The organism is Streptomyces sp. NTD91 (assembly GCF_059510455.1).
This window is the reverse complement of the sequence record NZ_JCAJZW010000055.1, coordinates 1-43,232: the sequence shown is the minus strand read 5'-3', so window position 1 is coordinate 43,232 and position 43,232 is coordinate 1. Positions and strand designations below refer to the sequence as shown.

39 protein-coding genes, 8 pseudogenes and 1 riboswitch are annotated in these 43,232 nt (G+C 69.8%); of the genes and pseudogenes, 28 read left to right on the top strand and 19 right to left on the bottom strand.

Annotated elements, in window-relative coordinates; genetic code table 11:
* The 3 genes from pdxR to AC5WRT_RS34840 all read right to left on the bottom strand — a co-directional run bounded on the left by pdxR (nucleotide 1) and on the right by AC5WRT_RS34840 (nucleotide 3,360).
* Nucleotides 1–1,440 carry a MocR-like pyridoxine biosynthesis transcription factor PdxR gene (gene pdxR, locus AC5WRT_RS34850; protein WP_496100927.1) on the bottom strand — a complete coding sequence of 480 codons (1,440 nt, stop codon included), beginning with the start codon at nucleotides 1,438–1,440 and terminating at the stop codon, nucleotides 1–3.
* Nucleotides 1,441–2,046: 606 nt separating this feature from the next.
* Entirely contained in the window at nucleotides 2,047–2,580 is a 534-nt protein-coding gene (locus AC5WRT_RS34845; protein ID WP_496100926.1) for a hypothetical protein, read from the bottom strand.
* A 72-nt stretch (nucleotides 2,581–2,652) separates the two neighbouring features.
* Nucleotides 2,653–3,360, bottom strand: a complete 708-nt coding sequence (locus AC5WRT_RS34840) for a hypothetical protein (protein ID WP_496093943.1) — start codon at nucleotides 3,358–3,360, stop codon at nucleotides 2,653–2,655.
* A gap of 432 nt (nucleotides 3,361–3,792) precedes the next feature.
* Between AC5WRT_RS34840 and AC5WRT_RS34835 the strand changes: the two genes are divergently transcribed.
* The 9 genes and pseudogenes from AC5WRT_RS34835 to AC5WRT_RS34795 all read left to right on the top strand — a co-directional run.
* On the top strand, nucleotides 3,793–4,407 hold the full coding sequence (locus AC5WRT_RS34835) for a class I SAM-dependent methyltransferase (RefSeq protein WP_496093944.1): 615 nt from the start codon (nucleotides 3,793–3,795) through the stop codon (nucleotides 4,405–4,407).
* A gap of 215 nt (nucleotides 4,408–4,622) precedes the next feature.
* Nucleotides 4,623–5,159, top strand: a complete 537-nt coding sequence (locus AC5WRT_RS34830; RefSeq protein ID WP_496093945.1) for a hypothetical protein — start codon at nucleotides 4,623–4,625, stop codon at nucleotides 5,157–5,159.
* A 282-nt stretch (nucleotides 5,160–5,441) separates the two neighbouring features.
* Complete coding sequence (locus AC5WRT_RS34825) at nucleotides 5,442–6,305, top strand: alkaline phosphatase family protein (RefSeq protein ID WP_496094090.1); 864 nt, start codon at nucleotides 5,442–5,444, stop codon at nucleotides 6,303–6,305.
* A gap of 263 nt (nucleotides 6,306–6,568) precedes the next feature.
* Nucleotides 6,569–6,745, top strand: a pseudogene (locus AC5WRT_RS34820) (transposase); the annotation flags it as partial.
* Between the two features lie 196 nt (nucleotides 6,746–6,941).
* Nucleotides 6,942–7,178 carry a hypothetical protein gene (locus AC5WRT_RS34815; RefSeq protein ID WP_496094098.1) on the top strand — a complete coding sequence of 79 codons (237 nt, stop codon included), beginning with the start codon at nucleotides 6,942–6,944 and terminating at the stop codon, nucleotides 7,176–7,178.
* Nucleotides 7,179–7,263: 85 nt separating this feature from the next.
* A pseudogene (locus AC5WRT_RS34810) lies at nucleotides 7,264–7,465 on the top strand (IS1380 family transposase); the annotation flags it as partial.
* A 541-nt stretch (nucleotides 7,466–8,006) separates the two neighbouring features.
* A complete protein-coding gene (locus AC5WRT_RS34805) occupies nucleotides 8,007–9,383 on the top strand; it encodes an IS1380 family transposase (RefSeq protein ID WP_496093946.1) in 1,377 nt (458 codons plus the stop codon).
* Between the two features lie 545 nt (nucleotides 9,384–9,928).
* On the top strand, nucleotides 9,929–10,642 hold the full coding sequence (locus AC5WRT_RS34800; protein ID WP_496093947.1) for a VOC family protein: 714 nt from the start codon (nucleotides 9,929–9,931) through the stop codon (nucleotides 10,640–10,642).
* Between the two features lie 170 nt (nucleotides 10,643–10,812).
* Nucleotides 10,813–10,902: pseudogene (locus AC5WRT_RS34795) on the top strand (IS5/IS1182 family transposase); the annotation flags it as partial.
* Nucleotides 10,903–11,092: 190 nt separating this feature from the next.
* Here the strand turns inward: AC5WRT_RS34795 and AC5WRT_RS34790 are convergent.
* Nucleotides 11,093–11,692 carry a TetR/AcrR family transcriptional regulator gene (locus AC5WRT_RS34790; protein ID WP_496093948.1) on the bottom strand — a complete coding sequence of 200 codons (600 nt, stop codon included), beginning with the start codon at nucleotides 11,690–11,692 and terminating at the stop codon, nucleotides 11,093–11,095.
* Between the two features lie 150 nt (nucleotides 11,693–11,842).
* Here AC5WRT_RS34790 and AC5WRT_RS34785 point away from each other — a divergent pair, with 150 nt between their 5' ends.
* On the top strand, nucleotides 11,843–12,409 hold the full coding sequence (locus tag AC5WRT_RS34785) for an ATP-binding protein (RefSeq protein WP_496093949.1): 567 nt from the start codon (nucleotides 11,843–11,845) through the stop codon (nucleotides 12,407–12,409).
* A gap of 58 nt (nucleotides 12,410–12,467) precedes the next feature.
* Here the strand turns inward: AC5WRT_RS34785 and AC5WRT_RS34780 are convergent.
* A pseudogene (locus AC5WRT_RS34780) lies at nucleotides 12,468–12,961 on the bottom strand (MBL fold metallo-hydrolase); the annotation flags it as partial.
* A gap of 27 nt (nucleotides 12,962–12,988) precedes the next feature.
* Nucleotides 12,989–13,750: a maleylpyruvate isomerase family mycothiol-dependent enzyme gene (locus AC5WRT_RS34775; RefSeq protein WP_496093950.1), complete on the bottom strand. Its 762-nt coding sequence runs from the start codon at nucleotides 13,748–13,750 to the stop codon at nucleotides 12,989–12,991.
* A gap of 162 nt (nucleotides 13,751–13,912) precedes the next feature.
* Between AC5WRT_RS34775 and AC5WRT_RS34770 the strand changes: the two genes are divergently transcribed.
* The 3 genes from AC5WRT_RS34770 (at nucleotide 13,913) to AC5WRT_RS34760 (ending at nucleotide 16,096) form a co-directional block, all read left to right on the top strand.
* Entirely contained in the window at nucleotides 13,913–14,470 is a 558-nt protein-coding gene (locus tag AC5WRT_RS34770) for a transposase (protein ID WP_496093951.1), read from the top strand.
* A gap of 307 nt (nucleotides 14,471–14,777) precedes the next feature.
* Complete coding sequence (locus AC5WRT_RS34765) at nucleotides 14,778–15,311, top strand: carboxymuconolactone decarboxylase family protein (protein ID WP_496093952.1); 534 nt, start codon at nucleotides 14,778–14,780, stop codon at nucleotides 15,309–15,311.
* 134 nt (nucleotides 15,312–15,445) lie between these two features.
* On the top strand, nucleotides 15,446–16,096 hold the full coding sequence (locus AC5WRT_RS34760) for a nitroreductase family protein (RefSeq protein WP_496093953.1): 651 nt from the start codon (nucleotides 15,446–15,448) through the stop codon (nucleotides 16,094–16,096).
* Between the two features lie 200 nt (nucleotides 16,097–16,296).
* Here the strand turns inward: AC5WRT_RS34760 and AC5WRT_RS34755 are convergent, their stop codons facing one another.
* Nucleotides 16,297–16,704: a hypothetical protein gene (locus AC5WRT_RS34755; protein ID WP_496093954.1), complete on the bottom strand. Its 408-nt coding sequence runs from the start codon at nucleotides 16,702–16,704 to the stop codon at nucleotides 16,297–16,299.
* Nucleotides 16,705–16,792: 88 nt separating this feature from the next.
* Here AC5WRT_RS34755 and AC5WRT_RS34750 point away from each other — a divergent pair, with 88 nt between their 5' ends.
* From AC5WRT_RS34750 to AC5WRT_RS34740, 3 genes are all read left to right on the top strand, one after another.
* Nucleotides 16,793–17,068 (top strand): hypothetical protein, encoded by a 276-nt coding sequence (locus AC5WRT_RS34750; RefSeq protein ID WP_496093955.1) that lies wholly within the window; start codon nucleotides 16,793–16,795, stop codon nucleotides 17,066–17,068.
* Nucleotide 17,069: 1 nt separating this feature from the next.
* Nucleotides 17,070–17,729 (top strand): GTP cyclohydrolase I, encoded by a 660-nt coding sequence (gene folE / locus AC5WRT_RS34745; RefSeq protein WP_496093956.1) that lies wholly within the window; start codon nucleotides 17,070–17,072, stop codon nucleotides 17,727–17,729.
* A 455-nt stretch (nucleotides 17,730–18,184) separates the two neighbouring features.
* Nucleotides 18,185–18,613 carry a VOC family protein gene (locus AC5WRT_RS34740; protein ID WP_496093957.1) on the top strand — a complete coding sequence of 143 codons (429 nt, stop codon included), beginning with the start codon at nucleotides 18,185–18,187 and terminating at the stop codon, nucleotides 18,611–18,613.
* A gap of 71 nt (nucleotides 18,614–18,684) precedes the next feature.
* On the opposite strand, the pseudogene AC5WRT_RS34735 reads toward AC5WRT_RS34740, so the two are convergent.
* The 10 genes and pseudogenes from AC5WRT_RS34735 to AC5WRT_RS34690 form a co-directional block, all read right to left on the bottom strand.
* Nucleotides 18,685–18,795, bottom strand: a pseudogene (locus AC5WRT_RS34735) (IS5/IS1182 family transposase); the annotation flags it as partial.
* 76 nt (nucleotides 18,796–18,871) lie between these two features.
* The gene (locus tag AC5WRT_RS34730) at nucleotides 18,872–19,219 is read right to left on the bottom strand and encodes a VOC family protein (RefSeq protein ID WP_496093958.1); all 348 of its coding nucleotides are present in this window, start codon (nucleotides 19,217–19,219) and stop codon (nucleotides 18,872–18,874) included.
* A gap of 215 nt (nucleotides 19,220–19,434) precedes the next feature.
* The gene (locus AC5WRT_RS34725; protein ID WP_496093959.1) at nucleotides 19,435–20,028 is read right to left on the bottom strand and encodes a hypothetical protein; all 594 of its coding nucleotides are present in this window, start codon (nucleotides 20,026–20,028) and stop codon (nucleotides 19,435–19,437) included.
* Nucleotides 20,029–20,196: 168 nt separating this feature from the next.
* Nucleotides 20,197–21,114 (bottom strand): class I SAM-dependent methyltransferase, encoded by a 918-nt coding sequence (locus AC5WRT_RS34720; protein ID WP_496093960.1) that lies wholly within the window; start codon nucleotides 21,112–21,114, stop codon nucleotides 20,197–20,199.
* Nucleotides 21,115–21,745: 631 nt separating this feature from the next.
* A complete protein-coding gene (locus AC5WRT_RS34715) occupies nucleotides 21,746–22,039 on the bottom strand; it encodes a helix-turn-helix transcriptional regulator (protein WP_496093961.1) in 294 nt (97 codons plus the stop codon).
* A gap of 431 nt (nucleotides 22,040–22,470) precedes the next feature.
* On the bottom strand, nucleotides 22,471–23,394 hold the full coding sequence (locus AC5WRT_RS34710) for a carbamate kinase (protein ID WP_496100925.1): 924 nt from the start codon (nucleotides 23,392–23,394) through the stop codon (nucleotides 22,471–22,473).
* Between the two features lie 3 nt (nucleotides 23,395–23,397).
* On the bottom strand, nucleotides 23,398–24,399 hold the full coding sequence (gene argF, locus AC5WRT_RS34705) for an ornithine carbamoyltransferase (protein ID WP_496093963.1): 1,002 nt from the start codon (nucleotides 24,397–24,399) through the stop codon (nucleotides 23,398–23,400).
* 17 nt (nucleotides 24,400–24,416) lie between these two features.
* Nucleotides 24,417–25,631 carry an arginine deiminase gene (locus AC5WRT_RS34700; protein ID WP_496093964.1) on the bottom strand — a complete coding sequence of 405 codons (1,215 nt, stop codon included), beginning with the start codon at nucleotides 25,629–25,631 and terminating at the stop codon, nucleotides 24,417–24,419.
* Between the two features lie 26 nt (nucleotides 25,632–25,657).
* Nucleotides 25,658–27,148, bottom strand: coding sequence for an APC family permease (locus AC5WRT_RS34695; RefSeq protein ID WP_496093965.1), 1,491 nt, complete (start codon nucleotides 27,146–27,148; stop codon nucleotides 25,658–25,660).
* Between the two features lie 389 nt (nucleotides 27,149–27,537).
* Nucleotides 27,538–27,958, bottom strand: a pseudogene (locus tag AC5WRT_RS34690) (pyridoxamine 5'-phosphate oxidase family protein); the annotation flags it as partial.
* 690 nt (nucleotides 27,959–28,648) lie between these two features.
* Here AC5WRT_RS34690 and AC5WRT_RS34685 point away from each other — a divergent pair.
* Nucleotides 28,649–30,190, top strand: coding sequence for a hypothetical protein (locus tag AC5WRT_RS34685; RefSeq protein ID WP_496093966.1), 1,542 nt, complete (start codon nucleotides 28,649–28,651; stop codon nucleotides 30,188–30,190).
* 435 nt (nucleotides 30,191–30,625) lie between these two features.
* On the opposite strand, the gene nicT is transcribed toward AC5WRT_RS34685, so the two are convergent.
* On the bottom strand, nucleotides 30,626–31,735 hold the full coding sequence (nicT, locus tag AC5WRT_RS34680) for a Nickel transporter NicT (RefSeq protein ID WP_496093967.1): 1,110 nt from the start codon (nucleotides 31,733–31,735) through the stop codon (nucleotides 30,626–30,628).
* Nucleotides 31,736–31,762: 27 nt separating this feature from the next.
* Nucleotides 31,763–31,953: riboswitch (cobalamin riboswitch) on the bottom strand.
* Nucleotides 31,954–32,031: 78 nt separating this feature from the next.
* On the opposite strand from nicT, the gene AC5WRT_RS34675 reads away from it, so the two are divergent.
* The 9 genes and pseudogenes from AC5WRT_RS34675 to AC5WRT_RS34635 all read left to right on the top strand — a co-directional run.
* Nucleotides 32,032–32,439: an ArsR/SmtB family transcription factor gene (locus tag AC5WRT_RS34675; RefSeq protein WP_496100924.1), complete on the top strand. Its 408-nt coding sequence runs from the start codon at nucleotides 32,032–32,034 to the stop codon at nucleotides 32,437–32,439.
* Between the two features lie 719 nt (nucleotides 32,440–33,158).
* The gene (locus AC5WRT_RS34670; protein WP_496093969.1) at nucleotides 33,159–34,175 is read left to right on the top strand and encodes a GlxA family transcriptional regulator; all 1,017 of its coding nucleotides are present in this window, start codon (nucleotides 33,159–33,161) and stop codon (nucleotides 34,173–34,175) included.
* A complete protein-coding gene (locus AC5WRT_RS34665; RefSeq protein ID WP_496093970.1) occupies nucleotides 34,172–35,929 on the top strand; it encodes a thiamine pyrophosphate-binding protein in 1,758 nt (585 codons plus the stop codon). Before AC5WRT_RS34670 ends, AC5WRT_RS34665 begins: the two co-directional genes overlap by 4 nt.
* Nucleotides 35,901–36,554 (top strand): SRPBCC family protein, encoded by a 654-nt coding sequence (locus AC5WRT_RS34660; protein ID WP_496093971.1) that lies wholly within the window; start codon nucleotides 35,901–35,903, stop codon nucleotides 36,552–36,554. Before AC5WRT_RS34665 ends, AC5WRT_RS34660 begins: the two co-directional genes overlap by 29 nt.
* Nucleotides 36,551–37,570 carry a 3-oxoacyl-ACP synthase III family protein gene (locus AC5WRT_RS34655; RefSeq protein ID WP_496093972.1) on the top strand — a complete coding sequence of 340 codons (1,020 nt, stop codon included), beginning with the start codon at nucleotides 36,551–36,553 and terminating at the stop codon, nucleotides 37,568–37,570. Before AC5WRT_RS34660 ends, AC5WRT_RS34655 begins: the two co-directional genes overlap by 4 nt.
* A 3-nt stretch (nucleotides 37,571–37,573) precedes the next feature.
* Entirely contained in the window at nucleotides 37,574–38,593 is a 1,020-nt protein-coding gene (locus AC5WRT_RS34650; protein WP_496093973.1) for a histidinol-phosphate transaminase, read from the top strand.
* Between the two features lie 423 nt (nucleotides 38,594–39,016).
* Nucleotides 39,017–39,733: a YqjF family protein gene (locus tag AC5WRT_RS34645; RefSeq protein ID WP_496093974.1), complete on the top strand. Its 717-nt coding sequence runs from the start codon at nucleotides 39,017–39,019 to the stop codon at nucleotides 39,731–39,733.
* Between the two features lie 379 nt (nucleotides 39,734–40,112).
* Nucleotides 40,113–40,796: a hypothetical protein gene (locus AC5WRT_RS34640; protein WP_496093975.1), complete on the top strand. Its 684-nt coding sequence runs from the start codon at nucleotides 40,113–40,115 to the stop codon at nucleotides 40,794–40,796.
* Between the two features lie 121 nt (nucleotides 40,797–40,917).
* A pseudogene (locus tag AC5WRT_RS34635) lies at nucleotides 40,918–41,049 on the top strand (GNAT family N-acetyltransferase); the annotation flags it as partial.
* Nucleotides 41,050–41,081: 32 nt separating this feature from the next.
* Here the strand turns inward: AC5WRT_RS34635 and AC5WRT_RS34630 are convergent.
* Entirely contained in the window at nucleotides 41,082–41,615 is a 534-nt protein-coding gene (locus tag AC5WRT_RS34630) for a MarR family winged helix-turn-helix transcriptional regulator (RefSeq protein ID WP_496093976.1), read from the bottom strand.
* A 656-nt stretch (nucleotides 41,616–42,271) separates the two neighbouring features.
* On the opposite strand from AC5WRT_RS34630, the gene AC5WRT_RS34625 reads away from it, so the two are divergent.
* Both AC5WRT_RS34625 and AC5WRT_RS34620 read left to right on the top strand, forming a co-directional pair.
* Nucleotides 42,272–42,835 carry an HPP family protein gene (locus AC5WRT_RS34625; protein ID WP_496093977.1) on the top strand — a complete coding sequence of 188 codons (564 nt, stop codon included), beginning with the start codon at nucleotides 42,272–42,274 and terminating at the stop codon, nucleotides 42,833–42,835.
* 96 nt (nucleotides 42,836–42,931) lie between these two features.
* Nucleotides 42,932–43,232: pseudogene (locus AC5WRT_RS34620) on the top strand (alpha-hydroxy-acid oxidizing protein); the annotation flags it as partial.

The window sequence follows — 43,232 nt, the reverse complement described above, 5'->3', positions numbered from 1 at the left end:
CTAGGGCAGTACCCTGCACAGCGCGTCCAGTGCGCCTGCCCACGCGCTGTCCGAGGGCGCCGCGTAGTTGACCACCAGGGCGTCCCGTTCGGGCAACTGCCATCCGCAGTCCTCCACTTCGTACCGGAACTGCGTCAACCCCCTGATCGCCAGACCTTGCCGGGCCGCGGCCTGGACCACCGAGCTCTCAGTTCCACGAGGGAGTTCGAGAACCGTCTGCAGTCCTGCAGCCGTCCCGGTCACGCGAACGCTGGGAGCCCTCTTGCGCAGGACCTCGACCAGCTGATCGCGGCGACTCCGGTAACGCAGCCGCATCGAGCGCACATGACGGTCGTACACACCAGAGGCGATGAATTCCGCCAGTGTCAGCTGCTCCAGAGCGCTCGTCATGTAGTCGCCATGCCCTTTGGCCTTCACGATCTCCGGGACGAGTTCCTCCGGCAGCACCATCCATCCGAGCCGCACCCCCGGCGCCAGGGACTTGCTCACGGAACCGAAGTACACCACCCGCTCAGGATCGAGGCCTTGCAGGGCCCCCACCGGCTGACGGTCGTATCGGAACTCCCCGTCGTAGTCGTCCTCCAGGATGAGGCCGCCCGTGGCGCGTGCCCACCCGACGGCAGCCGTGCGCCGGTCCGGGCGGAGCGCGACCCCCGTCGGGTACTGGTGCGCCGGGGTCAGCAGCACCGCCCCCACTTCACGCAGTCGCGCGAGGTCGTCGATGCGTGCGCCATGGTCGTCGACGTAGAGGGGCGGGGTGTGAAGACCGGCGTTCGCCAGCAGGTCGCGAAACACGTCGAGTCCGTAGGCCTCGATCGCCACCCCTCGCACCCGCCGTGCCCTGAGCGCCTGGGCCGTCAGCGCCAGACCGTGGTGGAAACCGGAACAGACGACGATCCGATCCGGCTCGGCGTACACCCCTCGGGCCCGCGCCAGGTAGTCCGCGAGTGCGGTGCGCAACTCCATCCGGCCACGAGCGTCCCCGTAGCCGAACGCGTCGTGCGGCGCGGCGGTCAAAGCCCGGCGGGCCACGGTGAGCCACTGCGTGCGCGGAAACGTCGCGAGGTCCGGTGCACCGGTCCACACGCCATATCGGGGACGGGGCTCGGCCGGCCTCGCACGAGGAGCTTCAGGCGCGGCCCTGCGCGGCTCGACCCGGGTGGCCACCCGGGTCCCGGAGCCCTGCTGCGCGGTGAGCCAGCCCTCAGCGACCAGCTCGGCGTAGGCCTCGACCACGGTGTTACGCGAGACGCCGAGATCCGCGGCGAGTGAGCGGGAGGCCGGCAGCCGACTGCCGGGCGCCAGACGTCCCGTGCGCACGACCTCCCTCAAGGCGTCTGTGAGTCCTGCGCGCAGCCCCGGTCCGCGCAGTTCCAGATGCAGGTCGGCGCCGAACGCGGGGGGCGAGCCGGCCGCGGAATTGGTCCGAGAACCTGCCATGTAAATGAACCATACTCCCATACCATCGACTGGCCAGTCATCCCATTGGGCCGCGCTGTGCGCCACCGCAGCCTCGTGTCGGTGACGACCGTGCGCCGTGTCGTTCCGCGAGCGCGTTCGCCGCAAGCACGGACTGGTCGGCATGATCGTTTGTGATGCTCCTGCCAAGCTGGGAGTCGAGACCCCTGGTCACGCTCACGGCGCTGCGGGACGACGACCAGGCCGGTGCCATGGTGCTCGGCCGAAGCACGGTGGCGGCGCAGCGGCGGCCAGGCTCTCGTGCCCCGGGATGGGGTCACCGAAGAGACCGCTCGGACCCCTGTGTGCGTTTGTGGCATCGCGGCCAGGTCGGGCTGAAGCGGCTGCCCTGTCTCCACACACCTGAATATCCGGACCTGCCGACACCGCTGGAACACGTCGGCTCCAAGAGCTTCGCTGAGTTGAAGGCGCGCCCAGACCTGGCCGCGGCCCAACACCGACCGCCTGGCCGCGATCGAGGCCAGGCTCGGTACGGCCGGCGACGGCACCGAGTGGCTGACCGAACGGCACAAACTCGCATGCCCCGCCCGGACGGCCTGCGAGACCGGATCGACGACGCGGGCACCCTCATGTACGTCCGTACGTCTTCAGCGCCATCCGGTACGTCCGGCAAAGCCGGCCGGCATGAGACCCGGGCCGCCGCATCCCCACCCGCTCGCCCCGGCCGACGTGCCGCGGTGTCGTCTCCGAGTCCGACCTGCTCGCCCACCAGGCGCAGGCGCCCGGCCCGTACGAGAGCGGAGGCGAGTGGTGGCGCGGCTGTCCGGACTGCCACCTGCCGACGCGGACCAGGGTCTCCGCCCGCGCGGCGCACAGTCGCACCCTTCGGACCCGGTCCGGCGACGCACGCTGCTCCAGGCCGTGCCGCCGGTGCGGGGCAGGCGCGGCCGACCAGACGCGGTGCCGGCCGACCGGGGCTACGACCACGACAAGTCGCGCTGCCTGGTCCAGGACCTCGGCGTGACGCCGCTGATCGCTCACCGCGGCACCGAGCACGGCTCCGGGCCTGGGCAGCCGACGCCGGGTCGGCGAGCGCGCGTTCGCCCACCTGCACTGGTCGCGCTGCCTGCGGATCCGCTGGAGATCCGCGACGACGCTCACGAAGCCTTCCTCACCCTCGGATGCTCCCGAGATCTGCTGGCGGCGTCTTGCCGCGGTCACCACAGCAGCCGGTCAGTGCACGTGCTCCCCGCGCTCCGCCGGAAACAGCACGGCACCTGGCTCCAGTTCGCCCGGATGCGGGGCGAACACCCGCAGGCATGCTTCGAGAGAGTCCTTCACCGGCGGATGTTCGAGGGTGAGTTCGCCCAGCACGGTGATGGCACCCGCACGATGCATTTCCGCTGCACGCACGCCGTCCGGGAGACAGCCGACCAAGATACCGAAGGCTGCTGTGCCGCCACCGTCGGCGACACACTCGCGGATCTCGAAACGACAGTGCTCGGCCGCGACGGCCAGCAATGACTTGCCCCTCTTGCCCGGCCCGACAAGGAAGTCGGTGCGGGCCCGCAGATGGTGGGCGATGGCACTGCAGATGGGAACCGCGACGCCGTCAGGAGCCGTCACCCGCGTGTACCCGGCATGCGGATGGCACGACAGAGCCTCGTCGAGCAACCCCAACGCGGTGTCTCTTGCCGCCGGATGACCCTGCTGCGCGACGTCCGGAAGCAGCGGGGTCGCAATCACAGCCGCTGGAAAGACAGCGGCACTGTGACCATGGACAATTCCGCCGCCGACAAGCCGCGAGCCGGCCTCCGCCGCCTGTACCACGCTCACCGCCTCGGCCAGGGTACTCAGACCACGGGCGGCACGTCCCGGTTCATACCAGTCGGGATGGCCCGGTATGGAATCCCACTCCACCGCGTCGATCTCATCCAGCACAGCAGCATCCTCGCACGCGGCCGGTACCCACCGCTCAAGCCCCAATGCTCCTTCATCGTCGTCCTGTTGGCAGCCCTCATGTCGAGGCCGCTGCCGTCCACGGCCGGGCCGATGCCGGTGGTGCGGATGGAGGGCCACACGCCGGTGATGCGCAGATCCGCGGGCTTCGCCGCGCATGAGATGTTCCGGGCGGCGTGCAGATCGTCCTTGCAGAAGCGGGCGGAAGGACCGAAGCAGTCGCGCCCTTGGGCAGGTGAGCGAGCACACGCTGCGCACGCTGCGACGGGGAGGCCTTCCAGTGCAGGCCGCTCTGACAATTTCCCATGATCTGCTTGTTCAGTGTCACATGTCCCCATCTCCACGATCACGACTCCCCGTGCGGACGGGGCATTCGTCGTTTGGCGGACCATGAGCGACCTCTACGATGATTCGATGCGCCAGCCCGCCGCAGAGCCCTACTGGAACACCAACGTCGCCCGCCACCCGGGCATCCTCAGGGCTGTTCCCGAGGGGTGCGGGGACGCCCTTGACGTCGGCTGCGGAGACGGACTGCTGGCACGGAAGCTTGCCAGGCGGGCGAAACACGTCACCGGGATCGACAAGTCGCCGGACATGATCGCCTGCGCACGTGAGTCTGCTGCCGGCCACCCGCAACTCACCTTCATGGAGGGAGACTTCCTCGCCGCAGAACTTCCGCGTGCGCAGTACGACTTCGTCTGCTCGGTGACCACGATCCATCACATGGATTTCGAGGCGGCTCTCGTCCGCATGCGTGAGCTGCTGCGGCCCGGCGGCACGCTGGTGGTGGCCGGTCTGGCCCGCGAGGCGAGTGCGACGGAGTGGGCGGCGTTGATCGCGGCTGCCCCGGTCGTGCGGATCACCAAGGTTCTGCGTCGCGCGCGTGGCCCGCAGGGTATGCCGGTCGCCGACCCGCAGATGAGCTACGGGCAGGTGCGGGCTGCTGCCCGGCGGCTGCTGCCCGGCGTGCGCTACCGCCGGCATGTGCTGCGCCGGTACTCCCTGACCTGGGAGAAACCTGCCCGCTGATCCGGCGTCGATGGCGGCGCTCCCCTTTGGGCCTGGCATCGAAGCCGAAGGGCAAGCCCAGGGTGGAGACCGCGGCGTACACGGTGGCTTGCTCCCGCAGGCGCGGGGATGATCCAACCGATGCGGAGAGCGGCTCTTCCTTTTCTGCAAGAGACCGCGCGACCGGCCGGTTGGAGGAAGGATGGGTTGTCAGTGCTCGTTCATAAGATCACGGCATGCCTGATGCCTTCACCGTCTTGTGGACCCATGACACCTGCCGTGCCCTGCGCAAAGCCGGACGGGCAGGCGAGCGGCCGCCAGTGGCCTTCAGCGGCGTCCATTCCTCTCTGCCCGCCTGGTCCGGTGCCCATGCCGGGGACGAGGTGTACGCGCTGCACGTCAACCGATGCGTCGTGTACGTCGTAAGCCGGATGCGGCTGATCGACATCGACCGGCGCGAGTGCTGCGGCACTGCTCCCGCCACCTGGAGGGATCCGGCGTTTCCGGGGCACAGCGACTGGGCGATGCTCGGCGCCGGTGGCTGCGGTGCCGCGGCGGTGCACGTGGACGCTACGCCCGTACGCTTCGACACGCCGATACCCGGGGAGGTCCTGGCGGGGCTTGCGTGGCGCAACCGCCGGGGGCAGACGCGTGGGCTGAAGTACCTGGTGGACGGCCGACTTGAGCGTTCGGTCAGCCTCCAGGGGTTCTATCGTCTGACTTCGGAGTCGGCAGACGAGCTGGCAAGGATTGTCGACAAGTCCTCCTCTTGATCCAATACCGAACGGATGGACCCGTAACGGACTCGCTGTGCCGAGAGCTCGGCCGCCGCGGTTTGCGCAATCCCTGACAGGTGAACGCGATGTGCGGGGTCGACGTCCAACTGCGGCGACTGTTCGACTGGCTTTCACTTCTGAGGCCCGGAAGACGTCTGCAGCGATCCCTATTCTCCTACTGCCCGAAGCAGAGACGACCGCCTGAGCAGTAGACAACACAACCCCCCGCGCTGTCCCAACCGCTCCTGCAGGAGGTCCACCGTGTCCTTGCTGTCCCGCATGAAGCGCTCGTGCCGGGCGCTCTCCCTCGCCGCCTTCCCCGCCGCCCTGGTCGGGGTGTGGGGCGCCGCCCCGGCCGCGCAGGCCGCCGCTCTCCCCGCCCCCGACCACGTGATCGTGGTGGTGTTCGAGAACCACGCCTACGAGCAGGTCATCGGCAGCACGAGCGCCCCGTACCTCAACAACACCCTGGTGGCCGGTGGCGGCAACCTCACCAAGTCGTACGCCATCACGCACCCCAGCCAGCCGAACTACCTGGACCTGTTCTCCGGCAACAACCAGGGCATCACCAACGACAACTGCTACAAGCCACAGTTCAGCAGCGCCGCGAACCTCGGATCGGAGCTCATCGCCGCCGGCAAGACGTGGGGCAGCTACAACGAGGGCCTGCCCTCCCAGGGCTCCACGGTGTGCACCAACTCCGCCACCAAGTACGCCCAGAAGCACAACCCGTGGTTCGCCTTCAGCAACGTCCCGTTGAACACGGCGTACACCTTCACGCAGTTCCCGACGGACTACACGACCCTGCCCAAGGTCTCGTTCGTCATCCCGAACCTGTGCAACGACATGCACGACTGCTCCATCAGCACCGGTGACACCTGGCTGCAGAAGAATCTCGGCGCCTACGCCACCTGGGCCAAGACGCACAACAGCATCCTGGCCGTCACGTTCGACGAGGACGACAGCTCGCACAGCAACCACATCGCCACCGTTTTCTACGGTGCACACGTCGCTCCGGGCAGCTCCACCTCGACCCATTACAACCACTACGACACCCTGCGCACCGTCGAGGACCTGGCCGGGCTGACCACCCATGCCGGGGCCGCGGCCAACGCCTCGGACATCACCGGCATCTGGAACTGATCCCGGTCCGGCACCAAGAGCTCTACACGGTGCCGCGCACAGCGACGCACCAGCGTCAGTACCGCTGTCACTCAGGAGGCGGCGGTACTGACGTACCGCCTCGTAGCGCTGGAAGTCGTCCTCTCGTCGGAGTCTTCAGCCGCGAACACCGAGGCCCCGGCCCGGTGGCCGTCCGCGAACCCGACCGGACGCCGTAATTGCCGATCAGGCGGACTCCTAGGGCGTGTTTCAGAAGTGGATCTTGATGTGTCAAGATCCACTTCGTGGGGCGGCATGATCTGACGAATGCGCAGTGGGCGAAGCCGGAGCCCTTGCTCCCGGTCGGCAACAAGCCTGGACGGCCACCGGTGCACACCAAGCGGCAGTTGATAGACGGCATACGCTGGCGCACTCGGGCCGGTGCTCCCTGGCGGGACGTGCCCGAGCGGTATGGCCCGTGGCAGACGGTCTATGGCCTGTTCCGGCGCTGGCAGCGGGACGGCACCTGGCACCGTGTCTTCGAGCAACTGCAAGCCCAGGCCGACGCCGAGGGACTGATCACCTGGGACGTCTCGGTGGACTCGACCATCGCCCGCGCCACCAGCGTGCGGCCGGTGCCCGCAAAAAGGGGATCTGCAGATCGAGCCGCCAGGCGGTGTGTTCATCGAGCCCGACGATCACGGGCTCGGCCGTTCCCGGGGTGGGCTGACCACCAAGCTTCATCTGGCGGTCGAGCCGGCCCAGAAACCGATGTCGCTGGTCATCACGGCCGGACAGCGCGGCGACTCGCCGCAGTTCCAGGTGGTCCTGGGTCGTATCCGGGTGCCTCGGGTCGGGCAGGGCCGCCCGCGCACCCGGCCGGACAAGGTCCGAGCCGGGTTGTCCGACTGGTGATCGCGTGAGCAGAAGGTGCCTCTGACCAGCGAGAATGAGGATTGTCGAGGTCCTTGTTCCCGCACCAGCCGGGGGCACTTCCTAGGTGAAGAGGCGTATCGGGTTCTACCCCCGTGTCCGCGTCGAGGACGGTGGTCGTGGGATGGTCTCCCAGGCCAGGGCCGTGCTGCTGGTCGAGAGAGCTCGCAAGAGCGGCCTGGTGGACCGAGTCAGCTGTGTTCGGGCCGGTGGCCTCCGACCCGACCGTCTTCCGTCTGATCGGCACGCTGGCCGCCGGCGGGAAGCAGGGTGGGTGGACCAGAAGAAGGCATCCCGATTGGCATCCTCCCCCCAGCAGATCAGACTCCCCGTTGCCGGCCAGGCCGGATACGACGCCGAAACCTCCACCAGCCAGTCCTCGAATGGGACGAACCAGGCGTCATAGGGCCCGTCACCCGGGGCGCCCTCGTTCTGGCGGGAGATGGCAAGGACGTCCTCAATCGCGCCTGATCCGTAGATGGACATGAAGTCCCTGAAATCGGAGGGGAAATCGCAGCCCCATACCTCGCGCACCCGGCGCCAGTCGATGACCTCACCCGCACCGTCGTGCGGAGGCATCAGGGTCATCAGCTTGCGGATGTTCTCGTTCACTTCTCCTCCTAGATGCCGCGCAGGTTCACCTCGGCGCAGCATCCGGCTGGGCGGGTCCGGCACGTCCTACGACTAGCCTCGCGGCTTCACGAAGCGGGCTGTCCGGCAGGCGGTCAGGAAAGCAGAAAGTGCCTCTGCCCAGCAAGAATGAGGATTGTCGAGGTCCCTGTTCCCGCACCAGCCGGAGGCACTTCCCACGTGAAGCACTCTATCGGGTCCTACCCCCGTGTCCGCGTCCAGGACGACGGCCGCCAGGCCGTCTCCCAGGCCGGGTCGGTCCTGCTCGTCGAAACGGTCCGCAAGACCGGTCTTGACCAGGCCATATCCCAGGCTCTGGCTCCGTGGCGCAAGCCGCGGGCCGTCCACGATCCAGGCAAGGCCCTCCTGGACGTCGCCCTGGCGGTCGCACTGGGCGGGGACTGCCTCGCGGACGTCGCGATGCTGCGGTGTGAGCCAGCCGTCTTCGGTCCGGTCGCCTCCGACCCGACCATATCCCGCCTGATCGACGCCCTCGCCGCCTCCGGCGAGAAGGCTCTGCAGGCCATCCGGTCCGCACGGTCCGAAGTCCGCAGCCGTGTCTGGTCGTTGGCCGGCGGCGTCGCCCCGGACGCCGACGGTCAGGTCGTCGTCGATCTCGACGGTGTCCTCGTGATCGCCCACTCCGATAAGGAGGACGCGGCCGCAACCTGGAAGAAGACCTGCGGTCATCACCCCCTGATGGCTTTCCTCGACCACGGACCGGGCGGAACCGGTGAGCCCGTCGCCGCCCTCCTACGGCCGGGAAACGCGGGCTCCAACACGGCTGCCGACCACATCACCACCGCCCAACTCGCCCTGGCCCAAATGCCGAAGCACTACCGGAGAGGGCGGCAGACCCTGATCCGCACCGACTCCGCGGGCGGCACCCACGACTTCGTGTCCTGGCTCGCGCGACGAGGACGATGGCTTTCCTACTCGGTCGGCATGACGGTCACCGAAGCGATCCACGAACACGTGCTGAAGGTCCCCGCCTCAGCCTGGACCCCGGCCGTCGAGACCAACGGTGAGACCCGTGACGGGGCCTGGGTCACCGAGCTCACCGGCAAGCTCCTGGACGGCTGGCCCAAGGGCATGCGACTGATCGTCCGAAAGGAACGGCCCCATCCTGGCGCCCAGTTGAGGATCACGGACGCGGACGGCATGCGGATCACATGCTTCGCGACCAACACCCCTGACCGGCCGATCGCCGCTCTCGAGCTCCGTCACCGGCTGCGGGCCCGGGCCGAGGACCGCATCCGGGCCGCCCGGGCCACCGGCCTGCGCAACCTGCCACTCCACACAGCAGCCCAGAACAAGGTCTGGCTGGAGATCGTCCAGATCGCCCTCGACCTGCTGGCCTGGATGCCCATGCTTGCCCTCACGGGCAAGGCCCGACTCTGGGAACCCCGCCGCCTGCGATTCCGCCTGTTCTCCGCGGCCGCTCAGCTCGTCACCACCGGCCGACGCAGGATTCTCCGCCTCACCCAGCACTGGCCCTGGACCGGCGAGATCACCGCCGCCCTCGAACGGCTCGCGCTCCTGCCCACCCCCGACTGACCAGCAACTTTCCACCGTCCCGACGACAACATCACCCGCCCCGGGCAGTGGAACCCGGCGCCCACCCGACGCGACAGCCGGGCCCTCAACCTGCCCATTATCAACTCTGGGAACCGAAAGGGCCCGTCGACTCCGTCGGCGGTCCCTCGCGAAAGATCGAGGCTAAAGGTCGTTGCGATCGCAGGGGCCGGCTGTGGTCTTTGACTTTGGCCGAGTCGGTGACTCTGCCGCGCAATTTGGCTGAGTGAACGTCGCGGGTGCGGCATGATGGCCTCTGTGGCCCTGGTCGCGTCGTGGGCCACAGGGAGTGAAGTCCATGTCGTTACAGCCGAAGGGGCTGCCAGAGGTCCCGGCACAGACCGTGACGGTCACACAGGCGGCTCTCCTTCATGGGACGTTGGCGATGCGGGTGCAGCTCCGGCTCCGCGGCCCCCGGAATACTCGGCTGCAACTGAGGCCGGCACGCTCATAGGATCCTCGTTCAAGGCGCCGACACAGCGCCCTGCCGACCGTTGGCACTCAACGGACCGAGGATGCGAGGCGCAATGAGCAGCCGACTCTTCGCAATCTCCTTCGACGCGCACCAGCCCGAGCGCCTAGCGCATTTCTGGTCAGGCGTCCTGGGCCTGAAGAGAGCCGACGATTCTTACGACGGCGTCGCCCTGCTGTCCGGGAATGACGCCGGCTACCGTCTCGGCTTCCGTCCCTCCCAAACGCAGAAGGCCGCCCAGAACCGGCTGCACTTCGACCTGACCAGCTCCTCCCTGGAGGACCAGCAGAAGACCGTGGCCAGGGCGCTCGACTTCGGTGCGACGCACGCCGAGGTCGGCCAGGGACGGGACGCGTCCCATGTGGTGCTCGCCGACCCCGAAGGCAACGAGTTCTGTGTTATCGAGCCGGGCAACAGTTTCCTCGCCGGCTGCGGCTTCATCGGAGCGCTCGCCTGCGATGGTTCGCAGGCCGTGGGCCACTTCTGGAGCGAGGCGCTGGGCTGGCCGCTGGTCTGGGACCAGGACGAGGAGACCGCCATCCAGTCACCGAACGGCGGTACGAAGATCACGTGGGGTGGTCCGCCGCTCATGCCGGACCCCGGCAAGGACCTGCACTTCGACCTCGCACCGGACGACGATCATCAAGCGGAGGTCGAGCGCCTGCTCTCCCTCGGGGCGCAGTGTCTCGACTCCGACCACGGAGGGGACGGCGCAGTGCTGCTGGCCGACCCCGACGGCAACGAGTTCCGCGTGCTCACGCGCCGGTGAGACGTGCGCCGCGGTAGGCGGATGCTGCTGCGAGGAGCGCAGCAGAGAGTCGGGCAGGCCCCGTCACCCGACGAGCAGCTCAACGCGTCCCGCGAGGAGAGAGCCACACCCGACCCTGAACCAAGCAGCAGAGTCGTGGGTACTGATGGTCGCGGTGTACTACCGCACGAACCCTCCGCGACTGGCGCCGGCACGGCGACGGTCTCCATCACGCGGTCCGGGCCGTTGCCCACATGCACGACCTCGCCCGCGCGCCATGACCAGACGCTTCCGTGCATGGGCTCTGACCTGCCCAAAGCGGGCTTGATCTCGGGTTCGCCGGCCGGGCGGGCGCCATCGGCGATGCGACCGTTGCCACTGCACGGACAAGCTGGAGTGCGGGTGGCCTTGCCCTGCTGCCCACCCTGCGTGGCCTGACGCACGCCCGCCACACGGTCCGCCACGCGATCGTCATGTGGTGATGTGCCAGCCGGGTTCGAGACCGTCGAGAAGCGCATGGAAGGCCATTTCCGCCCGGTCCCAGTGGCCGTCCGCCAGCGGGGCGATCAGCAGTCCGAAGGAGGCGTCGGTCAGCAGAACGGCCTGTGTCCGGGCCCGCTCCTCGTCCATGCCGAGATCGCGGAAGACCGTGGTGAGGAGGTCCGTCCATTCGGTGACGATGCCCTGCATGACGGGCCCGTACCGGTCCGGGTGCAGCACGCTGGAACTCATGATCTCGAGATAGAGAGGCAGCGAGGCACGTACGTCGAGGTCGCTGAACTGACGCCACACCTCCTCCATGAAGCGGCGCAGACCCGCTGGATCTCCGGGTGAGCCGACGGTCTCCAGCAGTTCGCGGCTGCGCAGGAGAGGACGGCGTTCGTAGACGGCGAGCGCCTCGGCGACCAGCCGTTCCTTCGATCCGAAGTAGTAGAGCAGCATGCGGTCGCTGGTGCCCAGAGCACGAGCCAGGGGGCGCAGGGAGAGGTCCGTCAGCCCGTTGCTGACGACGTATGCGCGGACCCGGCGCAGCAGGTCACGTCGTTTGGCCGGATCGGGCGGGCGAGGCATGAGGGCTCCGAGGGACGACAGCAGATCAAGGGTCCTACATATCCACTATGCAATCTTTTGAGTAGGTCTTTACCGTAGCACCCGCTACATCTATATTGGAGGTGTAGCGACCGCTACATGTATAGCCCCCTTTCGAAGGGACTGATCCCCATGGCGATCCCTGCCACCGCCGGCACCCGCGGTACCCCGCGCCGAGCAGATCGGTCCTCTCGAGACGGTGCCCTCTCCTGGGCCACCCGGCAGTGGGCCCTGTGGTCACGCGCCCTCGCGCCGGTGCGACCGCTCGACTCACCCCGGGGTCGCGCCTCTGCCTGGGACGCCTCCTGGCCCCTGCGACGCGAGCCGACCTCTGCGAGGCAGGCCCGGCGGCAGGTGACCACACAGCTGGCGGACTGGGGGCTGGAGGACCTGACCGACACAGCCCAGCTCCTGGTCAGTGAGGTGGTCACCAACGCCCTGCGCCACACCCGTGGGCCGCTCCGGCTCAATCTTCGGGTGCGCAACGGTCGCCTGGCGTGCGAGGTGGAGGACACCGAGTCCGCCGTACCCGTCCGCAACGTCGCCGACAGCGACGCGGAGGGCGGGCGCGGGACCGAACTCCTGGACCTGCTTGCAGACGCCTGGGGCAGCACCCGGACCGCCACCGGCAAAACCATCTGGTTCGAGCTGCGATCCGACGACCTCGCGCCGACCACTGCGCAGACGGGTGGGGCGTGAGACGTCTGGGCGGTGACGGTCATGGCCGCGTCCACAGGTGACGGCGGCCCGCGGAACAGCCGGGCAACTGCGTGCCGCCCAGGGGGAGCATCGCCAGGTCGGCGGCGGAAAGCGGCGGGCGATCTCTTCCAGGCCGTAGAACAGCAGGGTGTCGCCCGAGACATGCAGCCGCAGCCGCACCGGTCCGCCGACCGGCCCGAACTCCAGCATGCTGCCCATGGCAGGCGGAAGCAGACGGCGCAGCACGGGATGCAGGGCATGTCGTCCAGGCAGTGAGGTCACCCGGACCTGTGCCGCGCCGCGCTGCAGGATGCAGCTCTCCCAGGTGCGCAGCCCTCCTGCCCGGCGAAACCCCTGCAGGGTAGGCAGCCGGCGCGCGGCGTGCGGTGTCGTGACGATCGGGAGCCAGTGGTCCAGACCGCTTCCGGCGCGACGGTCGCAGTGATCACCGTGCAGATGCGAGAGGACGACGCCGTCCGGGCGGGGCATGTCCCCGACGTCGAGGGCCGGCTCGGTGAGCCTACGGCTGACCAACCCGTATCCCAGATGCGCGCGGCCGTCCGCTGGCGTGTTGACCGGCTACTCCTCGGGCTCCCAGGCGATCAGCTGCACGAACACCTGCTGGTCGCCCTCGATCTTCAGGTCGCTCAGCGTGAGGCGGCCCCAGACGAAGAGGAGCAGTTGCTCGGCCGTGCCCGTGGCCGAAGCGGAGGCGGGCGCGGCGTCGTCCGTGAGGGGTGCTGGCCAGGCGCCGGTGCCGTCCAACGCGAGGAGCCAGGAGCGGCCCTCGGTGGCGTGGTAGTGGATGGTGGCGGCCTCGTGCGGCCAGGCGGCCGGGGTGGAGTTGCAGGTGTCGAGAAACTCGGCCACGCCGTCGATCGCGACGTCCGCCGGCATCGGCTGCACGGCGCCTGCGGGGAGCTGGGCGTCGTAGGTGTGCACCAGCACCTCGTGCACCCGGCGCCGGGCAACGCCCCAGGCATTCGCCGGCGACACGTCGGCGCCCCACCACGCCCAGCACTCGCGCTCCGGGCCGGCCTCGCGCAGCGCACGCAGCAGCAGTTCGTTCGACTCGGCGTACCAGACCAGCAGTGCGTCGAGCTCGCGCGGCACATCCGCGGCATCCTTGGCCGGCGGAGCCTCGGCCGGGCCCGCGGCGACGATCGCGGCCCACCAGCGCTGGCCCGTACCCAGGTGCTGCACCAGATCGAACAACGTCCACTCGGGGCAGGACGGCACCGGCGCGTCGAGGCTGCGCGCGGCGGCAACCGCACTGCGGAACGCGGCCGACCGCTCGTCGATCAGTTGCAGCAGCGTGGAAAACTCGAGACTCTCTGTCACATCGCTTACCTATCAACCCAGCTCAGCCGACCGCACCCTATCTCCCGGGCCGTCAGCTGCAGGAGTCGGAGCACCTGATGGAAAGCCTGCTCGTAGCCATATCCCCTTCCTGGCCGGCTCGTTGAACGAGTCATGGGGAAGGGGAACGGTCCTCCGTGGAGGGTGCCGGATGACCTGAGGGAGCGGACCGAGCCGTTGCTGCCGGTCAGGCGGCGGCGTCCGCGCCATCCCGGCCGGCTGCCACTGAACGACCGTGGTTGCCTGCAGGGCATCCTGTTCGTGCTGCCCACCGGGATCCAGCGGGAGTGGCCGCCGCAGGAGCTCGGCTTCCGGTCCGGGACGACGTGCTGGCGTCTGCTGCGCGACTGGCACGAGGCCGGGGTGTGGGACCGGATGCACCAGGGGCTGCTCACCGAGTTGCACCGTGCCGGGAAGCTGGACTGGTCCCGGTCCCGGTCGGAAGATGTCCCGCCGTTCGGCGATGACACGGGTGAGGTCGTCGCGGACATCCAGATCGGCCTCGACGTCTCGCACGCGAGGGATCCGAGGCCGCTGCCGTTCTCGAACGGGCGACCGGCGACGACGAAGAAGTCCGCCCGCTCCTGGTACGCATCGATCGTGTCGAGGCCGGCGAACCGTTCGCTTCGGTGGAAGTCGAGCACGCTCTCGGTCTGCCAGTCGATGACGCCGCGCGCCAGGCTCTCCTTGTTCGCAGAGTAGCGGCTCAGCTGCGAACCGTGCCCCCGGCCGCTCTTCGCACCCGCTCGTTGTTCGTCGCGTGGACCCGCCGCGTGCGGATCAAGTCCGCGGCCTGCTCGAGGATGCGACCTCGCGTCGCAGCTCTTCGCCCGTGCGCCCGCGAAGATCACGCGATCGATCGTTCATCTGCATGCCACCACCCTGTCCCGCAGATTGAGCCCAGTGGCCCAGCATGGCTGCAGACTGGGCTTGACAGCCCATTCTGCGCCGTGTTCACTGCAAGTGGGCCAGACAGCCCAGAACTGACACCGACCCGAGGACCACCCCCATGTCTCGTCTCAGCACGCCCGAGCACACCGACATCGACGCCAAGACGCAGGGCACGCTCGACGCCATCGCCAAGCAGTTCGGCTTCGCGCCGGGCATGTTCACCACGCTCGCCGCCAACCCGACCGTCCTCGAGATCGTGATGGGCCTGCAGGGCAGCATCGCGAGGCTCCTCGACGCGAAGACCCGCCACACGATCGCGCTGGCCACGTCCCACTCCAACAACTGCGACTACTGCTCGGCGCTGCACGGATACATCTCCGCGAACCTCGGAGGCATGGCCACCGAGGAGATCGAGCTGGCCCGCACCGGCGGCTCCACCGATCCGGGGCGCGCCGCCGTCGCCCGCTTCTCCCAGCAGGTGGTCGAGACCCGCGGTCAGGTGGACGACGAGGACATCGCCGCGGTTCGCGAGGCCGGGTACACGGACCCCGAGATCCTGGCGATCGTCACCGTCGTGGTCGTCACGCTGCTCACGAACTACCTCAACAACGTCAACGACACCGTCGTCGACATCCCCGGTGCGGGCGCGTAACCAGCGACGTCGAAACCGCGTCGACCGGCAAGGCCGCGCCCCGATGAAAACGACGTACACCACGTACTGACGTGACTCCGACGCCCAGCAACCACCTCCCGACCCGATCCCGAACAACGGAACGAAAACCGAGCATGGATCTCAACAATCTGATCACCAAGCACCTCACCCGCTACTTCGACCCGAACAAGAAGATCCCGGAGGAGACCTTCCAGCTCCTGCTGCGTTACCTGCGCACCTCGCCGACGACGATCAACATCCAGCCGAACCACTTCCATGTGCTGGAGTCGCAGGCCGGCAAGGACAAGCTGGCGGACGCTCTCGTCGGCCGCTTCGCGGACAACCAGGAGAAGATACGGAACGCGTCGCACGCGATCGTGTTCACGACCCGCAGGACGATTCCCGACGAGCACTTGCGGGAGATCTTCGCGAAGGAGCGCGCGGACGGTCGCTTCGCGGACCCGGAGATCCAGAAGGCCTGGGAGGCTGGAGCGTCCCACTTCGTGGAGATCCAGTCGGAGAACTACGGCGGCGACGTGCTCCACTGGCTGGAGAAGAACACCTACCTGGTGGTCGGCGCGACCATGATGGCCGCCGCTTCTCTCGGAGTCGACGCCACCCCGCTGGAAGGGTTCGACCGCGCGACGATCGACGAAGCGTTCGGCCTCACCGACACCGACTTCACCACAACGCTGATCATGGCGCTCGGCTACCCGGACGAGACGCGTGTCTCTCGCCAGCCGGTCTCGCGCTTCGAGGCCGAGAAGATCTTCACCCACATGTGACGTACTGAGCGGGCGTGCGATCGGCGCGCCTGCTCGGTTCTGCGCGACTCGACTGTCCGGCGCCCGCACCTCTTCTCCACGGACGCCGGACAGTCGACCTCCGTCGACCTCGAGGAGGCCAAGAGGCACGCAGACAGGACAGTCCAGAACCGCGCGGCCGCGCGCCGCGGAACTCCCGGGCTCGGAGTACACGCACCAGTTCACCGGCCGGCGAGTCGGCCCGCCGCAAAGCCCTGCCGGCCTGGCTTCGCGTCCTGCCTCGCCTCGTCGTCGCGATCATCGTCGCTCGGACCCAGGCGCACACAGCATTCCCCGGGCTCAGGCGCGAGGAAGGCCTGGATGCCGTTGACCTCAAGGCCGCCCAGACAGCCGCTGAGGAAGGCGTGGTTCATGCCGCACACCAGGTCGGGGGCCTTCGCGGCCAGCGGGTGGAAGGGGCAGTCGCGCAGCCTGAGCCGTGTCGGGGTGTCCCGGACGGGTTCGTAGCCGTACCCGTTCAGCAGCCGCTCGCAGGCGGTCAGCCCGCGCTCCGGGCCCACGCGGCCAGGACGGGCCTCCTTGCGTGCGGCCTCACCCAACTGCCGACCGCGCTGCTCGGCGGTCCGCATGGCCGCCTGTTTCGCGGTCTCGTCTGCGCCTTCGGTGAGGACGGCGTCCAGGAGCAGGTCGGCCAGGAGTTCGTGGCGCCGGTCGGGGATGTTCGTTGCCGAGAGGAGTGCCCTGGCCTGTGCCGCCTTCTGCCTGCTGCTGCCCGTCGCACTGCTGGGATTCGTGATGCTGGCCCGTTGGGTTCCCGTCCACCGCGAGCGCGCCGCGGTCGGTGCGGCAGCGGCCGCCGCGGGGCCGGGGGCCGAAGGCACCGTCCCTGCCGAACAGCACTTCCCGGTGCCGGGGGTGCTGGCCCATGGGCTGCTCGCCCTGGTCCCTGTCGTCCTGGTCCTGCTCGCCGCTCTGGGCATCGGGGGCAGCTGACATGTCCGAGCGCCGGAACGACACCAGTGCGCCAGCAAGTCTCCTGGCCGCGGAAGAGGCGATACCCGGGCGGCCCGCTCTGCGGGTCGTCCACGAACCCGACGGGATCGACCTGGCCGCCGCGGAAGCCGCGGCCGGCCAGCTCCTCACCGCCCTGGGCATCTCCACCCGCTCGGAGAGCCTTCGCGGCACACCGGGCCGGATGGCCCGCGCCTACGCGGAACTCTTCACTCCGCGCCCCTTCGACCTGACCACCTTCCCCAACGACGAGGGCTACGACGAACTCGTCCTGGCCCGCCGTATCCCCGTCCGGTCGGTGTGCGTGCGAGCACCACCTGCTGCCGTTCGTGGGCACCGCCCACGTCGGCTACCTGCCAGGCGCCCGCATCCTGGGCCTGTCCAAACTGGCCCGCGGCGTCGAGCATTTCGCCTGCCCCCCCAGGTCCAAGAACGCCTGACCAAGCAGGTCGCCGACTGGCTGCAGACCCACCTGGAGCCCAAGGGCGTCGGGGTGGTCATCGAGGCGGAACACTCCTGCATGACCCTGCGTGGCGTCCAGGCCACCGGGTCCAGCACCATGACCTCCACGCTCCTCGGCCTACTGCGCTCCGACGCCCGCTCCCGCAGCGAATTCCTCGCCCTGACAGGAGCAGCCTCCTGACCATGGCGTCCCACTGGCCCCGGTACACGCTTTCGTACGGCCGCCGACGCGCAGAGTCGCGCGCTCGGGATGGGCGACCACGACTTTGACCTCATCCATGGGCGACAAGTATCCCGGCGATGATGGTCGACGTCGCCGTTTGTCGCGCGTGACGGGCTGGTGCGGTGTGGCTGCACGCAGCGTCCTGACTGCGACCGGAGCCGGACGACCCGCGTGTGCGCCGCGAGAGACAGAAGACGTTGCGGTTACGGCAGGACGACTTGCCCCACAACCCCGACCTGTTGCGCCCGCCGTACGCTGTCGGCGGCAGCCGTCCCCCCGTGTGGCTGGCGACCGCGCTCGCCGCGGGCGGGACGTGCCACCTGCTCGACCGGCCGCGTGGGAGGCACTGGAACACGGACCACCCGCTGGCTCCGCCGCCAGGTGTGGCAGTGACCCCTTGGTAGGGTGCGCTGATGTCACAGATCAAGAAGTTCCAAGTCACCTTTGACTGTGCAGAACCTGAACGCCTCGCTCGTTTCTGGTGCGAGGTGTTGGGATACGTCGTTCCGCCGCCTCCGGAAGGTTTTGCCACCTGGGACGATTTCAAGCGCTCGCAGCCACCTGAGCAGCGGGATTCATGGTTTGCCTGCACTGATCCCTCAGGTGTGGGCCCGCGACTGTACTTCCAGCGCGTCCCTGAAGGGAAGGCCGCGAAGAACCGGCTGCATCTTGATGTGCGGGTAGGTACCGGGCTCGTGGGTAGAGAGCGCCTCGCCGCCCTTGAGGCCGAATGCGCACGACTGGTGCAGCTCGGCGCGGTACACGTGCGAACGCTGTACGACGGCAATGATGCGTGCATCCCGATGCTTGACATCGAGGACAACGAGTTCTGCATCGACTGAGCCTGCTCCGAGCCCAAGAGGCGGGCAGCGCCTCCACCGGGCCTCTCCGGTTGCGCAGTTGGCCGGCGTCGTCCCACGAAGGCGAGGTTGTGCAGCCGGGCGATGCCGAGCATGGCGGTGTGAGGGCCGTCGCCTTTCAGGCGGCAGTCGTGACGGATCTTTCAGGTCTTCATCCGCGCTAGGGTGCGGTTTTGTGACCTACCCGGCAGGTTGGCAGATTGGCTGTGAACAGCACGTTCCCGGTCGTGGGGAGCGGTGTCAGCGGTGACCCAGCACGTTGATCACGCGGCCGTTGGGGTCGCGGACGAAGAACCGCCGGACGCCCCACTCCTCGTCCTGCAGCGGGTGGACGATCTCCGCACCGCTGCCCCGCATGGCCGCATAGGCCGCGTCCACGTCGTCCACTTCGACACTCATGTCGGGGGTGACCGGGGCAGTCTTGTCGCGGGTCATGAAACTGACTTGCGCCGCAGGGCTGGACGGGGAGGCGAGCGTCATGATCCAGCCGTGGTTCATGACCTCCTCGAGGCCCAGCAGACCGTAGAACTTCCGGCTCTCCTGCCCAGCCTCCGACTGAACGTTGGGCACGACGCGGCGAACGGACATCGACGACTCCGGATGAGAACAGGGATGCCTCCGAGACCCTCCACAACTACTACGGCACACCCGCCGCCGCACGCACTTTCGCAAGATGCCCTGGCTTGATCTTCAAGCTCTTGGGCCGGCCGGGTGGTCGGCCGCTTCGGGAATGCGGATGCCGCCGCCCGGCTGACCTGGGATGCGCACGTCGGTGGTTTTGCACCGGCGTCGGAGGCCTGCGGTCAGTGGCCGCCGCTCGGGGGCTCGCAGCCAGTGCCGTCGGGGTAGCCGCCGAAGGCGTCCGCCTTGGTGACGTCACTGCTCATCGTGCCCTCCACACACCAGGGAGACGCACCGATGTCGATGAGGAAGCCGACTCCGGCGGACCCGTCCTGATACGTCTGCACCTTTCCGTCGGAGTAGCCGAGGCCGGTGAGCGCGGCGCGGACGCTGTCGGGGGCGAAATCACCGCGCCGGCGCAGCGGTTCGAGTGCACTCTTGATGCGTCCGACGGCGGTGAGTCCGTCGCAGCGGCTCTGGCCGTGGAGCGGGATCGGAACTCTGAAGCCGTGGTTTTCGGCGTAGTGGTCGGTCGGCGGCGCGGTTGAGCTCGGCGCGGTGACGGCCGGGGCCGCCGTCGGCTTGGAGCTCTCGCCTCGGCAAGGGAAGTCTGCTGGTGTACTCGGCGTCGATATGCCGGTCGGCGTGGGATGCGAACGCCGGTACGCGTCGGCGGTGTCCCCTGCCCGCTGCGTTCCGCAACTCGTCGTCAGCAGCACCATCGCCGCCAACGGCAGCATCCCGAGCCGGGCTCTCGTCTTCCTCAGCATCATCATGCGTCGATCTTTCCCCGCAGCTCGGTGGGCGTCATGAGTTCTTCTACTCATCCGGCCGCAAGATCCGGTCGCCTTCGGTGGCAAGCCACGGTTCGTCAGGCCTTGCGAGGGTTCGTCGAGCTCGTCGCCCGCGCCGAGGCCGAAGCCGGCAGCTGCACCAACCCCACCTCAGTGGCTTTCGGCGACCGCTACGCGGCCCGACTTCAAGGACGTCCGTCCGCGGGCCGGGCTGCCGGCGTCGTGTGCGAGGGCGAGGAGGCTGTCGTCCGACACCACCCGCAGGCCGTACTCCGCGAGCAGTGCAGCCATCCGTTGCGGCCTCCAGAGTGATCGCCACGGCTCGCCGGATGTCACGGAACCACCGAGCACGCGTGCCAGCAGCCGCCCCGCAGCCGCCCTCGCCGAGGGCGCCTGGTAGTTGACGACGAGTGCACTGCCCGAAACCGTCCGGGTGGCGAGAGCGGCCACCATCGAGCGCACCTGGGCGCGCGTGAGGTACGGCACGACACCCTCCCACAACCATGTCGTCGGGGCGGACGGGTCGTGACCGGCGGCATCCAGCGCCGCACCGAGATCATCGACGGCGAAATCGACCGGCGTGAACCGCACGGACCGGGCGACGACCGGAAGCCCGGCGGTCAGGCGACTTTCCTCATCCCCTCCTGGGAGCACCGGCGCGGCGTCGGCGAGGCGGGCGCGCTTGTCCTGCTGCGAGGCCGGACGGTCGACCTCCCACACATCTGTCCGCGCGAGACCAGGCAGGCGCCACGCACGCGTGTCCAGACCGGCTCCGAGGATCACGAGCTGCCCGGTCACGCGGGCGCGCAGTGCCTCGTCGATCGCCAGCGTCCGCGGCACGATCAGCTCGGCGCACGCCCGTACGCTCTCGTACGCCATGCGCTCCTGCCAGCCCACGGGCGGAGTGTTCGCTCTTACCTGGTCCACGGCCGTACGCTCTTCGGGGCGCAGCAGCCGTGCCGCCACAGGGTCGGTGAACCGGTCCGTGACAGTCCTGCCGTCCGCGGCCGCTCGCCCCTGACAGATCAGTACCGCTGTCCGGCTCGCCGCACGCCCGTTTTTCTTCATGGACCCCCATTCAACACCCCCCTCGTTCCGTCCCGCGCGGGTAGCAGACACAATGCCCTTGCACACCGGTCCGGCCGCGCGGCGGAAGGTGTACGTCCGCCCGTCCTCGTCCGACAGGGTCCAGCCGTCCAAGTACGTCGCCTCTGAAGTCGAGTTGGTGAGGGGCACCGGCGTGCTTCGTGCGAATCCTTCGGGACGTGGAAGACGGTTTTCGGGCGGGGCGGGCACGGTCCGACCGTGCCGGGTGGTGCCATCGGTCGAGGCGTCGCGGGCGTCATCGTCGCGCTGACGGCGGCACGGGCGCGGCCCCGCGGCCGGCGCGCAACCGGCTGACCGCGCACCTCCGGAAGGCCCGAGGCACTCGTCCGAAACCGGTTGAACGCGTGTCGACCGTGGGAACGGAACTCCGCAGCCGGGGCCGTCATGGACCGAGCGACGGCACCGTCGCACTTCTGTTCCCGGATGACCTCGTTGCACCAGGGCGAATGAGCTTGGGCACCGCTGTCTCGGCGCGGGGCGCCAGTGGTCGACAACCGACCGGTGTGTGGCGGCCGGTGACGCCCGCCACCGGCGTGGGACCGCTGCTCCGAGCAGCCCGGCGTCCACGAAAACCTCCGCCTCGTGCTGTGCATCACCTCCCGTCCGTACCGGTCCGGAACGCCCCTGGCGTCACGCCGGTCCGCAGCCGGAAGAAATTGGTGAAGTCGCTGGCGTCGACGAAGCCGAGGCGGTCCGCGACCTCTTTCGCCGTCAGACGGCTGTGCCGCAGCAGCCGCTTGGCCTCCAACAGCACACGATCGTCGACATACTTCTTGGCCTTGCGGCCCGCTGCGGCGGACGCTGCCCGGGTCAGCGTGCGCGGACTGTGGCCGAGTGCCGCCGCGTGGTCCTCCACGCGGCGGGTCACCGCGTGGTCCCGCTCCACGGCCGCGTGGCGTCGGCACGTACCGCATCCAGGTGATCGGCACCAACCGTCTCGCCTTCCAGCCGGTCCCGATGCACGACGTCGCCCAGGCGGGCTCCCTCGATCAAGTCGCGGCTGTCGCCGGGGGGGGTTCCCGGCACCTGGCCGACCCGAGCCAGGCGCTCGACCGGGCGACGTCCGAGAATCGGAACACCGACCCACTGCTTGTCCTCGGCGGAGTCGGGGTACAGCTCTGTGTCCCGAAGCCGTCGAAGACCCGCAGCCCCATGCCGAGGTGGGGACCATCCGCACGGCGTTCCACCTCCCCGCCCCAGGCGCCCACCATCTCGGAAGAGCGATGCCCACCGCGGTGGCCGCCTGTCGCGAGTGGAGTGGCGAGCGGTAGGGCCCGGCCCGGGAGGCGCGGTGCGGAGCGGTGCCGCCGCGCCGTGTCACCCGACCGTGAGGTCCGGCCGGATCAGCGTGCCCGACCTGCCGTGGACGATCTCGTATGCCGCATCCAGGGCACCGATCGCGGCCAGACCGCCAGTGTGCTCGACGAAGCCGGCAGCCGCCTCGGTCTTGGGCCCCATGGAGCCGGCAGGGAAACCACCGTGCCGCAGCTCCCGGGGGGTGGCGTCGGGCAACGGGCGTTGGTCAGGGGCTCCATAGCGCTCGTAGACGTAGGGGACGTCGGTGAGGATGAGCAGGAAGTCGGCCCTGAGGTCTTCGGCGAGCAGCGCCGCCGTGAGGTCCTTGTCGATGACGGCCTCCACCCCGGTCAGTGCGCCGGTGTCGCGGTCGGCGGTGACGGGGACCCCTCCCCCGCCGGCGCAGATCACCAGGGTGCCGCTGTTCAGCAGTTCGTGGATGGTGTCGGTCTCCAGGATGCGTTCGGGGGCAGGTGAGGCGACGACCCGCCGCCAGCCGGTGGTGTCCTGGGCGATGTGCCAGCCGCGCTTGCGGGCCAGTTCCTCGGCCGTGGCACGGGAGTACACCTGCCCGACGAACTTCGTGGGCCGGGCGAAGGCGGGATCGTCGGCCCGCACGAGAGTGTGCGTGACGAGCGCGGCGATCCGGTGCCCGGGCAGGGCGTCGTGCATGGCGCGGGTGAGCAGGGAGCCGATCATGCCCTCGGTCTGGGCCCCGAGCAGGTCCAACGGGTAGGGGACGCTGAGCGCGGGGTCGGCCTCGCTCTCCATGGCGAGGAGTCCGATCTGCGGGCCGTTGCCGTGGGTGATGACCAGTTCGTGCTCATGGGCGAGTTGGGCCAGGGCCGCGGCGACGCGGTCGACGTTGGCCTGCTGGACAGCGGCGTCGGGGCGTTCCCCGCGCTGCAGCAGGGCGTTGCCTCCGAGGGCGACGACGATGCGCATGGTTCAGGCCTCCAGGGTGGCGACGAGCACGGCCTTGATGGTGTGCAACCGGTTCTCGGCCTGGTCGAAGACGATCGAGGCGGGCGAGGAGAACACCTCGTCGGTGACTTCGAGACCGTTCAGTCCGTAGGCCTCGAACAGCTCCTGGCCGAGCCGGGTGCGCCGGTCGTGGAGAGAGGGCAGGCAGTGCATGAACCTCACGTCGGGATTGCCGGTGAGGGCGAGGGTCTTGTCGTCGACCTGGTACGGGAGCAGCAACTCGATCCGTTCCCGCCAGGTGTCCGCCGGTTCGCCCATGGAGACCCATACGTCCGTGTGCAGGAAGTCGGCCCCCCGCACGCCGGCCTCGACGTCCTCGGTGAGGGTGATCCGCGCCCCGCTACGGTCGGCCACTTCGCGGCATGCACCCACGAACGAGGGCTGCGGCCACAGCTCCTCGGGCGCGGCGATGCGCACGTCCATGCCGAGCAGCGCGCCCATCGACAGCAGCGAGTTGCCCATGTTGTTACGGGCGTCGCCCAGGTAGCAGTAGCTGACGTCCGTGAGCGGCTTGGCGCTGTGCTCCCGCATCGTGAGCATGTCGCACAGGCTCTGGGTGGGGTGGGCGGTGTCGGTCAGTCCGTTGTGGACGGGGACGCCCGCGTGGGCGGCGAGTTCGGTGACGATCGACTGGGCGGAGCCCCGGTACTCGATGCCGTCGAACATGCGGCCGAGGACGCGGGCGGTGTCGGCGACCGACTCCTTGCGCCCGAGGTGGGTGTCGCCGGGGCCGAGATAGGTGGTGCGGACGCCCTGGTCGGCGGCCGCCACTTCGAAGGCGCAGCGGGTGCGGGTGGAGGGCTTCTCGAAGACCAGGGCGATGTGCCTGCCGGTCAGCTGCGGCCGTTCGGTGCCGGCACGCTTGGCCGCCTTGAGGTCGTGGGCGAGATCGAGGAGGTGGTGGATCTCGCGGGCGGTGAAGTCGAGTTCGCTCAGGTAGGAGCGGCCTCGCAGGTCGACGGTCATGGTGTGTCCTTACGGGGTCAGGCGGCCGGGTCACGTTCGACGGGGCAGCTCATGCATCGGGGTCCACCGCGGCCGCGGCCGAGTTCGGCGCCTGCGATGGTGACGACCTCGATGCCCTGCTTGCGCAGGTAGGTGTTGGTGGTGACATTGCGCTCGTAGCCGACGACCACGCCGGGTGCAAGGGCGAGGAAGTTGCTGCCGTCGTCCCACTGCTCGCGCTCGGCGTTGCGGATGTCCTGGGGCGCGGACAGCATCCGCACCTTTTCCATGTCGAGGGACTCGGCGAGCGCGGTCGCCAGATCGGAGTTCGGGACGATGTCGAACCCGGTCTCGCGGCTGTCATCGGGCCGCAGCGTCCACGAGCGCAGGGAATCCGCGAGACCGGGGTAGATGACGAAAGCGTCGCGGTCGACCATGGTCAGCACCGTGTCCAGGTGCATGTACGCGCGGGCTGCGGGCAGTCGGACCGCTATCAGCCTGCTCGCCGACCCGGCGGTGAAGAGCCGGGCGGCCAGGTTCTCCACCGCCTGGGGAGTGGTGCGCTCCCCCATTCCGACCATGACGGTGCCGTTGCCGAGGACGTGGACGTCCCCGCCTTCGAGGGTGCCGACAGGTCCCTCCAGCAGAGGGGCGGGAGCGATGCCCGCGAACATCGGGTGGAACCGGTAGATCGCCTGCGCGTGCAGACTCTCGCGCCGCCGGGCGGTCTTGGCCATCGGGTTGACCGACACCTGGTCGTACATCCAGCAGGAGTTGTCGCGCGGGAAGAGGTGGTTGGGCAGCGGGGTGAGGGCGAAGTCGTCGGCGCCGAGGGCGTCCCACACCAGGCTGTGCGGGGTGGTGAGCGGCAGGTCGCTCTTGAGGAGACCGCCGATGAGGTAGCCGGCGAGCGTCTCGCCGTCCAGCCCGGCGCACAGCTCGCGCACCGGGTCGATGAGGGCCGGGCCCACGGTGCCGGGAGTGACGACCCGGTCCAGGAGCCAGTCACGCGCCTCCGGGGCGCCGAGGGTCTGGGCGAGCAGGTCGGCGAAGTAGTGGACGCGTGCGCCGTGGTCGCGCAGGACCTGGGCGAGGGCGTCGTGCTCCTCGCGGGCCCGCTCGGCCCACAGGATGTCGTCGAAGAGCAGTGCGTCCACGTTGCGCGGGGTGAGACGGGAGAGTTCGAGGCCGGGGCGGTGCAGGATCACCTGGCGCAGCGGCCCGACTTCGGAGTCGACGTGGAAAGTGTTCATGGCTGAGGTTCCTGGGTAGGGGGCGGTCAGTCGTGGTGGCGGAGGTCGTTGCGCTTCCGGGCTCCGCCGATGCGGTTGGTACGGAGCCCTCGGGAGAGCCGCTGGGTCGGCGCAGGGGTCTCGGGCGCCCGTTCCGACCGGTCCACGGTCGTCGCGTTCCTCGGCGCCGTGGCCTCGCCGAAGGTGTCCTGTCCCTGCTTCAGCCAGACGTAGACGGGGACGCCGAGCAGGAGGACGAACAGGCCGTAGTAGACGGTCTGGTAGCCGCTTCCCTGGATCGACCAGTACGAAAAGGCGAGCGCGAGCCCGGCGACGGTGATGTCCCGGGCGAGCCTGCGGGGGCTGAGGCCGTCCCGGCCGCGGACGAGGAGCCAGTACAGCTGGGCGGCGGCGGAGAACAGGTAGGGGATCACGGCGGTCAGCACGCTGAGCAGCACGATCTTGGTGAAGACGTCGTCGAAGCGGGTGTAGCTGAACACCGTGATCAGCGAGGCCAGCACCGTCGAGGCGACGATGCCGAAGGCCGGGACACCTCCCTCGCCGCGCAGCCGGGCGAAGGCCCGCGGGAAGAGACCGTCACGGGCGGCCGCGTACGGCATCTCCGCGCACAGCATGGTCCAGCCGTTCAGCGCGCCGATGCCCGAGATGATCGCAGCGACGGCGACCGTGTCGCCGGCCCAACTGCCGCCGAAGATACTGTTCGCGGCGTCGGTGAACGGCGCGGTGGATCCACTCAGCTTGCCGTGCGCGACCGTGCCGAAGACGGCGAGGGTGCCCAGGATGTAGATGACGGCGCAGATGAGCGTGCCGTAGACGGTGGCGCGGGGGACGTTGCGCTCCGGCTCGCGGACCCGGCCCGCGACGACAGAGGCCGCTTCCAGGCCCAGGTAGCTGAACAGGGCGATGGCGCCCGCGGCCGAGATCGCGCCCAGCGCCGACTGGCCGCTGGCGTTGAACGGGCCGAAGTTGTGGGCGTCGACGAACAACAGCCCGATGGTGGCCATGAAGATCAGCGGAACGAACTTGAGCACGGTCGTGATCACCTGGAACGCGCCCATGTTCCGGATGCCGGTGAGATTGATCACGGCGGGAATCCACAGCCCGACCAGCGCGAGAGGCACTGAGGCCCACTTGTCGTGCCCGGTGTTCACGAACACCTCGACGTACCCGACCCACGCCACGGCGATGGCCGCGTTGCCGGCCCAGGCCGTGATCCAGTACGACCAGGCGTTGAGGAATCCGGCGAACTCCCCGAAGGCCTCGCGGGCATAGACGTACGGACCACCGCTCGCCGGAAGGCGCTTGGCCAGTGCACCGAAGGTCAGCGCCAGCGCGAGCGCGCCGAGGGTTACGGCGATGAAAGCGACGAGGGCAATGGGCCCGTACGGGGCGAGGGCGGAGGGCAGCGCGAAGACTCCGGTTCCGATGATGCTGCCGATGACGAGTGCGGAGGCGGCGGGAAGGCCGAGCGTCGCCGTCGGCGCCGTCCCCTTTCCGCCTCCTGTGCTTCTGGACATGGCTGAGGCTCCTGACAGAACTGTGGGGTGAGTCGATCCGCGACTGATCCTTCTGCCCCTCAGCCGCGCGCAGTCAGCGGCCACACGTCCCGTGCGCGACCCCGATGGTCCCGCTGCGAGAGGTCTGGACAGCCCAACTCGTCCGCCACCCGGTGCTCCTGTCCCGCAGGACATGGGCCGTTCGGTCCAGGGCGCGGTCCGCCCGGCCCCATCCTCAGCAGCGTGCCGAGCCCGACCGTGCCCGTGAGCCGCCCGTCCGCCGGGACCGCCTGCCGTGCGGCCGGGACTGCCGCGCTGTTCACAGCGAACCGTGGAAGGTGCGGCTGATCACGTCGAGCTGCTGCTCCCGCGTAAGGCAGAGGAAGTTGACGGCGTATCGGACCGGGATCGCCGTACAGCGTGCGTCCCCCGACGAGTTGACGCCCGGTGACCAGGTCGGGTTCGATGCGCACCAAGGCCTCCTCGGGTGAGGGAGCCCAGGAATGCGGGGCGATCCGCTCGAGGCGTGCCGCCTCGGCCGGGTCCGTCACGATCCCGGCCGGTCCGGTGACGACGACACTCCAGCCGGAGTGTGTGTCCACGTGGACCGCGTCCGCCTCGAAGGCGACGACGGCGGCGTCGACCGCGGGCCAGCTCGGAGGCCGCCGAGGTGCGCAGCAGCACCGCTCCGTCGGTGTCCAGTGCGAAGTTGACCGGAACGACCGCGGGCAGGGCCTGGCGGGTGTGGACGATCCGGCCGATGGTGGCCGTCGCCGGCAGGCGCAGGCACTCATGACGACCGAGTTCACGGAAACCCTCGTTCGGGTACATGAGTCAGCCCGTCTTTCGCCCGGATGGAGGGGATCACACTCCATGCTGAGCCCGCCGGCTGCCGTGGGTGAGGGCCACGGGTCCCGCCCTCACCGGTGAGCGGCCCGTGGAAACGTGGCGGCGACGGCGTGCCGGACGGCCCTTCCAGCAGGCCCATCGGCCCGGATCGGCTCTGACCGTGGTCGAAGCCCTCATCGCGTCCGCACCCCGCCGCACCGAGCATGCCGTCGGGCGGGACGACCGTCGTGGAGCCGCGCGGTGGGATCGACCTCCTCATCGAGCCAGTGGAGACGTTCGTGGACCGATCGGGCAAATGGCCGAGCCCGCTCCGTACTTCGATGATGCCCACGGCCGCCGCAGGGGCAGCCCGGCTCCCGCCCGGTACCCGCATGGAGACCGGCTCCCCGCTTCGCGCCCTGGTTCAAGGTTCGGTAATGACTGGCGCGGCCGTTGAGCATCCGGTGGACCCGGCACGTACAGCGAGTGGATCCGTCACGCCGGGCGACCGGGGGTCGCCCGGCAGGCCGTGACGGGTCCGCACTGTCATGACCGTCGTGCGCCCGCGCGGCCGTGGGACGCTCCCCACGGGGGGGACGCACAGTGAGGAGCGCCTCAGTGGCCCACAAGAACCTGGCACACTCATCGCATACTTCCCGGCGGGAGCACGCCCGCCGTGGGAAGCGCTCGAAGGTGTCGCTCGCTCTGCTCGGCGGGCCCCTGATTCTCGCCGTCGTGGCGGGTTCGGTGTTCGCGGCGGAAGCCGGTGGTCGGCACCGCTCGCAAGGGAACCGGGCGGCCGCCGCACAGCCCGACGCGGCGGCCCGCCGACCCGACCCGAACTGCACACTCCTGGTGCCGGACAACCCGCTCACCGCGAGTGGCCTGGCCACCCCGTACAGACTCGTCGCGACCGATCCGGCACAGGGACCCTGCCACGAGGCCAACCCGGATCAGTCGGCGTTCGTGGAAGCCGCGATCATCACCCCGAACGGCAAACTGACCGTCTACAACCCCTTGGTGATCGACAAGGGCAAGAGACCGGCCGCTCGCACGGCCCGGCCATCGGTTCCGCGCGGCTCGACCGTGGGCATCTGGTTCGGCTTCAACAGCGCCGATCTGACCTTGCGAGCGAGCGGTCGTACGGACGCTCTCGCCCGCGGCAAGTGCGTCAACGGCCTGCCGGGTTCGGTCTTCGGCCAGTTCGCGTACTGCAACGCACCGGCCTTCTTCCGGGCCGCCAACACCCAGATCGCCAAGGGGCACCTGAAGGTTCCGGCGCTCGGGACCGCCAAGGACGGCCTACCCTGCCCGACCACGCGGGACTTCTCCGTCGTGGACCAGGACGGAAGCGACAACGTGGTGACCCACTACCTCGCCGACGCGCACGGCCGCATCGCACAGAACAATGCCGCGAGCAGGGCCGCACTCAAGAAGGCCGCCCGGCTGGTCAACCGCGGCGACCGACACCACCGGCACAACGGCAGACCCAGGTGGGCGAAGACCCGCGCCCCCAGGGATCTGGCCAACGGCAGCGACAACCTGTTGCTGACCCAGTTCGTGGACCCTGCCCTCGGCTGCAAGCCGTTCACCGCCCCCAACCAGTCCAGCGACGGCAAGGCCACGTCCGCCCTCGCCCTGGACGAACTGTCCGCCGCGGCACACCAGAAGGCGCCGATCGCGCTCGTCCCACGGAACGACCCGATGACGCTCGTCGACGGCCGCGGCAGCGTGGCGAAGACCAATGCGTACCGCCACGGGGTCGACATGCCCGCGGTCCGCGCCGGCAGCAACGGCAACGGCGACGAAGTGGCCTTCTGCACCACCCTCTTCGGCGATCCGGCCGGCATCCGGCGCGTCTTCAGGAACAAGGCACTCCTGGAGAGGGCGCCCTCGCCGGACCCGGCCATGTCGCCGAACCTCTTCGGTTTCCTCGCCGCACGGGCCAACCAGACGTTCACCAACCTGGGTTGTGATCGTCTGCTCGGCGCCTCCGATCCCGTCGCGCTCATCACGAACGCCCGCGGCCTGGTCACCGACGCGGTGCTGACAGCGCTCGGCCAGACACCTCCCTCGGCCACTCCCACGACCGGCACCTCCCCGTCCGTGTCTCCGAGCAACCCGTCGGCCGGGCCCTCCACCAGTCCGATCGCCGCCACCAAGGCCGTCCCACCGGCCAGTGACTCCGCCTCCCCGCCCCGGACGTCACAGCAGCCCCATGGAAACGACCGCTGATGCTGCAACCGCATCCGCCGTCCGTCGTAGCCGCTCGCCCGGTTGGGGGGGGCGGCTCCGGCTGCAGGTCCAGGGGTGGGCTGGCGAGATTCCCGAACTCGGCGCCGGTGAAGTCGAGGGTCGTGGTGCCGATGTTCCCCAAGTCGTGCAAGAGGTGGTGAGCGAGACCGAAGTCGTGCGTTGACGGGTTCCGCCCGGGGTGCAGTCCACGATGCGGGTGGTGCCGTCGCAGGTTCGCTGAAGGCCGCGGCCCGCGAGGTGGGCGGTCCAGAAGTGGCCCAGGACGTGGCCGTGGGCGGCCATCCGCTCGCCGGGGGCGAGGCGAACGCACCAGGGCGAGGACGCACAGGAGGGGGCAGCAGCCCGCGTCGCCCAGTTGGGTCTCCGCCCTCTTCGCCGGACCGGCTTCCGGCATGACCTGCAGCCGCCGAGGGGTCAGCCGGTGTCGGCGGTGCGGGCGTTCCACCGCTCCTCTACCCTGGCCAGCCGCCAGTAGACGATGGCCGCGGCCCAGACGACCACGAACAGGCCGACGATGACGTATCCGACGTTGTCCAGATCCAGGCCCGCGATCCAGCCGGAGACGTCATCGCTCAGGCCCAGCTTGTCGTGCAGGACGCCGACCAACTCGATCGTGCCGACGAAGAAGGCCACCGCGATGGACAGGCCGGTGATGGTGAGGTTGTAGAAGACCTTGCGGACCGGGTTGGAGAAGGCCCACTGGTAGGCGAAGTTCATGAAGGTGCCGTCCAGGGTGTCGAAAAGGCTCATCCCCGCGGCGAAGAGGAGGGGCAGGCACAGAACCGCGTACCAGGGAAGGCCTGCGGCGGCACCGTTGCCGGCCAGGGCGAGGAGCAGGACCTCGGTGCTGGTGTCGAAGCCTACGCCGAAGAGGAAGCCGAGCGGGAACATCTGGCCAGGGCGGCGGACGGACCTGGTGAGGCGGCCGAGAACGCGGTTCATGAAGCCACGTGAGTCGAGGTGGGCCTCCAGCTCGCCCTCGTCGTACCGCCCGGCCCGCATCGCCTTGAACACGCGGGCGATGCCGAACAGCGCCACCATGTTGAGGGCGGCGATCAGATACAGGAACCCGCCGGAGACCGTCGTACCCACGGTGCCGAGGACCTGGTGAGTGCGGGAGCCGTCGTTCATCAGCGTGCCGGCGAGCCTGGCGCCGCCGGCGACCAGCGCGGCCATGACGACCACCACACTGGAGTGCCCGAGCGCGAACCAGAAGCCCACCGACACCGGCCGCTTGCCGTCGGCCATCAGCTTGCGGGTGGTGTTGTCGATCGCGGCGATGTGGTCGGCGTCGAAGGCGTGCCGCATGCCGAGGGTGTAGGCCGTGACGCCGAGGCCCACCCCGAACGCCTGGGTGCCGACCTCGTAGTGACGCGGGACCACGAACAGGAAGAGGATCCCGAAGGCGACCAGGTGCAGGGCGACGATCACGGTCAGGAGGCCGGCGGTTCGGACGGTGTCCTCACGTCGCCAGCGGAAGGAGGGGGCGGCGGCGGTTTCGGGCACGCCTCGGGACGGGGTCATACCATCACGCTCCAGCACCTCGTGGATCAGCTTCGTGCTGCCGTGGCCGGTCTCCTGGCTGACGGGTCATCGCGCCCGCCCCTGCCTTCCCGGCCGTGAGGCCAGTGGCAACGCCTGGGGCGGGAACTCCCCGATCACAGTGGCGAGGGCCGCTCCGGACTGAGCCCCTGACGGGCCGTCACCGGTCTTCCCGAACACCACGGCCCGCTCACAGTAGAAGGCCACCGGTCGGGGCTGCAAGCCTGCACAAGTGATCAGGTGTTGAGCCGTGAGGTGGCGGCTGCGATGATGGGTTCATGCATCTCGTCCCCGCCGAACGTGCCGGGCAGCGGACCATCGACGGCCATCGGGTCTGCGACGCCATCGCCGCCGTCGGTGAACGCCAGCGCGTACGGACCTGGGCCGGCCGCTTCTCTCTGCTCGCGGATCCCGGGCGACTGTCCCTGCTGCTGGCGCTCCATGAAGCAGGCCCCATCGCCGTCTCCGACCTTGCCGTGGCCACCGGGATGCGGGACACCGCGGTGTCGCAGGCGCTGCGTCTGCTGCGAACGGCAGGCACCGTCCAGGGCGAGAAGGACGGTCGGATCGTGCGCTATCGGCTCGTCGACGGCGAGATCTCCGCTTTGCTGGAACACTGCGGGCCGCGCCGCGCTGCCGCCGAAGCCACAGCGGCAGGAGGAGCAAGCGACCCAGCACCACAGTGAACGTCAGCAGGGGAGATTGCCGGCGATCGCGCCCAGGTCGAGTGTTCCGGCCTGTCGTTCGTGCCTGCCCTGCCGACGGTCGCAGTCGGCGGCCGGCACCGGCCGCCGGGTCGCGTCCCGCAAAGTGGTGTAGCGATGCGGAGTTCACGACTCCGCAGGTCACAAGCACTGACAGGGCCGACGCTCGAGCAGAGGCCGCTGCGGAGGCCGGGAACAGCATCGCCACCACCCGAGGCATCTCGACGGTGCTTGCCGAAGAAGCGGTCGCCGGAGCGAGTTGGTCCGGATTCCTACACCACTTGGCGGGACACCATCGGCCGCCGCCCGAACCCCACTTTCCCCTCGGGGTGTCACGGCATCCGACCTGGACTGGGTGGCGAACGCCAGGTGTCCCCGGTCCCCTCGGTCAGCTCGGCGCGGTCGGTTCCCGAGGGGGGCTGCGCCGACAGGTCCGGTCAGTCGGCCGATCCCGCTGCGCACAAGGGCCCGGTGGGGCGTGAGACTGCCCAGGGCGACGCGACGCATCCCCAGCCGGCAGACGCACCCGTCGCTGAGCGCAGCCGTCCCGGAGCCCTGTGAGCTGCCTCACGCGGCGCTGCCCCTTCGCCGCCGGAACTGCCTTGCCAGCGCCCTTTCCACCCCTCCACCACCGGGCGTTGGCCGGATACGTCAGTAATCTGTCATTGCAGCCGGTGCGAGATCCGATACAGGCTGTGACTGTGTTGGAGCGACGTGTTGTTGTGGTGGTGTACGCGGGCGCCATGGCCCTGGACATCACCGGACCGATTGAAGTGTTCGATACCGCGAACCGACTCCTGGGTCCCTCGGGCATCCCCTACCGAACCGAGTTCGTCTCCGCCGACGCACCGCTGGTGCGGACGAGTTCGGGGGTGGTGGTGGAGGCATCACCACTGGAGGCGGGGCAGGGCCCGATCGACACACTCCTCGTCCCGGGCGGCTGGAGTCTCGACGACGCGCTCCGGGACGAGGAACTCGTGTCCTGGATCAGTCGGGCAGCGGCCCGGTCGCGCAGAGCCGCCTCCGTGTGCGGCGGATCCTTTCTGCTGGCCCAAGCCGGCCTCCTCGACGGCAGGCGCGCCACCACCCACTGGGCTTACAGCGAGGCGATGGCCTGCCGCTATCCGGAGGTGACGGTGGACCCCGAGCCGATCTTCGTCTGGGACGGCCCCTTCGTGACCTCGGCAGGGGTGTCGACGGGCATCGACATGGCGCTGGCCCTGGTGGAGGCCGACCACGGTTCGGCGCTCGCGCTGGAGACGGCACGGTTTCTGGTGCTGTTCCTCAAGCGGCACGGAGGACAGTCCCAGTACAGCGCCGTCCTCGACGCCCAACTGGCCGATCACCCGCCGATCCGGGCAGCACAGGAGTGGATTCTGGAGAACCTGCACAACCCCCTGCCCGTGGCCGAGATCGCGCGGCAGGCCAACATGAGTCAGCGTAATTTCGCCCGGGTCTTCCGGCGCGAGGTGGGCACGACACCCGGCCAGTACGTCGAGCGGACGCGTATCGCCCGCGCACGCGAACTGCTGGAGACCACGACCCTGTCGATCAGCCAGATAGCCGGCCGGTGCGGATTCGCCGCGACCGAGACGTTCTTCCGCTCCTTCGGCCGAATCCTGGGGCTCACCCCGAAGGAATACCGGCACCGCTTTCAGGTCGTCTCACCATCCGGCCTCATCGACCCGCACCACGAGAGGGAGGGAAGCCCCGCATGACCACCACGACCTCGGCATTACCCGAGGAAATACCCGAGGCGGAAACGGTACGCGTGGTCGACCATCTGGCCGGGGAACTCGCCAGGGCCGGCGTCACCCACATGTTCGGCGTCGGCGGCGCCAACATCGAGGATCTGTACGACGCGGTGCACCGCGGCGGCACGGTCCGGGGTGTCGTCGCCAAACACGAGTTCTCCGCCGTCACCATGGCCGACGGGTATGCACGTACCACCAGGCGTCTGGGGGTTGTCGCCGCCACCTCGGGCGGCGGGGCGATGAACCTCGTACCGGGCCTGGCGGAGGCGTACGCCTCCCGGGTGCCGGTGCTGGCCCTGGTGGGCCAGCCGCCGACCGGCCAGGAGGGGCACGGGGCGTTCCAGGACTCCAGCGGCAAGGCGGGCTCCTTCGATGCACGGGAGGTGTTCGCACCCGTCTCGCGGTTCTGTGCCCGGGTCGACGACGCGGACGCGCTGTCGGAGTTGCTGTCCCAGGCGGTCGCGGCGGCGCAGGCCGATCCGCGTGGGCCGGCGGTGCTGTTGCTGCCCAAGGACGTGCAGCAGGCACGGATCCGGGTGCCCTCCCGCGAGGCGGCCCCGACACCCGGCAGCCCCGCGACGGCATCCGCGGCGCGGCTCGACACAGCCGGCGTCAGCGCCGTGTCGGACGCCCTCCGCGAGGCCGGTCGTGTCCTCGTCGTCGCCGGTGAGGGTGTCGCCGCCGCCGACGCGCGCGGGGAGTTGGCCGAACTCGTCCGGTGCCTGGGGGCATGGGTGGCGGTCACCCCGGACGCCAAGGACGTCTTCGACAACCGTGATCCACGGTTCGCAGGCGTGGCCGGGGTGATGGGTCACGCCAACGTCGAGAGCTGTCTGCGCCGAGCCGACCTGTGCCTGCTGGTCGGCACCCGGCTGCCGCTCCTGGCACGCGGCGGCCTCGACCGGGCTCTGGCCGCCACCGAGGTCGTCTGCCTCGACCCCGAACCGCCGTTCGTGGCAGGCACCGCGGTGGGCGGGAACCTGCGGGACGCGCTGCGCGCGGTGACCGCCCGGCTGCCGTCGCACCCCCGCCCCTGCCCGCCGCACACCGGACCACGTCCCACGGCCCTGCCGGGTCCGCCCGTGCAGGACGCAACCGTCTCCCTTCCCGGGGCGGTCGCCGCGGTGGAGGCCGCGCTCCCCCAGGACGCGCACGTCTTCGTGGACGCCGGCAACACCGGGGCCGGCGCGATCCACCTCCTCCCGGCACCGCGCCACGGCCGCTTCATCGTGGCGGTCGGCATGGGTGGCATGGGCTACACGTTCGGTGCCGGCATCGGCGCCGCGCTCGCCACCGGGCGGCGCACCTACGTCCTCGCCGGCGACGGTGCCTTCTTCATGCACGGGATGGAGGTGCACACCGCCGTGGAGTACGACGCACCCGTGACGTTCGTGATCTTCAACAACAACGCCCATGCCATGTGCGCACTGCGGGAGGAGTTCCTCCAGGGCGGCGTCCGCAACGACGACCTGTTCGCCCGGACGGACCTCGCCGCCGGAGTCGCCGCCGCCTTCCCGTCCCTGCAGGCCACGGAGGTCACCGACGCGGAGCACCTGCGCGCGGCACTGCTGCGCAGCAATGCGGGCGCCGGACCGGTGTTCGTCGCAGTGGCCTGTGACCCACGGGAGATTCCCCCTTTCCTCCCCTTCCAGTCCTTCACCGAAGCCGCCAAGCACAAGGAGGGTTCACATGAGCGAGCCGTCGTCCACGTTGGCTGACATCCCCGGTCTGATCCGGATCGAGAACACCGGCAAGGAGGAACTGACCGCCCACTGCGTCGAGCTCACCCACGCCGTCTACCCGCACCATCAGGTCTACGGCCAGTACTGCACCATCCACGAGTACGTCGACTGCCCCCCGGAGCAGGCCTACGACTACCTGCGTCAGGGGCACCATCTGGAGGAGTGGACCTGCAGCCTGCGGGGCTTCGCGCCCACCGGCACACCGGGGCTGTGGATCGGTCACGACCGACTGGAGGACGACACCAGCATCTACTGCAAGGTGATCGCGAACCCCGAGGCCATGACCGTGGACTACCACTGCTCCTGGGATCAGGGCGAGAAGCTGTGGATGATCTACCTGATGCGTGTCGTCCCGGCCCGGTTGGTTCTCGACAAGCCGGGGTCGGTGATCACTTGGACCAACTGCCGGCACCCCTACTACGACGACAACCCCCGCCCCGACCTGGCTCCCCGCCCGGACCGGCCGTGGGTGGGCGACTACTGGGACCTCTTCTACGCAGGGCACACGGTGGAGATGCACAACCTCAAGGCCATCCTGGAACACCGCCACCGGCACGGCCTGCCCATCGGTTCGGCTCCGGCGAGGGCGGTGACGCGGTGACCACGGTCAGCCTCACCGACGTCGCGAGCTACCTGCCCGGCGAGCCCGTCCCCGCGGAGTTCTACACGGACTTCCCCGGAGCGGAGGACAAGCTCCGCAACCATGCCATGTTCAAGGTCCCGCCGTTACGGCACCACGTGGCCAGGGACGAGACCAACGCGGACATGATCGAGCGCGCCGTGCAGCCTCTGATCGAACGGCACGGCAGGGACGAAATCCGCGCTGTGGACGTCCTGTTGGTGCACAGTCAGCTGCCGGACCTGCCGTTCGTGGGCGCCGGAACCGAGGTGGCGCGCCGACTGGGTCTGAATCCCGAGTGGCTCGTCGACGTGGCCAATGCGGGCTGCGCGTCGTTCGTGTACATGGTGAAGCTGGCCCGGCAGATCCTGACCACCACCGACGCGAGGACGGCGCTGATATGCAACGCACAGAGCGCCGCGGGGCAGTGGTTCACACAGTCCGAGGTACGCAAACTCGCCCAGGCGGCGATCCCGGGCGACGGGTGCGGCGCGGGGTACCTGACGACGTCGGCGCAGTCACCGGTCCTCCACGTGGAGACCCGGCACATCGGCGAGTTCGCCGGCGACATGACCGTGGCGGTCGACGACGGCCGCAAGTACTGGGAGCCGGGCACGTCCCAGCTGCGGATCGGGTTCACCGACGCCAGTGTCGCCAAGGTCCTGGCACGCGGGAACCGCCTCGTCCCCGAGGTGATCACGGACCTGTGCCGACGCACCGGCACGACGACCACCGACATAGACGTCCTCATCACCAACCAGCCCAACCGCACCTTCCTGCGGAACTGGCGGGAGGCGCTGCAGTTGCCTGCCGAACGGCACCTGCACACCTTCGACGACTACGGGAATCTCTTCGGAGCGGCGATCCCGGTCACCCTGGACCGCGCGATCAGCTCCGGACAGGTGACGGACGGCGACCTGATGGTGCTCGGGGGTTTCGCCCACGCGGGCGACTTCGCCGGAGCCGTCGCGGTGCGCTGGCACGGCGGACGGGACTGAGCCATGGACACTCCCGTGCTGCACCGTCTTGCCCTGAACGAGAGCCCGTATCCCCCATTGCCCTCGGTACGCGAGGCGATGCAGCGGGCCGTCGTAGAGGCTCACCGCTACCCGCAGTTCCACCCCGACGACCTCACCGAGCGGATCGCCGCATGGTGCCAGGTGGCCTCCGACCGCGTCGCGGTGGGCAGCGGGTCGGTCGGCGTGGCCCTTCAGGTGCTCCAGGCAGTGGTCCGCCCCGGCGACGCAGTGGTGCACGCCTGGCGCACGTTCGACGCCTACCCTCTGCTGGCCGCCATGGTCCGCGCTCGGTCTGTGCCCGTACCCCTGACGCCGGACGGGCACCAGGATCTGGACGCACTGCTCGCGGCGCTCACCCACCGCACCCGCGTCGTGGTGCTGTGCAACCCCCACAACCCCACCGGAAGCCTCGTCACCGCGGACGCGCTGTCGGCGTTCCTGCGGCATGTCCCCCGACACGTCACCGTGATCCTCGACGAGGCGTACGTGGAGTTCGCCCGCGCCCCCGACCTGCCGGACGCACGCGCCCTCCTGGAGGCCCACCCGAACCTGCTGGTCCTGCGCACCTTCTCCAAGGCGTACGGCCTCGCCGCCCTGCGCGTGGGCTACGGCATCGGCACCTCGCACCTGGTGGAGCGGATCCGTCGGCAGCAACTGCCCTTCGGGATCAACGCGGTGGCAACGGCGGCGGTGAAGGCCTCGTTGCGGGCCGAGAGCGAGCTGCGCCTACGCGTGAACACCATCGTCGCCGAACGCGAACGGCTCCGGTGCGAACTGGCCTCCCTCGGCTGGCGCGTACGCCCCGGCCATGCCAATTCCGTCTGGCTCGCCGCGCCCGATCCGATCGACGTCGGCGCCGCAGCACTCACCGAAGCCGGTGTCCGAGCGCGTCATTACCCCGGCGAGGGACTCCGGCTCACCGTCGGCCACCGCGATGCCAACGACACGGTGCTGACCGCGCTGGCGGGAGTGCGCGCGCGCCAGAGTGCGTCGCGGGCGTGACGCACACCGCTGCGGCGGGGCCGGTGGAGATCACCAGCAGTCCGGCGGCCGGCTCCGGGCAGCCGCGCCGGGTTGCGTCGGACGACGCGTGCTCGAAGGCATCGCCGGTTCGCGGCCGACGACTGGCGCCGCGTTCTCGGCCAGGCCGTCCACACCGTTCAGGACACTGATGTCGGCGCCAGGACCCCGCACGCCGGCCAAGTCCGGCCTTCGGCGCCGGCCCGCGGCGCGTCGGTCTGCGCGCAGAGCACCTCCTGCCGCGCACGCGGGGACCGGTTGCCTCAGCTGCTGGTCCCCGTGAGGCCTGTGTCGAGCAGGTGCGCCCACGCCGTTCGGATCGGTTCGAGACGGGTGAGAGGCCCTCGCGCGTCCGCACGAGACGCGCGGGGTTTCGAGGCGGGCCTGCTGGGGGAGTCGGTGCGCGTGGTGTCGTATGCGCCCGAGCAGCGCGTGTACCTCCCGGAACTGCGTGCCGGCTGGCTCACCCAGACGTTCGTGCACTGGGCCTACCCGCCCGACCAGGTACAGCGCCTGCTTCCGTACGGGCTGACGGTGGACACCTTCGATCAGTGGGCGTGGGTGAGTCTCACGCCGTTGGTGGCAGGCGTGCGTCCGCCGGGGATCCCTGCCGCCCTGCCCTCCTTCTGCGAGACCAACCTGCGCACGTATGTGCGCGAGCGCGGCGGCGGGGACGGGCTGTGGTTCCTGTCCCTCGAAGTGGGCTGCCCGGTCATGCTGGCCGCCCGCGCGGTCGGTGCGCCGTACCACCTCGGCCACCTGACGCTGTCACGCGGCGGAGATGCGGTGACCTACACGGGGGCGCGGGGGCGCGGCGGGCCGTCGTACCGCATGGTGGTCCGTCCGGGCGAGCCGGTCCGACCGGCCTCGCGGGACGTGTGGCTCACCTCGCGGTGGCGGGCCTTCACACGGGCCTGCGGCATGCTCCGGCGCACGCCCGTCGAGCACGAGCCCTGGGCGCTGCGGGGTGCGCGCCTGGAAGACCTGGAGGAGACCCTCACCAGGGCCGCCGGGCTGCCGCCGCCCGCGCAGGAGCCGCTCGTGCACTTCTGCGACGGGGTCCACAAAGTCCGCTTCGGCGCCGCGCGCCCGGTGCGGCCGCCGGCAAGGAGACGGGGATGAACCCGGTGCTCGGGGCGCGGCCCCAGGGCCCGTTCGGCCTGCCCGGCGGCGACCGGCCGCTGCCGCACCTGCGCGACTTCGTGTGGGTCTTCGGACCGGTGTACGGGCCATGGCTCCAGCGCAGGACGGCGGGGCTGCCGGCCACGGCAGGCCGGACCACGCTGTCCACCTCGGCCGTCGCTGTGCGGCGCACAGGCCCGCCGCACGAGCATGGGGACGTCCGTGACCCTGCAGGACGTCGACGTGGTGCACGAGTCGACGGTCCGGGTCCGTCCGAGTCACCCGCTGGACGCCATGCAGGCCGGATGGCCGCCCGCGTGGCTCCGGTGCGGCCGACTCGCCAGGGGCGGGTGAACCGGGCCGGCGCCCGGGCGCCGTGATGTGCCGGGCCGCGCGGACCACCAGGCTTCGCTTCGACGGTTGGATCGCGGGGATCGGCACGAGGTCCGGCACCCGCCTGGTTCTCGGCCACTGGTTCCGCTCCCCCTTCGGGCCGTTCAGTGACGTGATGCTGGAGGGGGCCGACGGCCGTCGCGTGTTGCTGGCTCCCACCAGGCGGACGGCGGACTTCATCGCCGGCACCTACGCCTTCGACGAGGTCCGCATCGAACCCGTACGCGTCCGCGTCACCGGCCAAGCCTGGAGGGTCACGGCAGATGCGGTGCTGGATCTCCGGTTCACGGTAGGTCGGCGCGGGTCCGTGGGGTCCCTGCTGCGAGCGGTCCCCGGTGTACTGGCCGCTCGGCCCTCCTGGCCGGCGGTGACGGACCCGCTCGCCCGTCTCCTCCTGGGTGTGCGCACCCGGGGGACGGCCGACGGCGGCCGGTACGAGGGGTACGGCGCCCGCGATCTGCATCCGGTCACCGAGGCGACCGCCACTCTCGAGGGACGAGACCTCGGCCCCCTCACCGCGGTGGACCCGCCCGTACGGTTCGGTTTCGGTTCCACCCCCCGGGCACCCTGCCTCGTACGCGTCACGACGACGGTGCGTACACCCCGCACGCACCAGCCTTCGGCGTCCCCGCCTCCACGGGAGTCGCAGAACGAAGGACGCCTCGGATGAACGCCCCGTCACGCTCCGGCACATCTCGGCTCCGCCTGCCCGGCATCATGCGGGACCTGGGCGTCCTCGTACGTCGCTCCAACGTGTCCGCGGGCCGGGCCGCGGAAGGGCCGGCACGGCCGTGCTGCAGGGCAGTCCGGCCCGGCGGCTGTACGAACGCCATGGGTTCACACTCGAGACCGAGGACCAGGTGGACGTGTACATGGTCCGGAAGCCCACCGTGACCGTGCGCGAAGCAGCCCCGCGACGATAGGGCACATCACACGCCCTGGGGCGCTCGCATGCTCAGGTCTCTCGTCTGCCCGGGAGGTCCAGCGCCCAGCCGAGCGGGTGCTGCTCTCCGCCTCCTGCTGACGCGGGCGGCTCTCCGCCGGCCTCGTTGAAAGCATCAAGCGCCGCGACGAGCGCCAACCTCTGCGTGGGCCGGAGGCGTTGGACGATCGCCGCGATCTCGGCCCGGCGCCGGGCGGTGGCCGTCTCGACCGTTCGCCGCCCCTCCTCCGTGAGCTTCAGCATGGTCTCCCGACGATTGGCGGGATTGTGCTGTCGCTCGGCGAGACCGGCCGCGATCAACCGGTCCACCATGCGCATGGCCGTCGACGGCGCCACATGCAGCAGCTCCGCCAGGTCGACCAGCTTCGTGGCCCCACGGCTCGCCAGCACGACCAGCATCCTGAACTGCGGCAGGGTGACCCGCTCTTCGACCTCGGCGAGCGAGCGGGCGGAAACCGCCACCAGCACCCGGGAAGCGGTCAGCACCGCTCGCGTGACCACGTCCACGTCATCGAGGTCCCCGACCGGGGTTTCCATCTCCGCCATACGTCCTTTCTACCTCGCCGAGTCCCCTCGCCCGACCACGCAGGGTCAAGGCAGCCCCGGCGGCTGTCGGAAAGAATCAGAAGATTTGCGCCGTGCCGGTGAATGGGACGCGGCCCCACGGATGGACCCCGCCCCGGTGCCCGTGTTCCGCCACCCGTATCTGCCCCGGCTGGGGCCCGAAGCACGGTCCGGACCTCACTCACCGGCCGACCGAGCCGCCGAAGGACGCGCCGACGAGGGGCACCGGCGGCCGTGCACGACACACGGAAGAGGCCGACCGCCGGCACACCGCTGACCTGGCCGCACTGACCGGCACGCCCGTGCCGGACAGCGTGCGCAGCTCATCGGCACAGCTCGCCGAGCCGGTGTCCGCCCGTGAGAAGCGACCGCGCGGCGATCCGCCGTCCCGCTGCCGCCGTCCCGTCGCCCGGGCCGCCCGCGACCGCATCGCGTGCCGACATCGCCCGCGGACCATGGACCGATGGTCGCGCCGCCGGGACGATCACCGCCGGGACGGGCGGATCCGGCTGCTCAGCAGCGCTGCTCCGGTTGACGCCTGCGACGTGCGGATACCCGGACACTCCGAGCGAGAGGAGGCTCAGCATGAGCACCGGAGATCTTCCAGCCACCTTCGTCGGCACCTTGGGCAGGTCTGCGTGAGCGCGCGGCGGGAGCGAACAGGACACGGGTCCGGCCCCCTGAGCGGCGCTCCGACCCGCCTGCTCGGTGGTCTGCGGTTGTTCGCGCTGTCCGGCCTGCTGCTCGCGGGGGTCGGTGCGGTCGGCAACCTCATCGGGTGGGTTGCCCTGACGACCACGCTGGGTCCGACGGCGTACCTGCTGCTGGCTCATCCGGAAACGGTGACCGCTCGGCTCCGCAGCGCCGTGACCAGCCATGCCGTGGCCATCGCCGTCAGTCTGGCGTGTCTGGCCGCCTTCGGCCTGTGGAGCCACCCCTCCGTCGCCGAGCAGCACCACGACACGGCTCCCCAGATCGGCGCGCAGGCGCTTGCCGTGGGCCTCACGCTCTTCCTGCTCCATGTGCTCGACTCGCACCACGCCCCGGCCGGCGCCACGGCGCTGCTGATCTCCTCGGGCATCACGAGGCCCGGGCCCCCTCTGTACGGGCTGCTGGTCGGCCTCGCGCTCGTGCTGGCCATCGCTCCGCTGCTCACCGCCGCGACCTCCTCCCAGGGTCCGGGCGGAGGTGAGGGCGGCTGACGTACGACTCCTCCAGGCACTCGCCACGGCCACTGGAGTGATGCCGACGACGGTCACGGCAGCCGCTGCCGGCAGAGCTTGCCACAAGCCCGGCGAGGGCGGCATGCGGACCCCAGCACTTTGCCGTGCCGCGCGAGACCTGGCGTGCACGAGGCCGCCGACGTTCTCCCGGTGCTGTTCGACCCGGGGGTGCGCAGTGGCGCGGACATCATCAAGGCGTCGGCGCTGGGTGCCAAGCTGTGGGAATCGGCCGACCGTACTGCTACGGGCCGGCTCTCGGTGGGGTCGACGGCGTCGCGCACGTGCTGCGCTCGCTGCCGGCCGGGGCCGACCTCCTCATGGTGGTCAACGGATGTCCCACCCGCAGGGACCTCGTACCCGAGGCGTTGCGCTTCGG

Excerpts from the sequence above, each read along its gene's own strand:
- pdxR (WP_496100927.1), bottom strand. The coding sequence starts at position 1,440 with ATGGCAGGTTCTCGGACCAATTCCGCGGCCGGCTCGCCCCCCGCGTTC.
- AC5WRT_RS34835 (WP_496093944.1), top strand. The coding sequence starts at position 3,793 with ATGCGCCAGCCCGCCGCAGAGCCCTACTGGAACACCAACGTCGCCCGC.
- AC5WRT_RS34830 (WP_496093945.1), top strand. The coding sequence starts at position 4,623 with ATGCCTGATGCCTTCACCGTCTTGTGGACCCATGACACCTGCCGTGCC.
- AC5WRT_RS34825 (WP_496094090.1), top strand. The coding sequence starts at position 5,442 with ATGAAGCGCTCGTGCCGGGCGCTCTCCCTCGCCGCCTTCCCCGCCGCC.
- AC5WRT_RS34800 (WP_496093947.1), top strand. The coding sequence starts at position 9,929 with ATGAGCAGCCGACTCTTCGCAATCTCCTTCGACGCGCACCAGCCCGAG.
- AC5WRT_RS34790 (WP_496093948.1), bottom strand. The coding sequence starts at position 11,692 with ATGCCTCGCCCGCCCGATCCGGCCAAACGACGTGACCTGCTGCGCCGG.
- AC5WRT_RS34785 (WP_496093949.1), top strand. The coding sequence starts at position 11,843 with ATGGCGATCCCTGCCACCGCCGGCACCCGCGGTACCCCGCGCCGAGCA.
- AC5WRT_RS34765 (WP_496093952.1), top strand. The coding sequence starts at position 14,778 with ATGTCTCGTCTCAGCACGCCCGAGCACACCGACATCGACGCCAAGACG.
- AC5WRT_RS34760 (WP_496093953.1), top strand. The coding sequence starts at position 15,446 with ATGGATCTCAACAATCTGATCACCAAGCACCTCACCCGCTACTTCGAC.
- AC5WRT_RS34755 (WP_496093954.1), bottom strand. The coding sequence starts at position 16,704 with ATGCGGACCGCCGAGCAGCGCGGTCGGCAGTTGGGTGAGGCCGCACGC.
- AC5WRT_RS34750 (WP_496093955.1), top strand. The coding sequence starts at position 16,793 with ATGTTCGTTGCCGAGAGGAGTGCCCTGGCCTGTGCCGCCTTCTGCCTG.
- folE (WP_496093956.1), top strand. The coding sequence starts at position 17,070 with ATGTCCGAGCGCCGGAACGACACCAGTGCGCCAGCAAGTCTCCTGGCC.
- AC5WRT_RS34740 (WP_496093957.1), top strand. The coding sequence starts at position 18,185 with ATGTCACAGATCAAGAAGTTCCAAGTCACCTTTGACTGTGCAGAACCT.
- AC5WRT_RS34730 (WP_496093958.1), bottom strand. The coding sequence starts at position 19,219 with ATGTCCGTTCGCCGCGTCGTGCCCAACGTTCAGTCGGAGGCTGGGCAG.
- AC5WRT_RS34725 (WP_496093959.1), bottom strand. The coding sequence starts at position 20,028 with ATGATGATGCTGAGGAAGACGAGAGCCCGGCTCGGGATGCTGCCGTTG.
- AC5WRT_RS34720 (WP_496093960.1), bottom strand. The coding sequence starts at position 21,114 with ATGAAGAAAAACGGGCGTGCGGCGAGCCGGACAGCGGTACTGATCTGT.
- AC5WRT_RS34710 (WP_496100925.1), bottom strand. The coding sequence starts at position 23,394 with ATGCGCATCGTCGTCGCCCTCGGAGGCAACGCCCTGCTGCAGCGCGGG.
- argF (WP_496093963.1), bottom strand. The coding sequence starts at position 24,399 with ATGACCGTCGACCTGCGAGGCCGCTCCTACCTGAGCGAACTCGACTTC.
- AC5WRT_RS34700 (WP_496093964.1), bottom strand. The coding sequence starts at position 25,631 with ATGAACACTTTCCACGTCGACTCCGAAGTCGGGCCGCTGCGCCAGGTG.
- AC5WRT_RS34695 (WP_496093965.1), bottom strand. The coding sequence starts at position 27,148 with ATGTCCAGAAGCACAGGAGGCGGAAAGGGGACGGCGCCGACGGCGACG.
- nicT (WP_496093967.1), bottom strand. The coding sequence starts at position 31,735 with ATGACCCCGTCCCGAGGCGTGCCCGAAACCGCCGCCGCCCCCTCCTTC.
- AC5WRT_RS34675 (WP_496100924.1), top strand. The coding sequence starts at position 32,032 with ATGCATCTCGTCCCCGCCGAACGTGCCGGGCAGCGGACCATCGACGGC.
- AC5WRT_RS34665 (WP_496093970.1), top strand. The coding sequence starts at position 34,172 with ATGACCACCACGACCTCGGCATTACCCGAGGAAATACCCGAGGCGGAA.
- AC5WRT_RS34660 (WP_496093971.1), top strand. The coding sequence starts at position 35,901 with ATGAGCGAGCCGTCGTCCACGTTGGCTGACATCCCCGGTCTGATCCGG.
- AC5WRT_RS34650 (WP_496093973.1), top strand. The coding sequence starts at position 37,574 with ATGGACACTCCCGTGCTGCACCGTCTTGCCCTGAACGAGAGCCCGTAT.
- AC5WRT_RS34640 (WP_496093975.1), top strand. The coding sequence starts at position 40,113 with ATGTGCCGGGCCGCGCGGACCACCAGGCTTCGCTTCGACGGTTGGATC.
- AC5WRT_RS34630 (WP_496093976.1), bottom strand. The coding sequence starts at position 41,615 with ATGGCGGAGATGGAAACCCCGGTCGGGGACCTCGATGACGTGGACGTG.